51 protein-coding genes and 2 tRNA genes (1 of these 53 cut by a window edge) are annotated in these 56,875 nt (G+C 71.9%); 20 read left to right on the forward strand and 33 right to left on the reverse strand.

The genetic code is table 11. The annotated features are described in order from the left end of the window. From menC to C1I92_RS03595, 15 genes are all read right to left on the reverse strand, one after another. The coding region (gene menC / locus C1I92_RS03525) for an o-succinylbenzoate synthase (protein ID WP_199520918.1) at nt 1–1,089 on the reverse strand (1,089 nt) is incomplete at its 3' end. Beyond that, a complete protein-coding gene (locus C1I92_RS03530) occupies nt 1,086–1,916 on the reverse strand; it encodes a GNAT family N-acetyltransferase (protein ID WP_199520919.1) in 831 nt (276 codons plus the stop codon). The genes C1I92_RS03530 and menC, both read right to left, overlap by 4 nt. A gap of 32 nt (nt 1,917–1,948) precedes the next feature. Then, nucleotides 1,949–3,091, reverse strand: a complete 1,143-nt coding sequence (locus tag C1I92_RS03535; RefSeq protein WP_233506841.1) for a M20 family metallopeptidase — start codon at nt 3,089–3,091, stop codon at nt 1,949–1,951. Continuing rightward, nucleotides 3,088–3,918 carry a serine hydrolase gene (locus C1I92_RS03540; RefSeq protein WP_111253295.1) on the reverse strand — a complete coding sequence of 277 codons (831 nt, stop codon included), beginning with the start codon at nt 3,916–3,918 and terminating at the stop codon, nt 3,088–3,090. The genes C1I92_RS03535 and C1I92_RS03540 overlap by 4 nt, the downstream gene beginning before the upstream one ends. A gap of 3 nt (nt 3,919–3,921) precedes the next feature. Continuing rightward, on the reverse strand, nt 3,922–7,209 hold the full coding sequence (locus C1I92_RS03545) for a serine hydrolase (RefSeq protein ID WP_111253296.1): 3,288 nt from the start codon (nt 7,207–7,209) through the stop codon (nt 3,922–3,924). Next, the gene (locus C1I92_RS03550; RefSeq protein WP_111253297.1) at nt 7,206–8,177 is read right to left on the reverse strand and encodes an oligopeptide/dipeptide ABC transporter ATP-binding protein; all 972 of its coding nucleotides are present in this window, start codon (nt 8,175–8,177) and stop codon (nt 7,206–7,208) included. The genes C1I92_RS03545 and C1I92_RS03550 overlap by 4 nt, the downstream gene beginning before the upstream one ends. Beyond that, nucleotides 8,174–10,066, reverse strand: a complete 1,893-nt coding sequence (locus C1I92_RS03555; protein ID WP_111253298.1) for a dipeptide/oligopeptide/nickel ABC transporter permease/ATP-binding protein — start codon at nt 10,064–10,066, stop codon at nt 8,174–8,176. The genes C1I92_RS03550 and C1I92_RS03555 overlap by 4 nt, the downstream gene beginning before the upstream one ends. Beyond that, nucleotides 10,066–11,073 (reverse strand): ABC transporter permease, encoded by a 1,008-nt coding sequence (locus C1I92_RS03560; protein ID WP_199520920.1) that lies wholly within the window; start codon nt 11,071–11,073, stop codon nt 10,066–10,068. The genes C1I92_RS03555 and C1I92_RS03560 overlap by 1 nt, the downstream gene beginning before the upstream one ends. After that, the gene (locus C1I92_RS03565) at nt 11,070–12,668 is read right to left on the reverse strand and encodes an ABC transporter substrate-binding protein (RefSeq protein ID WP_111253300.1); all 1,599 of its coding nucleotides are present in this window, start codon (nt 12,666–12,668) and stop codon (nt 11,070–11,072) included. The genes C1I92_RS03560 and C1I92_RS03565 overlap by 4 nt, the downstream gene beginning before the upstream one ends. 115 nt (nt 12,669–12,783) lie before the next feature. Next, entirely contained in the window at nt 12,784–14,355 is a 1,572-nt protein-coding gene (locus C1I92_RS03570; protein ID WP_111253301.1) for an N-acyl-D-amino-acid deacylase family protein, read from the reverse strand. A gap of 55 nt (nt 14,356–14,410) precedes the next feature. Beyond that, nucleotides 14,411–15,706, reverse strand: coding sequence for an ATP-dependent Clp protease ATP-binding subunit ClpX (gene clpX / locus C1I92_RS03575; RefSeq protein WP_111253302.1), 1,296 nt, complete (start codon nt 15,704–15,706; stop codon nt 14,411–14,413). Nucleotides 15,707–15,820: 114 nt separating this feature from the next. Then, entirely contained in the window at nt 15,821–16,426 is a 606-nt protein-coding gene (locus C1I92_RS03580; RefSeq protein WP_111253303.1) for an ATP-dependent Clp protease proteolytic subunit, read from the reverse strand. 55 nt (nt 16,427–16,481) lie between these two features. After that, nucleotides 16,482–17,090: an ATP-dependent Clp protease proteolytic subunit gene (locus tag C1I92_RS03585; RefSeq protein ID WP_199520934.1), complete on the reverse strand. Its 609-nt coding sequence runs from the start codon at nt 17,088–17,090 to the stop codon at nt 16,482–16,484. A 256-nt stretch (nt 17,091–17,346) separates the two neighbouring features. After that, complete coding sequence (gene tig / locus C1I92_RS03590) at nt 17,347–18,765, reverse strand: trigger factor (RefSeq protein ID WP_111253305.1); 1,419 nt, start codon at nt 18,763–18,765, stop codon at nt 17,347–17,349. Between the two features lie 72 nt (nt 18,766–18,837). After that, nucleotides 18,838–18,913: transfer RNA gene (locus C1I92_RS03595), tRNA-Pro, on the reverse strand. A 63-nt stretch (nt 18,914–18,976) separates the two neighbouring features. On the opposite strand from C1I92_RS03595, the gene C1I92_RS03600 reads away from it, so the two are divergent. Then, nucleotides 18,977–19,050, forward strand: a tRNA-Gly gene (locus C1I92_RS03600). A 226-nt stretch (nt 19,051–19,276) separates the two neighbouring features. Here the strand turns inward: C1I92_RS03600 and C1I92_RS03610 are convergent. From C1I92_RS03610 to C1I92_RS33305, 4 genes are all read right to left on the reverse strand, one after another. Continuing rightward, complete coding sequence (locus tag C1I92_RS03610; RefSeq protein ID WP_146605006.1) at nt 19,277–19,579, reverse strand: site-specific integrase; 303 nt, start codon at nt 19,577–19,579, stop codon at nt 19,277–19,279. Between the two features lie 737 nt (nt 19,580–20,316). Then, nucleotides 20,317–21,684: a PIN-like domain-containing protein gene (locus C1I92_RS33300; RefSeq protein WP_146605007.1), complete on the reverse strand. Its 1,368-nt coding sequence runs from the start codon at nt 21,682–21,684 to the stop codon at nt 20,317–20,319. A 1,220-nt stretch (nt 21,685–22,904) separates the two neighbouring features. Continuing rightward, entirely contained in the window at nt 22,905–23,675 is a 771-nt protein-coding gene (locus C1I92_RS03615; RefSeq protein WP_146605008.1) for a hypothetical protein, read from the reverse strand. Next, the gene (locus C1I92_RS33305; protein WP_146605009.1) at nt 23,672–24,457 is read right to left on the reverse strand and encodes a HipA family kinase; all 786 of its coding nucleotides are present in this window, start codon (nt 24,455–24,457) and stop codon (nt 23,672–23,674) included. The genes C1I92_RS03615 and C1I92_RS33305 overlap by 4 nt, the downstream gene beginning before the upstream one ends. Nucleotides 24,458–24,601: 144 nt before the next feature. On the opposite strand from C1I92_RS33305, the gene C1I92_RS03620 reads away from it, so the two are divergent. Beyond that, nucleotides 24,602–24,904 (forward strand): hypothetical protein, encoded by a 303-nt coding sequence (locus C1I92_RS03620; protein ID WP_146605010.1) that lies wholly within the window; start codon nt 24,602–24,604, stop codon nt 24,902–24,904. Here C1I92_RS03620 and C1I92_RS03625 read toward each other — a convergent pair. After that, nucleotides 24,895–25,689, reverse strand: coding sequence for an alpha/beta fold hydrolase (locus C1I92_RS03625; protein WP_233506844.1), 795 nt, complete (start codon nt 25,687–25,689; stop codon nt 24,895–24,897). The genes C1I92_RS03620 and C1I92_RS03625 overlap by 10 nt on opposite strands. A 104-nt stretch (nt 25,690–25,793) precedes the next feature. Here C1I92_RS03625 and C1I92_RS03630 point away from each other — a divergent pair, with 104 nt between their 5' ends. Both C1I92_RS03630 and C1I92_RS03635 read left to right on the forward strand, forming a co-directional pair. Then, nucleotides 25,794–26,591, forward strand: coding sequence for an ArsR/SmtB family transcription factor (locus tag C1I92_RS03630; RefSeq protein ID WP_111253310.1), 798 nt, complete (start codon nt 25,794–25,796; stop codon nt 26,589–26,591). A gap of 51 nt (nt 26,592–26,642) precedes the next feature. Then, complete coding sequence (locus C1I92_RS03635; RefSeq protein ID WP_199520921.1) at nt 26,643–27,185, forward strand: GNAT family N-acetyltransferase; 543 nt, start codon at nt 26,643–26,645, stop codon at nt 27,183–27,185. Here C1I92_RS03635 and C1I92_RS03640 read toward each other — a convergent pair. Then, nucleotides 27,160–27,495 carry a YnfA family protein gene (locus C1I92_RS03640; protein ID WP_111253311.1) on the reverse strand — a complete coding sequence of 112 codons (336 nt, stop codon included), beginning with the start codon at nt 27,493–27,495 and terminating at the stop codon, nt 27,160–27,162. The two genes, C1I92_RS03635 and C1I92_RS03640, sit on opposite strands and share 26 nt — an antisense overlap. A 54-nt stretch (nt 27,496–27,549) precedes the next feature. Here C1I92_RS03640 and C1I92_RS03645 point away from each other — a divergent pair, with 54 nt between their 5' ends. Beyond that, nucleotides 27,550–27,960: a RidA family protein gene (locus tag C1I92_RS03645; RefSeq protein ID WP_111253312.1), complete on the forward strand. Its 411-nt coding sequence runs from the start codon at nt 27,550–27,552 to the stop codon at nt 27,958–27,960. Nucleotides 27,961–28,130: 170 nt separating this feature from the next. Continuing rightward, nucleotides 28,131–28,760, forward strand: a complete 630-nt coding sequence (locus tag C1I92_RS03650; protein ID WP_111253313.1) for a glyoxalase superfamily protein — start codon at nt 28,131–28,133, stop codon at nt 28,758–28,760. Here the strand turns inward: C1I92_RS03650 and C1I92_RS03655 are convergent. After that, entirely contained in the window at nt 28,743–29,597 is an 855-nt protein-coding gene (locus tag C1I92_RS03655) for a phosphoribosylaminoimidazolesuccinocarboxamide synthase (protein WP_111253314.1), read from the reverse strand. The two genes, C1I92_RS03650 and C1I92_RS03655, sit on opposite strands and share 18 nt — an antisense overlap. 115 nt (nt 29,598–29,712) lie before the next feature. Here C1I92_RS03655 and C1I92_RS03660 point away from each other — a divergent pair, with 115 nt between their 5' ends. Genes C1I92_RS03660 through C1I92_RS03670 form a run of 3 tightly spaced genes read left to right on the forward strand, consistent with a single transcriptional unit; the run spans nt 29,713 to nt 31,727 of the window. Continuing rightward, nucleotides 29,713–30,252: an RNA polymerase sigma factor gene (locus C1I92_RS03660; RefSeq protein ID WP_199520922.1), complete on the forward strand. Its 540-nt coding sequence runs from the start codon at nt 29,713–29,715 to the stop codon at nt 30,250–30,252. Continuing rightward, nucleotides 30,245–30,970 carry a hypothetical protein gene (locus C1I92_RS03665; RefSeq protein WP_111253316.1) on the forward strand — a complete coding sequence of 242 codons (726 nt, stop codon included), beginning with the start codon at nt 30,245–30,247 and terminating at the stop codon, nt 30,968–30,970. Before C1I92_RS03660 ends, C1I92_RS03665 begins: the two co-directional genes overlap by 8 nt. A gap of 49 nt (nt 30,971–31,019) precedes the next feature. Further along, entirely contained in the window at nt 31,020–31,727 is a 708-nt protein-coding gene (locus tag C1I92_RS03670) for a hypothetical protein (RefSeq protein WP_111253317.1), read from the forward strand. 8 nt (nt 31,728–31,735) lie between these two features. Here C1I92_RS03670 and C1I92_RS03675 read toward each other — a convergent pair whose 3' ends face one another. The 3 genes from C1I92_RS03675 to C1I92_RS03685 all read right to left on the reverse strand — a co-directional run bounded on the left by C1I92_RS03675 (nt 31,736) and on the right by C1I92_RS03685 (nt 33,876). Beyond that, entirely contained in the window at nt 31,736–33,007 is a 1,272-nt protein-coding gene (locus tag C1I92_RS03675; RefSeq protein WP_111253318.1) for an RNA polymerase sigma factor, read from the reverse strand. Between the two features lie 4 nt (nt 33,008–33,011). Then, nucleotides 33,012–33,365 carry a YciI family protein gene (locus C1I92_RS03680; protein ID WP_111253319.1) on the reverse strand — a complete coding sequence of 118 codons (354 nt, stop codon included), beginning with the start codon at nt 33,363–33,365 and terminating at the stop codon, nt 33,012–33,014. Between the two features lie 115 nt (nt 33,366–33,480). Then, nucleotides 33,481–33,876 (reverse strand): EutQ-related cupin domain-containing protein, encoded by a 396-nt coding sequence (locus tag C1I92_RS03685; protein WP_111253320.1) that lies wholly within the window; start codon nt 33,874–33,876, stop codon nt 33,481–33,483. 74 nt (nt 33,877–33,950) lie between these two features. On the opposite strand from C1I92_RS03685, the gene C1I92_RS03690 reads away from it, so the two are divergent. Further along, nucleotides 33,951–34,553 carry a TetR/AcrR family transcriptional regulator gene (locus C1I92_RS03690; RefSeq protein WP_111253321.1) on the forward strand — a complete coding sequence of 201 codons (603 nt, stop codon included), beginning with the start codon at nt 33,951–33,953 and terminating at the stop codon, nt 34,551–34,553. Between the two features lie 9 nt (nt 34,554–34,562). Here the strand turns inward: C1I92_RS03690 and C1I92_RS03695 are convergent, their stop codons facing one another. Next, complete coding sequence (locus tag C1I92_RS03695) at nt 34,563–35,261, reverse strand: M15 family metallopeptidase (RefSeq protein ID WP_111253322.1); 699 nt, start codon at nt 35,259–35,261, stop codon at nt 34,563–34,565. Between the two features lie 88 nt (nt 35,262–35,349). Between C1I92_RS03695 and C1I92_RS03700 the strand changes: the two genes are divergently transcribed. The 4 genes from C1I92_RS03700 to C1I92_RS03715 all read left to right on the forward strand — a co-directional run bounded on the left by C1I92_RS03700 (nt 35,350) and on the right by C1I92_RS03715 (nt 39,466). Then, nucleotides 35,350–36,024, forward strand: a complete 675-nt coding sequence (locus C1I92_RS03700; protein WP_111253323.1) for a response regulator transcription factor — start codon at nt 35,350–35,352, stop codon at nt 36,022–36,024. Continuing rightward, entirely contained in the window at nt 36,017–37,096 is a 1,080-nt protein-coding gene (locus C1I92_RS03705; RefSeq protein ID WP_111253324.1) for a sensor histidine kinase, read from the forward strand. The genes C1I92_RS03700 and C1I92_RS03705 overlap by 8 nt, the downstream gene beginning before the upstream one ends. A 97-nt stretch (nt 37,097–37,193) precedes the next feature. Next, nucleotides 37,194–38,804 (forward strand): flavin monoamine oxidase family protein, encoded by a 1,611-nt coding sequence (locus C1I92_RS03710; protein ID WP_199520923.1) that lies wholly within the window; start codon nt 37,194–37,196, stop codon nt 38,802–38,804. Between the two features lie 17 nt (nt 38,805–38,821). After that, nucleotides 38,822–39,466 carry a Rid family hydrolase gene (locus C1I92_RS03715; protein ID WP_199520924.1) on the forward strand — a complete coding sequence of 215 codons (645 nt, stop codon included), beginning with the start codon at nt 38,822–38,824 and terminating at the stop codon, nt 39,464–39,466. Between the two features lie 104 nt (nt 39,467–39,570). Here C1I92_RS03715 and C1I92_RS03720 read toward each other — a convergent pair whose 3' ends face one another. After that, nucleotides 39,571–40,677 carry a PP2C family protein-serine/threonine phosphatase gene (locus C1I92_RS03720; protein ID WP_199520925.1) on the reverse strand — a complete coding sequence of 369 codons (1,107 nt, stop codon included), beginning with the start codon at nt 40,675–40,677 and terminating at the stop codon, nt 39,571–39,573. A gap of 65 nt (nt 40,678–40,742) precedes the next feature. Then, the gene (locus C1I92_RS03725) at nt 40,743–41,552 is read right to left on the reverse strand and encodes an Fpg/Nei family DNA glycosylase (protein ID WP_111253326.1); all 810 of its coding nucleotides are present in this window, start codon (nt 41,550–41,552) and stop codon (nt 40,743–40,745) included. A 13-nt stretch (nt 41,553–41,565) separates the two neighbouring features. Between C1I92_RS03725 and C1I92_RS33310 the strand changes: the two genes are divergently transcribed. Next, nucleotides 41,566–41,784 carry a hypothetical protein gene (locus tag C1I92_RS33310; protein WP_146605011.1) on the forward strand — a complete coding sequence of 73 codons (219 nt, stop codon included), beginning with the start codon at nt 41,566–41,568 and terminating at the stop codon, nt 41,782–41,784. Here C1I92_RS33310 and C1I92_RS03730 read toward each other — a convergent pair. Then, on the reverse strand, nt 41,729–42,208 hold the full coding sequence (locus C1I92_RS03730; RefSeq protein ID WP_111253327.1) for a ribose-5-phosphate isomerase: 480 nt from the start codon (nt 42,206–42,208) through the stop codon (nt 41,729–41,731). The genes C1I92_RS33310 and C1I92_RS03730 overlap by 56 nt on opposite strands. A gap of 20 nt (nt 42,209–42,228) precedes the next feature. Further along, complete coding sequence (locus C1I92_RS03735) at nt 42,229–42,837, reverse strand: mycothiol-dependent nitroreductase Rv2466c family protein (RefSeq protein WP_111253328.1); 609 nt, start codon at nt 42,835–42,837, stop codon at nt 42,229–42,231. A 122-nt stretch (nt 42,838–42,959) separates the two neighbouring features. Here C1I92_RS03735 and pepN point away from each other — a divergent pair, with 122 nt between their 5' ends. Together pepN and C1I92_RS03745 are read left to right on the forward strand one after the other, a co-directional pair. Continuing rightward, nucleotides 42,960–45,512, forward strand: a complete 2,553-nt coding sequence (gene pepN / locus C1I92_RS03740; RefSeq protein ID WP_111253329.1) for an aminopeptidase N — start codon at nt 42,960–42,962, stop codon at nt 45,510–45,512. 55 nt (nt 45,513–45,567) lie between these two features. After that, nucleotides 45,568–46,374: an IclR family transcriptional regulator gene (locus C1I92_RS03745; RefSeq protein WP_111253330.1), complete on the forward strand. Its 807-nt coding sequence runs from the start codon at nt 45,568–45,570 to the stop codon at nt 46,372–46,374. Between the two features lie 32 nt (nt 46,375–46,406). Here C1I92_RS03745 and C1I92_RS03750 read toward each other — a convergent pair whose 3' ends face one another. Continuing rightward, nucleotides 46,407–50,384: a golvesin C-terminal-like domain-containing protein gene (locus C1I92_RS03750; RefSeq protein ID WP_111253331.1), complete on the reverse strand. Its 3,978-nt coding sequence runs from the start codon at nt 50,382–50,384 to the stop codon at nt 46,407–46,409. 127 nt (nt 50,385–50,511) lie between these two features. On the opposite strand from C1I92_RS03750, the gene C1I92_RS03755 reads away from it, so the two are divergent. Continuing rightward, nucleotides 50,512–52,506, forward strand: a complete 1,995-nt coding sequence (locus C1I92_RS03755) for a DUF2264 domain-containing protein (RefSeq protein ID WP_111253332.1) — start codon at nt 50,512–50,514, stop codon at nt 52,504–52,506. A 378-nt stretch (nt 52,507–52,884) separates the two neighbouring features. On the opposite strand, the gene C1I92_RS03760 is transcribed toward C1I92_RS03755, so the two are convergent. Beyond that, on the reverse strand, nt 52,885–53,763 hold the full coding sequence (locus tag C1I92_RS03760; protein ID WP_111253333.1) for an LLM class flavin-dependent oxidoreductase: 879 nt from the start codon (nt 53,761–53,763) through the stop codon (nt 52,885–52,887). Continuing rightward, complete coding sequence (locus C1I92_RS03765; protein WP_111253334.1) at nt 53,733–55,166, reverse strand: amidase; 1,434 nt, start codon at nt 55,164–55,166, stop codon at nt 53,733–53,735. The genes C1I92_RS03760 and C1I92_RS03765 overlap by 31 nt, the downstream gene beginning before the upstream one ends. A gap of 116 nt (nt 55,167–55,282) precedes the next feature. On the opposite strand from C1I92_RS03765, the gene C1I92_RS03770 reads away from it, so the two are divergent. Both C1I92_RS03770 and C1I92_RS03775 read left to right on the forward strand, forming a co-directional pair. After that, complete coding sequence (locus tag C1I92_RS03770) at nt 55,283–56,383, forward strand: M48 family metalloprotease (RefSeq protein ID WP_199520926.1); 1,101 nt, start codon at nt 55,283–55,285, stop codon at nt 56,381–56,383. Between the two features lie 8 nt (nt 56,384–56,391). After that, nucleotides 56,392–56,875, forward strand: partial view of a type IV secretory system conjugative DNA transfer family protein gene (locus C1I92_RS03775; protein WP_111253335.1) — the start only. 1,118 nt of this gene lie beyond the right edge of the window; only the first 484 of its 1,602 coding nucleotides appear in the window; it begins with the start codon at nt 56,392–56,394; the stop codon falls past the right edge of the window.

The following is a 56,875-nucleotide window of genomic DNA, read 5'->3' on the forward strand; positions in this document are numbered from 1 at the left end:
GGTCGACGTCGTGAGGGCGGCGAGGACGTCGGGGAGGGGCTCGACGCCGAGGCCGGGGCCGGAGGGGACGGCGACGTGGCCGTCGTCCAGGACGAAGGGCGCCGTGATGTCCTGGGCGAAGTACCGATCGGAGGCGGACGTGTCGCCGGGCAGGGTGAAGCCGGGCAGCGCGGCCAGCGCGACGTTGGCCGCGCGGCCGAGGCCGGTCTCCAGCATCCCGCCGCACCAGACCGCCGCGCCGTGCGCCACCGCGAGGTCGTGGATCCGGCGCGCCTCCAGGTAGCCGCCGACCCGGCCGGGCTTGACGTTGATGATCCGGCAGGCGCCGAGCAGCAGCGCGTCGGCGGCGTCCTTGGCCGACTCGATCGACTCGTCCAGGCAGATCGGGGTCCTGATCAGCCCCGCCAGCGCCGCATGCTGCCGGAGGTCGTCCTCGGCCAGCGGCTGCTCGATCAGCAGCAGGTCGAACTCGTCGAGCCGTGCCAGCACCGGCGCGTCGGCCAGGGTGTAGGCGGCGTTCGCGTCGACCTGAAGCAGCAGATCGTCGCCGAACCGCGAGCGGACGGCGCGCACGGGCGCGACGTCCCAGCCGGGCTCGATCTTCAGCTTGATCCGCAGGTAGCCCTGGTCGAGATAGCCGGCGACGGCGTCCAGCAGCGCGGGGACGGAGTCCATGATGCCGACGGACACCCCCGCCGGCACCCGGTCGCGAACAGCGCCCAGATACGCCCCGAACGACTCGCCGCGAGCCCGCAGCCACGCGTCCAGCACCGCCGTCTCCAGCGCGGCCTTCGCCATCCGGTGCCCGCGGACGGGGTCCAGCGCCCGCGCGACGTCCAGCGGCCCCACGTCATCGAGAGCGAACAGCCGTGGCGCCAGGAACCGCTCGATCACCTGCGCCGCACCGTCGGCGTACTCCGGCGAGTAGAGCGGCGCGGCCATCGCCACGCACTCGCCCCAGCCGTCGCCGTCGGGCGTGACGGCGCGCACCAGCAGCACGTCCCGCTCGGTCTCGACGCCGAACGACGTGCGGAACGGCGCCACCAGCGGCATCGCGATCCGGCGCAGCTCGAACCCGGTGATCTTCACGCGTCCGTCCTCTCCACCACGTACGCACCGGAGCGGGTGAACCCGGTGACCCGCGCCCCGCCGCCGACCAGCTCGCCGAGCACGTCGCGCATCGCGCCGCGCCACTGCCGGGCCAGGTCCGGGTCGGCGCCGCGCAGCGCCTCGATGTCCGGCGGCGTCGCGACGGTCAGCAGCGACGCCCGCGCCCACGCCGACCGGGGCGCGACCACCGGCCGGCCGGACGCCGACTCCGTCAGCGCCGCCACCGCGCCCGGCGGGACCGCCGCGGCCGCGCCGCCGCCGGCCGCGCAGGCCGCCACCACCTCCGGCACGTCGAGCCGCCAGCGGGTCAGCAGCCGGTCGCTGCCCTGGCCGCCGTTGATCGCGTCGTCCATGTCGCCGTAGAAGTCGACGAGGTAGTCGCTGGGCCGGGCCTGCAGCTTGGCCAGGTTGAAGTAGGCGTTGCGGCGCACCAGCGGGTCGAACGTCCAGGTGATCTCGGACAGGCCGTGCGCGAGCGCCCACTCCCGCTGGTGCGCCTTGAGCGCGAACCCGACGTGCCGGCCGCGCGCGGCGGACGAGACGCCGGCGACGTGCGAGTGCAGCGACCGTCCCGGCGGGGCGGCGAAGAACCCCACGCAGGCGCCGATCAGCTGGTCGCCGTCGAAGGCGCCCGCGACGTAGTTGCCGGCGTGGGTGAGCGCGCGCAGGTGCTCGACGGTGACGGGCGGGTTCGAGCGGTCCGGCCGCCAGATCCGGTCGAACAGGTCGTAGACGGCCTCGAGGTCGCCGAGCGCGGACAGTTCGCGGATCGTCAGTCGCGCGACGGCGGCGGGCTGAGCTGCCATGTCGTCGATGATCCTCCGCTCCGGAAGGCCCGTCATGGTCGGCCGGCCCGATCCACGGCGGCCCGGTTCGTCCAGGCCGACGAGTCGTCGCGCACCGCCTCGACCAGCCCCGCCAGCAGCGCCGCCCGAGCCGGCATGGCGTCGACGACGACGTGCTCGCCGGGCGCGTGCGCACCGGCCCCGACGGCGCCGAGCCCGTCCAGCGTCGGCGTCCCGTCGCCGGCGACGATGTTCCCATCCGACGCGCCGCCCACGTGCGCCGACGTCAGCGGCCCCAGCCCGAGCCGGTCCGCCACCGAGCAGGCCAGTGCGTACAGCGCGGCCGACGAGGACGGCTCGAACGGCGGGTGCCGCGGCCCCGGCACCACCTCGACCCGCGCGCCGGCGAGGACCGGACGCAGCGCGGCCAGCCCGTCGTCGACCCGGCGCGCCTCCGCCGCCGTCGGCACCCGCGCGTCGACGTGCACCGACGCCGTCCCGGGGACGGTGTTCGCGGTGGTCCCGGCGGCGGCCAGCGTGGGTGTGACGGTGGCGCCGGCCGGCCCGCGGTCCAGCGCCTGGATCGCCAGCACCTGGTGCGCGAGCTCGACCGCCGCGTTCACCCCGGTCCACGGCTCCAGCCCGGCGTGCGCCGCCCGGCCGGTGACGCGCACCTCGTACCAGGCCACGCCCTTGCGCGCGGTCTTCAGCGCACCGCCGTCGGCGGAGGCCTCGAGCACGAACGCGGCCGACGCCCGGGCCGCCTCCTCGTGCAGCAGCGGCCGCGACGTCGGCGCGCCCAGCTCCTCGTCGCCGGTGACCAGCACCGTGATCCCGTCCAGCGAGTCCAGCTGCGCCAGCGCGTGGAACAGCTGCACCAGCCCGGCCTTCATGTCGAAGCAGCCGGGCCCGTACGCGCGGCCGTCCACGACCCGCCACGGGTGATCGACCAGCGAGCCGACCGGCCAGACCGTGTCGTGGTGGCCGAGCAGCAGCACACCCGGCGGGCCGAACCGCCAGCGCAGGTGGGTCCGCCCGTCGACGACCAGCCGTTCCGGCTCGGCCCCGGTGAGGCGAGCCCCGAGCGAGGCGACGACATCCGCCGACGCCGCGACGGCGGGCAGCGAGGCCGACGGCGACTCGCACTCGACCAGCGTTCGCAGGTCCTCGATCATCGTGACCTCGACGCTGCTCATGGGGTCGCCCGCAGGTGCTCGACGGCGATCCGCGCCGCGGTGCCGATGACGGCGTCGGCCTCCGGGTTGCGGAACTCGCTCCCGGGCAGCCGCAGGAACACCGCGACCGCGTAGGCGCCACCGTCGGAGTACTCGACGACGCCGACCTCGTTGCGCACGTGCGACAGCGTGCCGGTCTTGCCGCTCACCCTCACATCATCGTCCGGAAAACCCGAGGTGAGGCGGTGCGGCCAGACCTGCAGTGCCATGATCCGGCGGATCTCGTCGCAGGCCGCCGGCGCCAGCCCGTCGGCGGTCCAGACGCGCCGCAGCAGCGTCGTGGTCTCCCGTGGCGTGCTGCGGTTGGTGGTCAGCGGGTCGAGCACGCCGGCGAGCCCGTGCGCGTCGATGATGGCGAACAGCCCGGCGCAGTCCTCCTCGAGCACCGTCCCGGGCAGCCCGAGCGCCGCCATGCCCGCGTTGATCCGCTCCCGGCCGAGCAGCGCCATCAGCGTGTCCGTGGCGTGGTTGTCGCTGACGCTCATCATCAGGTAGGCGACGTCGCGCAGTGACAGGTCCGCGTCGTCGAGCATGACCGACAGCCCGGTCGGCCCGAGCGTGCGGGAGCCCGCGGGGATCCGCACCCGGTCCGACGGCGACCGCTCACCGGCGGCGACCTGCCGGCACAGCTCCACCAGCACCGGGATCTTGAACACGCTCGCGGTGACGACCGGCGCGTCGGCGTCCACACCCAGGTCCGCGCCGGACGACACGTCCACCGCGTGCAGGAACCCGGTCACGCCGGCCGCCGCGAACGCCTCGCGGAGCTCCCCCTCGACGTCGCCCACGCGTCAGGAGACCTTCGGGGTCGCGCGCACGCCGAGGTGCACGTACGGCGAACCGTCGGCGAGCTGGTAGAACATCACCGGCATCCACGTCTCGTTGCCGGGCAGCAGCGTCACGTAGAGGCCGTCGCGCACCGGCACCAGGTCCAGCTCCTTCGGCTCCTCCTCGAGCCCGGCCAGCTCCGCGGTCTGCGTCAGCCGCAGCTTCGGCCCGGTCTCGGCCTGCCAGACGTCCAGCCGGACGCTGGTCCGCTCGTAGGTGCCGACGTGCGGCGCGATGTCGACGTCGACCGGCTCGGCCGGCGGGCTGAGCGGCGTGGACATCTCGACGCCGGCGACGTCGCGGCAGATCTCCCGGATCAGCGTCTCGTAGAGGTCGCGGGTGTGCCCGCCGTTGGTGAGCAGCGTGACGGCGACGTCCTGGTCGGGCAGCACCCGCAGGAACGCGGACTGGCCGATGGTGTTGCCGTCGTGGCCGAACAGCCGGGTGCCGTTCCAGTCCAGCCGGAACCAGCCCAGCCCCCACGAGTCGGCCAGCGTGTACGGGTCGGGCAGCGTGACCTGCTCCGCGCGCATCGCCGTGGCGGTGTCCTCGGCCAGCACCCGGGTGCCGTCGGCGGCGACCCCGCCGGCCAGGTGCATGCGGGCGAACGCGAGCACGTCGGCGACGGTGGACGTGATCAGCCCGGCCGGGCCGGCCGAGCGCGGCAGCACCCAGACCGGCGCACGGCGGTACGGCTCGTCCTCCTCGTGCACGTGCCCGACGGCGGTCCGGTACAGCAGCGCGTCGTCGGGCAGCGTCACCGTGTGGGTCAGCCCGAGCGGCGTGTACAGCAGCTCGCGCATCGCGGCGTCCCAGGTCTGCCCGGTGAGCTTCTCGATCACCCGGCCGGCCGTCGTGAACCCGGAGTTGCAGTACGACCACGTCGCGCCGAGCGGGTGGTTGAGCGGCAGCCCGGCCAGCGCCGCGACGTACTTCTCCAGGCAGTCGTCGCCGCGGCCGGTGTCGAGGAAGAAGTCGCCGTCGATGCCGCTGGTGTGGGTCAGCAGGTGCCGCATGGTGACCCGCGAGGTCGCGTCCTCGTCGGCCAGCTTCAGCTCCGGCAGGTACGTGACGACGGGCTCGTCCAGGTCCAGCTTGCCGGCGTCGACCAGCGCCATGACGACGGTCGCCGTCCACACCTTGCTGATCGAGCCGATCTGGAACAGCGTGTCGGTGGTGACCTCCACGCCGGTGTCGACATTGGTGACGCCGAAGGCCAGCTCCAGCGTCTCGTCGCCGCGCGCGATGCCCAGCGTCGCGCCGGGGACGCGGTACTTCTCGGCCAGCTCGTTCAGGCGCTGCTGCCAGTGGTCGCGGTCGAGCGTCGTGGTGGTCATCGGGCTCTCCTTCTTCGACGTGTGCTGGGTGACCCAGTCGACGATGCGGCGGCTGTAGTCGAGCCGGTGCGACGGACGCCCGGCCAGGATGAACAGGTGCGACGCGCCCGGATAGAGCACCAGCCGGGCCGGGACGCCGCGGGCGCGCAGGGCGGCGAACCACTGCTCGGCCTGCCCCGGCGGGCAGCGGTCGTCGTCGAGGCCCTGCAGGATCAGCGTCGGTGTCGTCACGTTCGCGACGTTCGGGTACGGCGACTGCGCGGCGGCGGCCTCGGGATCCTCGAACGGGATCGCGGTCTCGTAGGCGGCCAGGAAGTGGCCGGCGTCGGAGGTGCCGGCGAAGCTGGTGAGGTCGCTCAAGATGCCGCCGGGGATCGCGGCGGCGAACCGGTCGGTGCGACCGGTCAGCCAGCAGGTCATGTAGCCGCCGTAGCTGTACCCGGTGACGGCGAGCCGGTCCGGGTCGGCGACGCCCTCGGCGACGAGCTGGTCCAGCGGCTCCAGGAAGTCGCGCTCGTCGGCCAGGCCCCAGCGACCGGCGGCGGCGCCGAAGAACGCTTCGCCGTAGCCGTCGCTGGCCCGCGGGTTGAGCAGCAGCACCGACCAGCCCCGTTGCACCAGCTGCTGGTGGTAGGAGTGGCCGGCGTCGGGCGCCGGGCTCCAGGCGTTGTGCGGGCCGCCGTGGATGTCCAGCAGCAGCGGCCCCGGCCGTCCGGCGCCCGCGGCCCGGTAGAGCCAGCCGTGCACCTCGGTGCCGTCGGAGACGGTGAACACCCGTTCCTCCGCCACCGGCAGGTCGAGGTCCGCGGGCGAGTGCGCCGTCAGCGTCGTCTCCGCGCCGGCGCCGACGTCGACCAGCGCGACCTCGCCGTACGAGCCCGGCCCGGCGACGACGACGGCGGCCCGGTCCCCGGCGACCGACAGCCCGGAGACGACCCGCCCCGCGCCGCCGAGCAGCGGCCGCACCGGCCCACCGTCGGTCCCGACGGCGTAGACGTGTGTGCAGCCGCGGTCCCGGGCGCAGAACACCACCGTGTCGCCGGACCCGGTGAGCTGCGGCAGCCCGCCGGGATACCCGGGACCGCCGGGCATGACGTTGCGGTCCAGGTCCGCGGTGAGGTCGACCGCCGGTCCGCCGTCCAGCGGGACCCGGTACAGCCGCTGGTGCGCGACGGCGATCCGCCGCATGCCCACGACCAGCAACGCGGCGCCGTCCCGGGTCCACGTCACCGGGCCGGCGCCGCGCAGCTCGCCGACCGGCTCGCCCAGGGCTCCCCCAGCGGCCGGCAGCACGTACACCGACGACGCGCCGGTGAGGTCGGCGTCCGCGGCGGTCACCGCGGGGAAGGCGAGCCGGGTCCCGTCCGGCGACCACGCGGGCGCCCCGGCGTTCCAGTCGCCGTCGGTGAGCTGCGACGTCGCGCCGGTGGCGACGTCCACGACGTGCAGGTGCTGGCGCAGCCCGCGCAGCAGCCCGGCGCCGTCGGCCTTGTAGCCGAGCCGGTCCAGCACGATCGGGTCGGTGTCCTTCTGCCCGGTCGTGTCGACGACGGCGGCGAACGCGATGCGGGTGCCGTCCGGGCTCCACACCGGCGCCCCGGCGCCCCTCGGCAGGTCGGTCAGCGCCGCGGGCTCGCCACCGTCGAGCGGCAGCAGCCAGAGCTGCGGCGGCCCGTCGGCGGCACGCAGGAACGCCAGCGTCGACCCGTCCGGCGACCACGCCGGCGCGGAGTCCGACCGTCCGTGCGTCAGCCGCCGCGGCTCCCCGCCGCCGGCCGGCACGAGCCAGAGCGACGACACGTTCTCGTCCGCCTCGGCGTCGCTGCCCTTCAGCACGTAGGCGACCCGGGTGCCGTCCGGCGACAGCGCCGGTTCGGCCGGGACGGTCAGCGCGAGCACATCGTCGGGGGTCATCGGGCCGGCACCTCCAGGATCTCCGTGGCGAAGTGGCACGCCGCCCGGTGCGGACGGTCCGCCGCGCCGGGCTGCGGGTCGGTCTCGGCGCAGATCGTGCGCTCCGGCCGGGTCAGCGGGCCGATCGGGCAGCGACGGTGGAACCGGCAGCCCGGCGGCGGGTCGTGCGGTGACGGCGCCTCGGTGTCCAGGCGCGCGTCGTCGGCGGGGACGGGGTCGTCCAGGGCGACGCCGAAGGCCGGCGCCGCGTCCAACAGCGTGCGCGTGTACGGGTGCTTCGGCGCGGACAGCACCTCGTCGGCCGGGCCGGCCTCGACGATCCGGCCGAGATACATGACCGCGATGACGTCGCTGACGTAGCGCACGACGGACAGGTTGTGCGAGATGAAGAGCATCGTCAGGCCGAGCTGTCGCTGCAGGTCGCGGACCAGGTTGAGCACCGCGCCCTGCACGGACACGTCCAGCGCGGAGGTGATCTCGTCGGCCAGCACCACCTCCGGCTCGGCGGCCAGCGCGCGGGCCAGCGCGACCCGCTGGCGCTGCCCGCCGGACAGCCCGGACGGCAGCGACCGGGCCCGGGCCGGGTCCAGGCCGACCAGCTCCAGCAGCCGGGCCACCTCGGCCGCCCTCGCGGCGCGGCCGCGGCGGCCCGGCAGCGCCTCCGCGATCGACTCGCCGATCGACATCCGCGGGTCCAGCGAGGCGTGCGGGTCCTGGAAGACCAGCTGCAGGCGGCGCCGGTCCCGGCGGGTGCGCAGCGGCGCGCCGTCCAGCGCGATCTCCCCGCCGGTCGTCGGCACCAGCCCGACGGCGGCCTTGGCCAGCGTCGACTTGCCGGATCCGGACTCGCCGACCAGCCCGACGACCTGCCCCTGCGGCACCACCAGGTCGACGCCGTCGACGGCGGTCAGCGCGGACCGGCCGGTCCCGAACCGGACGGTGGTGCCACGGAACGACAGCTCTCTCATGCCTGTCCTCCTGTGACTGCGTCCAGCGCCAGGTCCAGCGGCTGGGTGCGCGGGTGCCAGCAGGCGGCGCGCTGGTCCGGCCCGACGGCGGCCAGGCTCGGGCGGGTCCGGCAGACGTCGTCGGCGAACTCGCAGCGCGGCGCGAACGCACAGCCCTCCGGCCGGTCCGCGGGGTCCGGCGGCCGGCCCGGGATGGTCGCCAGCGGCCGCTCCCGGTCGGTCGCGAGGTCCGGCACCGACGCCAGCAGCGCCCGGGTGTACGGGTGCGCGGCCGCGCCGAGCGCGCCGACCGGCAGCTCCTCCACGACGTGGCCCGCGTACATGACGACGACCCGCTCGCACAGCTGCCCGACCACGGCGATGTCGTGCGAGATCAGCACGACGGCGGCGCCGGTCTCGGCCTGCACGTCCTTGAGCAGCCGCAGCACCTGCCGCTGCACGGTGACGTCCAGCGCGGTGGTCGGCTCGTCGGCGATGATCAGCTCCGGCGTGCTCATCAGGCCCATCGCGACCATCGCGCGCTGGCGCATGCCGCCGGAGAACTCGTGCGGGTACTGGTGCGCGCGCCGCTCCGGCGCCGGGACGCGGACGGTGCGCAGCCGGTCGACGGCGCGCGCCAGCGCCGGCTTGCGGCCCTGGCGCTCGTGCACGCGGGTCACCTCGGCCAGCTGGGCGCCGATCCGCATCGACGGGTTGAACGAGGTCATCGGGTCCTGGAAGACCATCGCGACCTTCGTGCCGAGCAGTTCGCGGACCTCGGCGCCGGTGCGGCCGAGCGGCGCGACGCCGGCCACCTCCAGCCGGTCGGCGGTGACGTGGGCGGTGTCCGGCGCCAACTGGGCGACGGCGAGCGCGGTGAGGCTCTTGCCGGAGCCGGACTCGCCGACGACGCCGACGGTCTCGCCGCGGCGGACGGTGAGGCTGACGCCGTCGACCGGGTGGGTCCAGCCGCCGCCGGGTGCGGGGAAGGCGACCCGCAGGTCCTCGGCGGCGAGGACGGCGTCGGTCCCGGCCGGTGCCGCCGCCGCGGCCGGGGGCATGGCCGGAGGCTGCCGCCGTCGCACCGCCCGCACGCCGACGACCTGCGCGATCGACTCGCCGAGCAGCGTGAACGCCAGGCCGGCGATGACGACGGCGACGCCGGGCGCGAGCGCCGCGGCGGGGTTGATGTAGATGCGGTCCAGCCCTTCGCCGAGCAGACGCCCCCAGTCGTAGGCGGGCGGCTGCACGCCCAGGCCGAGGAAGGACAGCCCGGCGAAGGCCAGCAGCGCGCCACCGGCCAGCACCGTCGCGTTGACCACCAGCGGCTCGCCGATGTTGGGCAGCAGGTGCCGGGCGATCAGCCGGAACCGGGCCACTCCGGCGACCCGCGCGGCCGCCACGAAGTCGCGCCCGGACACCGCGGCCACGTTCGTCTGCACCAGCCGGGCGAACGACGGCGCACCGGCCAGCCCGATCGCCAGCACCGCGCCGCGCGCCCCGACGCCGAAGACCACGGCGAAGAAGAGCGCCAGCAGCAGGCCGGGGAACGCGACCGCCAGGTTCACCGTCGCCGTCACCAGCCGGCCGGCCCGCCGGCCCAGCACCGCCGGCAGCACGCCGAGGATCAGCCCGGCGCCGACGCAGATCGCGGTGGCCAGCAGCGCGAGGCCGAGCGAGTACCGCGTCGCCACCAGGACCCGGAACAGGATGTCGCGGCCGAGCGCGTCGGTGCCGAGCGGATGGTCCGACGTGGAGCCCTGCGACAGCGCCGCCGGGTCGGTCTCCTCCGCGGCGTCACCCCAGATGATCGGCGCGACGATCGCCAGGATCGCCAGCAGCACGAGCAGGCCGGCCGCGACCGCGCCGACGGGGTTGCGCAGCGCCGCCTTCCACTGGTCGCGTCCCATCAGCCCTCCCGGATGGTCGAGCGCGGGTCGGCGACCGCCAGCAGCACGTCGACGACGAGGTTCACCAGCAGCACCGCAGCGCCGTAGACCAGCACGATGCCCTGCACGACCGGGTAGTCCTTGGCCAGGATCGACGAGACGATCGTCATGCCCATGCCCGGCCAGGCGAACACGTTCTCGACCAGCACGGTGCCGACGATCATGCTGCTGAGCAGCAGCCCGCCGATGGTGAGCGTCGAGGTCAGCGCGTTGGGGAAGACGTGGCGCAGGTACACCCGCAGCGGTGGCAGCCGTTTGGCCCGGGCGGTGCGGACGAAGTCCTGGTCCAGCACGGCCAGCGCCTCGACCCGGACCATGCGGGCCATCAGCAGCGCCGGTCCGAGCGCCAGCGCCAGCACCGGCAGCACGTACGACGACGCGCCGCCGCGACCGGCCACCGGCAGCCAGCCCAGCGACACCCCGAACACGAACACCAGCCCGACGGCCAGCAGGAACTCCGGGATCGCCGCGATCACCGCACTGGTCGCGGTGAAGCCGAGCTCGCCGCCGCGACGGCGGCCGCCGCGGGTCAGCACCGCCATCGCCAGGCCGAGCGGGATCGCCACCAGCATCACGACGACGAACGCGGCCACCGCCAGCGACGCCGTCGCCGGCAGCCGCTGCCCGATCGTCTCCGACACCGGCACGCCGGAGGACATCGAGACACCGAGATCGCCGGAGAACAGCGCCCGCAGGTAGTCCAGGTACTGCACGCCGATCGGGTCGTCCAGGCCGAGCGCGGCGCGCCGGGCGTCCACGAGATCCTGCGGCGCGGTCACCCCGAGGGACGCGCGCACCGGGTCGCCGGGGATCAGGTGGATCATCCCGAACGCCAGTGTCACCAGCACCGCCAGCGACACCAGCAGCCGGCCCAGCCGGCGGGCCAGGAACCCGGCCCACGGGTTGCCGGCCCACGCGGACACCCGGGTCCGCGTGGGCGCGAGCGGAGCGGCGACCGGAGCCGTCACGAGGCCGTCAGCCGGATCGTCGCCGGGATCGCGCCGTCGCCGCCGAGCGAGACGGTGACGCCGTCCAGGAAGATCGGGATGGTCTCGTCGGCGAACAGCAGCACGTCGTTCTGGGCGAACAGTGCCTGCTCGGCCTCCATCCACGTGTCGCAGCCCTCCTGGCCGGGCAGCGCCATCGCCTCCGCGACGGCCGCGACGTAGTCCGGGTTGTCGATCGAGGCGAGGTTGACACCACCGTCGGCCGGCGCCGGACCGGACAGGAAGGGCACCAGCTGGCTGGGCAGCCGCACGTTCACCGGCAGCAGCGCCGCGCCCCATGCCCCGGTGCCGAAGACGACCTCGTTGTACTCCGTCGGCGGCATGCCGCGGGTGGTGGTGGCGACGCCGAGGTCGGTCCACGTCGACGCGATCAGCTCCGCCGCCGCGGCGGTCGTGTCGCCACGGGTGCTGTTGTAGATCAGCTCCAGCTCCAGCCGGGCGCCGTCCTTGCTGCGCACGCCGTCCGAGCCGGCCGTCCAGCCGGCCGCGTCCAGCGCCGCCGCGGCCGCCTCGGCGTCGGCCTGCGGCAGGTTGCCGTCGACGGCGTCGTAGCGGCAGGCCACCGGGTCGATGATGGCCAGCGACTGGGACCGCTCGCCGTAGCCGCCGGTGATCACCGACATCAGCTGCTCGAAGTCCAGCGCCTGCGCGAGCGCCGCGCGGACCTCGTCGTCGGCGCCGGGCTGGCCCGCGGCCTGGTTGAAGAAGAGCTGGCCGACGATGGCCCGCAGCGTCTCCTGCTGGTAGCTCTGCTCCAGCCGCTGCCGGTCCGGCCCGACGATCGAGGCGGCGTCCAGCTCGCCCGACAGCAGCAGGTTCGCCGCCGTCGCCTCGTTCGCGATGACCCGGACGTTCACCGTCATCGGCGTGCCCGGGTCGGCGGCGGCAGCGCCGTCCGGGCCCCAGGCGTAGTCGTCGCGACGCTGGAACGTGTAGTGGTCGTCGCGGGCCACCTCGGTCAGCTCGAACATGCCGGTGCCGATGCCGTCCTCCTCCAGCAGCGCCGGATCGTCCAGGCCGGCTTGGCAGGCGATGAACAGGTCACCGGTGCTCTGCAGCAGGAAGGGGTCCGGCGCCGGCACGGTGAGCGTGACGGTGCGCGCGGCGTCGTCGGCGGTCGCGGTGATCTCAGCCGGGATCAGCACGCCCCGCACCGGCGACACGTTCGCCTCGTCGACCACGAACGCGAAGTTCGCCGCGACGACCGACGCGGTCAGCGGCGTGCCGTCGGAGCAGGTCACGCCGTCGCGGATGGTGTAGGTGACGGTGGTCGAGGTGGCCTCCCACGACTCGGCCAGCCAGGGCAGCTCGTCGCCGTCGGTGGTGAAGTAGACGAGCTTGTCGTAGAGGTAGTTGTCGATGGCACGGGTCGCCGCCAGCACCGTCAGATGCGGATGCAGGTTGCCCGGATCGGCGGCGACCGCGGTGGTGAACGTCCCGTCGACGACGGGTTCGGCGTTGCCGCCCGCCTCGCTGGGATCGTCACCGCCGTCCGAGCCGCCACAGGCCGCCAGGACGAGGGCGAGGGCCACGGCGAGCGGTGGGGCGAGACGCATGACAACTCCTTCGCAGAGCGCAGGTGGTCCGCACAGCCTCGCCCCGTGACCGGTGTCACGTCTTTGTCCGATCCGACGACCCCGGCGCGCGGAAGTCGTCGGCTCGCACTGACTCTCAGGCGCGCAGCACCCGGCCGGCCCGCTCGCCGGTGAACCCGCCGCCGTCGACGACCACCCGGCCGCCCAGGACGACCGTCTCGATGCCGTCCGGCGTGACGTCGGGGTCGGTGTAGGTGCCGGCGTGGCCGATCCGCTGCGGGTCGAACACCGTGACGTCGGCCTGCGCGCCGGGCAGCAGCACGCCCCGTCCGGCCAGCCCGAACTGCCGGGCTGTCAGCGAGGTCGCCTTGCGGATCGCCTCCGCCCAGCTCAGCACGTTCTGGTCGCGGACGTAGGCGCCCAGCAGCCGGGGGAAGCAGCCGTACGTGCGCGGGTGCTGCAGGCCCAGCGGCGGGCCGTTGTCCGAGCCGATGCCGACCAGTGGGCTGGCCATGATCGCGCGGACGTCCGGCTCGGCCATCATCTCGACGACGATCATCGCGGCCGGGTCCTCGACCACCAGGTCGCAGAGCGTGTCGAAGCCGTCGGTCCCTCGCTGTCCCGCGACGTCGGCGATCGTGCGGCCGACGACGTCGGGGTCGCGGTGGCCGGTGACGATCACCTGCGCCGCCGTCGTGTTCGCCCACATGCCGTCGCCGGTGTCACCGCGCTCGGCGTCCTTGCGCAGGCCGGGCCGGTAGTCCGGGTCGGAGAGGCGGGCGGTCATGGCGGCCGCGCCGCCCTCGGCGGCCCGGTTGGGCAGCAGCGCGAGCAGCACCGTCCCGCCGGCGAGGTACGGGTACTGGTCGCCCATGACGTCGACGCCGGCCAGCCGGGCGCGCTCGATCCGGTCCAGCAGGGCGGCGCTCTTGCCGTGCGCGGCCCGGCCGGCGGCCTTGCAGTGCGAGATCTGCAGCCGCACACCGCCGGCCCGGGCGATCGCGACCGCCTCGTCGATGGCGTCCTCGACGAAGCGGCCCTCGTCGCGCATGTGCGTGGCGTAGGTGCGGCCGTAGGCGCCGGCGACCCGGGCGATCGCCTCCAGCTCCGCGCGATCGGCGAAGCAACCGGGCGGGTAGATCAGGCCGGTGGAGAACCCGACGGCGCCGGCCTGGAACGCCTCGGCGGCCAGCCGCTGCATCTCCTCGACGGCGCCGGGGCGCAGCTCGTCGGCGGCGCCGTTGGCGGTGAGCCGCAGCGTGTGGTGGCCGACGAGATAGGCCAGGTGGTTGGTGGGGCCGGCCCGCTCGACCCGGTCCAGGAAGCCGGCGAACGTGCCCGGCGTCGCGGGCAGGTTGCAGCCCAGCTCGCCGTAGAGCTCGTCGACGACGGTGGCCGACGCCTCGTCCAGCGGTGCGAAGCTGAACCCGCAGTTGCCGGCGACCTCGGTGGTGACGCCCTGCAGCAGCTTGAACGGCTGCGCGTCGGCCATCAGCGGCACGGTGTCGCTGTGCGAGTGGGCGTCGACGAAGCCTGGCGCGACGTACTGGCCGGCGCAGTCGCCGACACGCGCGCCCGTCTCGGCGGCGGCCGCTCCGGGCGCGACCGCGCGGACGACCCCGTCGGCGATGACGACGTCGGCCACCACACCGGGCGAGCCGAGGCCGTCGAAGACGGTGCCGCCGCGCAACACGAGGGTTTCACTCATGCGCGGAGTCAACCGCAGGTCAGCGCCACCGTGTTCGTCGGATCGGCCAAACCCGTCAGGCGGACTTCTCGCGCCGCTCGCGCTTGCGCGGGCCCTCCCGCGGGACCAACGTCGGCAGCACGTTGGAGTCCACCACGTCGCGGGTGATCATCACCCGGGCGACGTCGTCGCGCGAGGGCACCTCGTACATGACGTGCAGCAGGACCTCTTCGAGGATCGCACGCAGGCCGCGGGCGCCGGTGCCTCTGAGCAGCGCGAGGTCCGCGACCGCCTCGATCGCGTCGTCGGTGAACTCCAGCTCGACGTGGTCGATCTCGAACAGCCGCATGTACTGCTTGACCAGCGCGTTCCGCGGCTCGGACAGGATGCGGATCAACGCGTCGCGGTCCAGCGGTGACACCGTCGTGATGACCGGCAGCCGGCCGATGAACTCCGGGATCAGCCCGAACTTCAGCAGGTCCTCCGGCATCACCTCGCCGAACGTGTTCACCGCGTCGCGCTCGGCCTTGGACTGGATCTGCGCGCCGAAGCCGAGGCCGCGCTTGCCGATGCGGCCTTGGATGATGTCGTCCAGCCCGGCGAACGCGCCGCCCACGATGAACAGCACGTTCGTCGTGTCGATCTGGATGAACTCCTGGTGCGGGTGCTTGCGCCCGCCCTGCGGCGGCACGCTGGCCGTCGTGCCCTCGAGGATCTTCAGCAGCGCCTGCTGCACACCCTCGCCGGAGACGTCGCGGGTGATCGACGGGTTCTCGCTCTTGCGGGCGATCTTGTCGACCTCGTCGATGTAGATGATGCCGGTCTCGGCCTTCTTGACGTCGTAGTCCGCGGCCTGGATCAGCTTGAGCAGGATGTTCTCGACGTCCTCGCCGACGTAGCCGGCCTCGGTCAGCGCGGTGGCGTCGGCGATCGCGAACGGGACGTTCAGCATCTTCGCCAGGGTCTGCGCCAGGTAGGTCTTGCCGCACCCCGTCGGCCCGATGAGCAGGATGTTGCTCTTCGAGAGCTCGACGCTGTCGTCCTTGCCGTGGCCCCGGGCTGCGGCGGACTGGCGGGCCTGGACCCGCTTGTAGTGGTTGTAGACGGCGACGGAGAGCGCCTTCTTGGCGACGTCCTGGCCGATGACGTACTGCTCGAGGAACTCGTAGATCTCGCGCGGCTTCGGCAGCTCGGACAGGCCGCCTGCCTCGGCGGTCTCGCTGAGCTCTTCCTCGATGATCTCGTTGCAGAGATCGATGCACTCGTCGCAGATGTAGACGCCGGGGCCTGCGATGAGCTTCTTGACCTGCTTCTGGCTCTTACCGCAGAACGAGCACTTGAGCAGGTGGTCAGCGTCGCCGATGCGTGCCACGCGGTCGTCCTTCCGTCTACGGTTGCTTCGACGTTACAACGTCTGGTGGACAAACGGGCACCCCGAGTGCGGATCGGGCCCGGCGCGTCGCCGCCGGGCCCGATCTTCGCGAGGTCAGCCGACGAGGCTGGCCTTGCGCGACGCGGTGAAGTTGTCCACGAGGCCGTAGTCGATGGCCTCCTGGGTGGTCAGGATCTTGTCGCGCTCGATGTCGTTGCGCACCTGCTCCAGGCTGCGGCCGGAGTGGTCGGACAGCATCTTCTCCAGCAGCGCCCGCATGCGCAGGATCTCGTTCGCCTGGATCTCGATGTCGCTGGCCTGGCCGTAGGTGCCCTCGGTGTAGGGCTGGTGGATCAGGATGCGCGCGTTCGGCACCGCCAGCCGCTTGCCGGGGGCGCCGGCCGCCAGCAGGACGGCGGCCGCGGACGCGGCCTGGCCCATGCACACCGTCCGGACGTCCGGCTTGATGAACTGCATGGTGTCGTAGATCGTCGTCATCGCGGTGAACGAGCCACCGGGCGAGTTGATGTAGATCTCGATGTCGCGGTCGGGCTCCATCGACTCCAGGCAGATCAGCTGCGCCATGACGGCGTTGGCGACGTCGTCGGTGATGGGAGTGCCGAGGAAGATGATGCGCTCCTCGAACAGCTTGCCGAACGGATCGATCCGCCGGAAGCCGTAGGACGTGCGCTCCTCCCACTGCGGGATGTAGTAGTTCACTGGGTCTCCTCTGTCGGGTGGTCGCTCGTGTCGCCTGTGGGGATGCGCCCGGCCGTCAGGCCGTGCCGCCGCCCTGGGAGACCTGCGAGGCGCTCTCGACCACGTGGTCGACGAAGCCGTACTCGAGCGCCTCCTGCGGCGTGAAATAGCGGTCGCGGTCGGAGTCGGCCTCGATGCGCTCCACCGGCTGGCCGGTGTGCTGCGCGATCAGCTCGGCCATCTCGCGCTTGGTGCGCAGCATGGCCTCGGCCTGGATGCGGATGTCGCTGGCCGAGCCGCCCATGCCGCCGGACGGCTGGTGCATGAGGATGCGCGCGTGCGGCAGCGCGTACCGCTTGCCGGGCGCCCCCGCCGTCAGCAGGAACTGGCCCATGGAGGCGGCGAAGCCCATGGCGACGGTGACGACGTCGGGCTTGACGTACTGCATGGTGTCGTAGATGGCCATGCCGGCCGACACCGAGCCGCCGGGCGAGTTGATGTAGAGGTTGATGTCGCGGTCCGGGTCCTCCGCGGCCAGGAGCAGCAGCTGCGCGCAGATCGCGTTGGCGTTCTCGTCGCGGACCTCGGAGCCGAGGAAGATGATGCGCTCGCGCAGCAGCCGGTTGTAGATGTGGTCGTCCAGACCGCCGCCGATGCTCGGCGTGGGCGTGTGGGCCTGAATGATGGACGGGCCCGACGTCTCGGGGCGTGTGCTCACCGTGAACTCCTTGGGGCTACTAGCAGGTCGTCGAGACCGTATGAGACTTCTTGCTTCTTCGTGGTGCCATCGACACTAACCACTAAGAGTGCGGCGACCATCCGCCGCCTGGCCCGTGTTCGCTGACGGCGTGCGCGGCGGGTCGTTGTGCTGCGGAAACGCGAACAGGCGACCAGCCGTGGGGTGGTCACCTGTTCGCGCGTCGTTCGTTGGGTCCCGGCCGTCAGGCCTTCTTCTCGTCGCTCTCGTCGCTGTCGCCGGCCTCGGCGCTCTCGTCCGCCGCCTCGGCGACGCTGTCGTCGTCGAGCTCGGCGAACTCGAACGAGCCGTCGACGGCCGGCGCGGCCACGCCCTCGACCTCGCCCGGCTCGGCCAGCGTGCCGTCCTCGCGCAGCCGGTCCAGCTCGACGGCGTTCCCGGAGGCGTCGGTGACCTTGGCCTTCTCGACCGCCAGCGCCAGCGCCTTGCCGCGCGCCACGTCGGCGACGACGGCCGGCAGGTTGCCCTGGTCGACCAGCTGCTGGGCGAGCTGGTTCGGGTCGATGCGCGAGCGCATGGCCTGCTGGATGATGTAGGAGCTGAGCTCGTCCTGCGAGACCTCGATGTTCTCGGCCTTCACCAGCTCGTCCAGGATGAACTGCTGCTTGAGGTTGCCGCGCAGGTTCTCCTCGAACTCGGCGCGGTGGTCGTCGTCGCCGTGGCCGTCGGCCAGGTGGTCCTCGACCTGCGCGGTGATGAGCTCCTCGGGCAGCGGGACGTCGCCGGCGTTCGCGATCAGCTGCTCCAGCACCTTGTCGCGCGCGGCCATCGCCTGCTCGATGCGCTTGCTGTTCAGCGCCTGCTCGCGGATGTCGGCGCGCAGCTCGTCGAGCGTGTCGAACTCGCTGGCCAGCTGGGCGAACTCGTCGTCCAGCTCGGGCAGCTGCTGCTCCTTGACGGCGTTCACCGTCACCTCGACGTCGACCTCTTCGCCGTCGTGGGTGCCGACGAGCGTCGTGCGGAAGGTCTTGGAGTCGCCGGCGTTCATCCCCGCCAGCGCCTCGTCGAGGCCCTCGACCATGCCGCCGCGGCCGATCTGGTACGACACGCCGCTGGCCTGGCCGCCCTCGACCGGCTCGCCGTCGTTGGTGGCGTTGAGGTCGATCTGGACGAAGTCGCCGTCGGCGGCGGCCCGCTCCACCGTCGCCAGCGTGCCGAACCGCGCCCGCAGCACGTCGAGCCGCTCGCCGAGGTCGTCGTCGCCGACCTCGATGTCGTCGACCTGGACCTCCAGGCCCTCCCACTCCGGCAGCTCGATCTTCGGCTTGACCGTCACCTCGGCGGTGAACTTGAGGTCCTCGCCCTCGCCGAACGACGGCGAGTCGATCTCGGGCTGCGCCAGCGGCGTCAGCTCGTTCTCGCGCATGGCGTCCTGGTAGAGCTGCGGGATCGCCTCGTTGACGGCCTCCTCCAGCACCGCCGGCCGGCCGATCCGCTGGTCGATCACCATCGGCGGCACCTTGCCCTTGCGGAACCCGGGCACCGTCACCTGGGCGGCGATCCGCTTGTACGCGGACTGGATGTTCGACTCAAGCTCGGCGAAGGGAACCTCGACCGCGAGCCGGACCCTGGTCGGGTTGAGGGTCTCGACGACGCTCTTCACGCTGACGTGTCTCCTGTGTGGATGGGTGTGCGGGCACGAACGCAACGTCCTGCGGTTGTTGCGAACGCGGGCTGGTCGGGGCGACAGGACTCGAACCTGCGATCTCCTGCTCCCAAAGCAGGCGCGCTAGCCACTACGCTACGCCCCGTGCGCCTGGACAAGTCTAGGCCAGATCACAGGGTACTCTGTCCCACGGGGCGAGTCGCCCTGCGCGGGTGTAGCTCAATGGCAGAGCCCCAGCCTTCCAAGCTGGTCATGCGGGTTCGATTCCCGTCACCCGCTCCACTTCTCCCCCGCAGCTCAGCGGGCATGTGCTCGGTCATCGCTGCATCTCAGAACGCCACCTCGGCATCATCGTGCCCGTCGCGTGCCCGATCGTCCGCCGGGGATCGCTCCCGGAGGTACGCCTGGGCTAGTGCGTCCAGCGCCGCGGCGAGGGCATCATCACGCTCCCTGGTGGCGTGCGGGTAGATCATCGCTGCGCGCGGGCTGGCGTGCCCGAGGCGTTCCATCACTCCCGCAGACTCGCCCCCGTCGTGGCGGCGAGCGTCGCGCCCGTGTGCCGCAGATCGTGGGAGTACAACTCCGGCACACCGGCCGCGGCCGCCGCCTGGCGCCAGACGATGTGGAAGTTCGTCCGCGTCGGTGTCGCACCCTTCGGGCCGATGAACGCCCGACCGTCCGGACCCAGCTCCGCGAACTCGCTCAGATGCGACCGCAGCTCCGGGACGATGACCTCCGGGATAGCGATGACCCCTCGACCGGCAGCCGTCTTGGGCGTCGTCACGATCTGCTTCCCCTTGACCTGCTGCACCGCTCGCTCCACCCGCACCGTCCGCTCACCGATACCTCGTCTCAGACCACCGCGCGTTGGTTCGCGAGCTCTCCCAGCGGCTCCTCGCCGCACCCGATCACGACCTTGCACAGGTCCTCGGAGACGCTATCCAGCGTCGCAGAGCAGTGGTCGTTACAGCCTAGGCGCTCACCTTCCAGCACGGTTGCCGTCCTGCGCTGGAATCAGACCCACGCTGAGGGACTTGTCCCGGGCGACAGCCAAATCACCACCCGAACGACCGCAGGCGCGATCGAACAACTCCGTGACCGCCTCAACACCGTCGTCGCCGCAGAACGCGCCGCCTACCACCACACGGTCCGACCCGGCCACAGAGACGGAGCGGGTCACCAGCAGCGACTACGGCGCCTCGTCGCCGCCCCCAACACGCCCACCGCAACAAGCCCGGTGGCTACTGGATCGCCGAGGCCTCCCCAAAAGCCGCCACGCACGCCCTCCGCAAACGCTGGCAACTCAGTGACCTCAGCGCTGCGCTCATCACCACCGACGGCCTTACACGAGGCGCCGAGCACCTCGGCACCGTCCGACATGGCCCACGCGTTCGATACCTCCGCAAACGCGATGTCGGCACGCTTCTACGTCTCATCCGCGATGCCGAGGCGGCAGACCCCAACGGTCGCAAGTGCCCCCGGAGCACCCCCGGGACGACAAAACCGCAATAGTCGTTCGAATCCGTAATTTGAGCAGTGCCCCGCGAATTACCTACGGCGCAGGCGTTGCTCAAGCACTCGTCTCCGCGCTTGGAGACGTTCGATTTCATCGGATGCGAGCCCAGTTCGTCGAGATTGCAAAAATAGTAAGCGTTCTCTGAGCCGATCACGCCTATCAACCGCTTCGCTGAGCGCCACCTGACGCTCGTTGAGATTGTGTTTCGCCAGCGACCGCATATTTATCGCCGCCTTTACTTCCGTCTCGCTGCGAGCGTCCTCCGCCAGTTGACTGGCTGAACCTAGACGAGCATTGGCCTCACGCGCGTCGCTCGTCAAGCGGTCAACGTCAAGATCTAATGCAGAGATCTGCCCCATAAGATAGCTGATCTCGTGATCGTATTGTTCGGCATCCCGGCGCGCTTCGCCCAATCGAGCAACAAGATCGTTGTATTCTCGCGATAGCAGCGACGCGTGGTCTTCCTCCGACTTCGATACCGAGCGAATCTCCTCGATCGCACTCTTACTCACATTGGCATCGAGCCTCTCGCCTGAACGACGCAAGAACTCACCCGGTCTATAGAAATGGATCCTATGCCCACCTGAAGCTTCCGCGAACTCTCTCAATAGTTCAACCCTTGCGCCCGTCGTCTTACCGTGCACACGGTTCCACCAATCCTCCTTCGCATCGTCAGTCACAAAGATCACGGGACGCGGGTCCGCGGATACACTTTCCAGAATCTGCTTCCAGACAACGAGGTCTCCGTAGCGATCCGGCTCTTCTTTCCCCGCGTCCAGGTACCCAGGAGGAACTTTCTCGTCGTACCGAGCAGCCCCTTCCTCATAGATGCGACGCAGTTTCTCCTCGGTATTCGCGGGACCCACGCGGCCCTCGTAGAGGTCAGAAACTGCGCGCCAAACCTCGTCGTCAGCAATTCCACCGCGCAACTGATCTCGATGCTCAGACTGCTGTTGCGATATCCCATCAAGCAGGGCCTTCACCGACCTTCGAAATCTAGCCAGGTACGGACCCTCAGTAACCGGGTGAGCCTTCAGGGCCGCAAAACCCTTAGAGACATTCTCGACCGATTCCGTAATGAGTCCCTCGATCTTCGAGTACGCATCAAGCTGAGAATGAACTACGCCCAGTCTATTCCGTTGATACTCAAGAGCAACTTGGTATGGGATCCAAAGCCGCTCGCTGTTCCGCGTAAGCGCATTAACAAATTCATCGCGCGTCTTCTTGCCGTACCTATGAAGATGCAGCAGAACATTCGCATCCAGAATGATGGTCCCGTCGCGCCACAGAATCTCAAGTTCCCGTTCGGATGGAGGGTAGTATTCCCAAAACTCCTTGCGCAAAGTGCTCGCCCCCTCAAATGTGACCGCCAAGATACGCCAGCTGATCCAGCTGATCAAGTACCGTCACTGTGGTGCGTATGCGTCGTGACCACACCCTCGAGTGCCTAAGACCTGCGACCGTTGCCCGGCCTGCGCCCGCACGTGGCGCTGTCTGAGGCTACACAGCGAAGCCACGCTGACGGATACACCACTCTGAGATCAAGCGGTGCGCGGGCCTAGCGGCTGTTCCGGGCACCGTCGGGCCGGCGCGCATGCTCGGATCGTCCCCCAACTCAACTTCTCCTTCGCACCTCCCGATGGGTGTCGTCCTCATAGCGGCCATCCCTTAGCCTCCGCTTCGCGCGTTAAGGGCACCTTCAGCGTCACTACATGATCGCTACGCGGCCCTCGACCCCCTTCGCTCGAGAAGGACCGGCAGCTATGAGGACGACGCCCCGGTCTGAGGCGGCCCGGAAAGCTGTGCGACGCACATCGCCCTACTAAGGTGCGAGGTTCTCAGCCGACGAGCACGGTTGAGCTTCCGCCGAGTCAGCCATGGGCGTAGGTTTTGGCAATGATTGGTTTTCCTAGCCTAGACCCGCTCACAGTGAGCGGAACACTGATAGACCGGCACAGGGTTTCCTTGCCAGTGCCTACGATTCGGTTGCTGGCCTCTTCGTCGATCACTATCCCCTCATTAGGGGGCAACGCGACGCGAGCCGCGGGAGGCTCACGCCTGCTGAGCAAGACGTCTTCAGGGCCGCGATTATCTTTCCGGAGCCGGCCTGGACGCCACCCTAAAGGAACTTATTCGACAGGCGGTTCCGCTGCAGGCGGAAAGATCCGACGACGCGCGAGCCAAGTTTCGAGATTTACGTCCACGCACTTGACCGGACTACAAGGGGTCGACCCACGTAGACTGGCCGAAACGATGATCTCGCCAGATCACCGCCACTCACTTCCTGAATCCTACGTGCGGCACCTTACCGGGTCGAGTCTCCAATCCGTCAAGCAGGTACACGACACCCTAAGCGCCCTGGGCCTGGGACCTCGGAAGGAGCTATACAAGGAAGCGAATCAACTTCAAACTCTTTTCGAAGCGCGCAATCAGATCGCGCACGAACTTGATCTGAAGGCTCCCGGGCCGCCCGGGTGATCGAGGACGCCGGGAACGTAAGATTACAGATTCTAAGAATCTGTGCCATAGAGGACTAAATTTCGCGCAGCACGTCGTCAAATGCCATAACCGATGAGTTAGGCGCCGACGACGGAAAAGGCTAGCCCACGTCACGAGCGCTCTAATGAGCATCGATAGCTTGTCGAAGATTGCGGGCACCTTCGGGAACTGACGAAATATCGATCAGGTGCGCACGCTCGTTAAGAAGCCGCAAGACAGGCTCGATCTTGGCGTCTTCTCCCTGCGGCAGTTGCGCCAGCGCAATAAAGCTCCGGGAGACCTTGGTCTTTTCTGCCATCTCTGCGCGCCACGTGAAGTCATGAACGTCTCGGCTGGCGATACGCTCCCCCTGGGTTAGGTTTATTCGATCCATGAGATGGCGCTGACCATTAACGTATCCATAAGAGAAATCGACGGGCGCGAGCACGTCGCCATACTTTATAGTGAACGAGTACGGCGTCGGAGTTATGCCGGCAAACTTGAATACCTCTTTAACACGGTCCTCTAGCCCATCGTGCGCCTTAGCGCTCGGCTCTTCGACATAGTCCTCATAAAGCTGCGCGACCGCATCTCCAGGAGCGACCTTGTCGAACAGGGTGACAGCGATCTCAATGAAGAAGTTCACTGGGCGCCGCGAATATAAAGTTGCTGCCTGCTCCACCCGACCGTCACCGATCGCATGCAGATAGTAATTTACCCAGCTCTCGTATATGTCGCGCGGCATACTTCCTATCCGACCTGGACGGATTCTTCCGTTCAGTTCCGATCCAACAACACGATGCGCAACTTCCACGCGGCCTTCGGATTCGCGGTAGGCGATGAGTCCAACATTCCGAGGTTCTCGGCGGGCGACATCTGGCATGTGCTTGAGCACGTAGACGAAGGTCGTCATGTCAGCCTCCCTTCCTCGGCGGGATCCTGCGGCGCCCTACCTGCTTCCTCCCGTGGGTCATCCTTCGGCACCTGTACTAACGATCGTATGTTGTCAGCTCGGTACGACAAGGTCCGACGTAGACGGTCCCGCTCCAGGCCCGTTACCAGGTTTCGGCGTCGGGCTTCCTCCAGTTGTCCCACGACAGCCGCGCGCGGCACAGCTTGAAGCCCAGCGATGGCCTGCTTGAGGTGCTCCGAGGATGGCATGGCCTCGCGCTCGATGACTGAGCCGTGGACCTTCTGCCGTCGCGCTGCGTACAGCTTGCCCGACCGATCTTCGGTTGCACGAGCGAACAGCGCCTGGTCATGATCAATGAGCCATGCGTCGCCGCTGGAGTCACACATGACGTTCTCATCATGTCGGTCGCTGTTGAGGATCCACGTGTCGAAGACGATCATCCGCGCCCTCATGATTCCCGGTATGAGGTGCAGCTGGGCCGGAGTGGGCGGCGGAAGGTAGTAGTTGCCTCGACGGATGACACCACATATCCATAGATCTTCGCCGTCGGGACCTGTCCACACGTCGCCCGCCGGGACAGGCACCGCCATCAGCATCGCGAGCCGGTTCGCAATGAACTCATTTGCTACGACGTTTGGATGTTCGGCGCTGTTGCGCTTAACCAGGACAGATGCAGTACCCCAGGACGCACCTGTCTGCCCAGACCCGACCAGTGGCCCGACCTCGGACACACTCATGCCGACTCTGGGAGCCACCCCGATGCCTCCCGCATCGTCCGTCATGCCACGTTATGGCCTAATGAAGATCAAGCCGCGATGCGACATCATCGCGCACCCGAGTGAATGGCTGCAAGGCGAACAACGCGCCCGTCAAACCCAAGGGTGCGGGTACGAGCGACCCGGGGCAGTCAGCACACCAACAGGAAGGTGTGTGACGGCAACGATGTGCTGCTGGACGCCGTCTTCGGCACCTGGGACCGCGACGACCACAGCGACCACGTCTCGTTCGGCTGCCGCATCGGCCCGGTCCCCGGCCAGCCCGGCCCGGCCGTCCAGCTGATGCCGGCCGCCGCCTCGTTTGACGCCGTGGCACTGTTCGGCCAGAGGCTGTCGCCCGCGCAGGCCCAGCAGCACCCTCGTCTCGACGACTTCCGCGAGCTGGTCCAGCACGTGCTCAGCACCAACACCGTCATCGCCCAGCACCTCGCGACGCCGCCCCGTCACGCCTGACGCAGGAAGGGCTCGACGACGGCGGCGAGGTCGCGCCAGTGGGTCATCGCGAGCGAGTGGTCGGCGCCGGGGATGACGACGTCCGAGGCGGCCGGGAGCCACTCGAGCACCTGGGCCCGGGCCTCGGCGAACCAGGGGCCACTCGCCGCGCCGCCGACCAGCAGCACCGGGCACCGCACCCGCGCGGCATCGCCGGGACCGAACGGCCACGCCAGCAGCGCCGGCAGGTCGGTGTCGAAGAACGTCGCGGCGTCGCGGTCCATCTGGGCCGCTGAGCCGGGCACGCTCCGCTCCGCGTCGGACCGCCACGACGGCCCGATCACCAGCGTCAGGAACTCGTCCAGCGCCCCGTGCGCCCCGTGCAGGCGGCGGGTCCGGACGAGTCGCCGGTTCGCGGCGCGGAAGTCCGGCGCCGACGGCGCGTGCACTGGCGGCGGCTCCACGACCACGAGGCTGCGCACGCACGACGACGAGTCCGCGGCCAGCTGCAGCGCGACCGCGGCGCTGTAGGAGACGCCGACGACGTGGGCACGCGGGATCCCCAGGACGTGCAGCAGCCGGGCGCAGTCGGCGGCGTCGCGGCGGACGGAGCCCGGCCCGGACGCCGGGCTGCTACGCCCGTAGCCGCGACGGTGGTAGAGCACCGTCCGGAACGACCCGCGCAGCGCGCCGGCCAGCGGCTGCAGCTCGTCCGCCGTCAGCGCCGTCTGCACGAGCACGACCGGCTCGCCGGCGCCCTCGTCGCGGACCGCCAGCGTCGCGTCCCCCACGTCGACCAGGCGCATCGTCACCACCCGCCGTCATCGTCCCACCTCGGTTGACAGGCAGCCGAATGGCTGCCTATTCTCGAAATGCAGCCAGAAGGCTGCCTATCCAGCGAAGAGGACCGATGGACGACGACGTGTTCAGGGCGCTGGCGGACCCGAGCCGGCGCGCGCTCCTGGACAGCCTGAACCGCGACAACGGGCAGACGCTGCGCCAGCTGTGCGCCGGGCTCGACATGGCCCGCCAGTCGGTCAGCAAGCACCTCGCCGTCCTCGAGGCCGCCGGCCTGGTGACGACACAGAGGCACGGCCGCGAGAAGCACCACTTCCTCAACGCCGAGCCGATCAACGCCATCGCCGACCGCTGGATCAGCCGCTACCACCGCGGGCGCGTCCAAGCGCTCGCCGACCTGAAGACGGCACTGGAGGCCACCCAGATGAGCGACACCGAGTTCACCTACACCACGTACATCAGGACGACGCCCGAGCAGCTCTGGACGGCGCTCACCGACAAGGCGTTCACCCGCCGCTACTGGGGCGTCGAGTTCGACACCGACTGGGCCGAGGGCTCCCCGATGGTCTGGCACGAGGCCGGCGCGACGATCGCCGACGACGAGCACCAGCGGGTGCTGGAGTCCGATCCGTATCGCCGGCTCTCCTACACCTGGCACACCTTCACCCCGGAGTTCGCGGCCGCTCACGACTTCGACCCGGCCGAGGTCGCGCAGTGGGCGAAGGAACAGCGCTCCAAGGTCACGTTCGACCTCGAGCCGATGGGCGCTCTGGTCCGGCTGACCGTGACGCACGACGGCTTCCAGCCCGGCAGCCAGGTCCTGCGGGACGTCAGCCGCGGCTGGCCGGAGCTGATCGCCAGCCTGAAGACGCTGATGGAGACCGGCGAGCCGCTGCCCTCCAGCGCGTGACCCGCGGCGCCGCCTTGTGTTCCGCCGCCGCGACGAGCATGATGCGCCCCGATGACCGAAGTGATGACCGAGCCGAAGCACGTCAGCATCGTGCAGCTCAGCCAAGCGGCGCTGACGGCGCTCGCCGCCGGTGACGTCGTGGCGGCCAACCAGGAGTCACCCGTGGAGCTGACGCCGTACTGCGCGGGGCCGCAGTGGACCAGCGTGTGGCGGCTGCGCAGCGAGCAGGTCGCCACCGATCCCGCGAGCGCCGCCTGGATCACCGGCATCGTCTGGGACGACGAACGCCGGCTCGCCGTCGGGCGCGCCGGGTTCCACGGCCCGCCCGACGGCGACGGGCGGGTCGAGGTCGGCTATGCCATCGACCCCGCCCACCGCCGCCGCGGGTACGCGCGAGCCGCGCTGGAGCTCATGCTCGACCGCGCCGCCCACGACCCGCGGGTGCGCGTCATCCGGGCCACCGTCAGCCCCACGAACCTGGCCTCGCGCAACCTCGTCCAGCAGTACGGGTTCGTCGAGGTCGGCGAGCAGTGGGACGACGAAGACGGCCTGGAGACGATCTACGAGCTCACGGGTGACGAGGCACGTACATGATGATCGCGACGCCGGCGATGCAGATCAGCGCGCCGATCACGTCGTAGCGGTCCGGCCGGAAACCGTCGGCGACCATCGCCCAGATCAGCGAGCCGGCGACGAACACCCCGCCGTACGCGGCCAGCACCCGGCCGAAGTTCGGGTCCGGCTGCAGCGTCGCGACGAACCCGTAGAGTCCGAGCGCGACGACGCCCAGGCCGGTCCAGAGCAGGCCACGATGCTCGCGCACGCCCTGCCAGACCAGCCAGGCGCCGCCGATCTCGGCGACGGCGGCGAGCAGGAACAACGCGACGGAACGGGCGACGGTCACGGCGGCCAGCCTAGGCAGCCGGAGTCTGTCGGTGCCGGTCCGTAGGCTGCCGCCATGCCGATGCAACTGATCAACCCGCCCGGGCTGCCGCAGCCGCCGACCTACTCGCAGGTCGTCGTGGCCACCGGCGCACGCCACGTCGTCGTCTCGGGTCAGGTCCCGTGCGACGCCGACGGCGAGCTGGTCGGCGCCGGTGACCTCGCCCAGCAGACCGAGCAGGCGCTGCGCAACGTCGCGACGGCGCTCGCGGCGGCCGGCGCGACCTTCGCCGACGTCGTCCGGCTCGGCATCTACGTGGCCGGCTACGACGAGACCAGCCTGGAACGCATCCGCGCCGGCCTCCTGGCCGCCTCCGACGTCGTCGTCCGCCCGGACGGCCCGCCGGCGGCGACGCTGATCGGCGTCGCGGCGCTGGCGTTCCCCGGTCAGCTGATCGAGATCGAGGCGACCGCCGTCCTGCCCTGACCGGCGTTAGAGTGTGCGCAGAGGCCGGTGCAGCCCGCCGCTTGCGCCCGCGAGGGTACGGTGAATCGCACCTCCAGCACACCTCGGCGCGATCCCCCGATCACCCGGTGGACACGGCCGGCAACGCAAGCACCGGATCCGGTCGTCCACCATGATCATGGAGGATCGACATGCGCACGTTCCGCGACGCCAAGACCATGGCGAAGACGCTCCGCACCGAACTGGGCGCCCGCCGCGGCGTCGAGCTGACGCACGGCGAGTGTCTCGAGATCGTCGCCCGCCAGTTCGGCTTCGACGACTGGAACGTCCTGGCCGCGAAGACGGCCGAGCTGGCGACCATCGACGGCGACGGGTCGGCGGGTGCGTGGGGCGCCCGCACCTCGACCATCCCCGTCCTGCGCGTCTTCTCCGTGGAGAAGGCGCGCGAGTTCTACGTCGACTTCCTGGGCTTCGTCCTCGACTTCGGCGGGCCGAGCAGCGGCGGCGACTCGCCGTTCTACGGGCAGGTCTCCCGCGGCCGCACCACGCTGCAGCTCACCGAGGCCGAGTACGACCCCTATCCCGGCGCGACCGTCTTCATCTGGCTCGACGGCGTGCACGACCTGCACCGCGAGCTGAACGAGCGCCGTCAGACGGTGAAGGTGTGGGGTCCCGCGGTGTGGACACCGGCGCCGGAGGAGACGCCGTTCGGCACGGTGATGACGATCGCCGACCCGTTCGGCAACGCGCTGCGGTTCACCGAGCCGACGGACCCGAAGGAACGGGCCGCGCTGCCGCGGTGGTCACCGGCCGTCGGCTGACCAGGCCTCGCCGGTGATGCGCTCGTACATCTCGATGTACACGGCGCGGGTCCGCTCCACGATCTCGTCGGGGACGGCGGGACCGGGCGGCGTCTTGTCCCAGGTGCCGAGGTCCTGCGCCCAGTCGCGCACCACCTGCTTGTCGTAGGAGACCTGGCGGCGGCCCGGCGCCCACTGGCTCGCCTGCCAGAACCGGGACGAGTCGGGGGTGATGACCTCGTCGGCCAGGATCACCGTCCCGTCGGGGGTCCGGCCGAACTCGACCTTGGTGTCCACCAGGAGCACGCCGCGCTCCTCCATCAGCCCGGCCGCGCGCCGGTACAGCCGCAGCGTCGTGTCGCGCAGCTCGGCCGCCAGGGGCGAGCCGACGAGCTCGGCCACCTCGGCGTAGGTCATCGGCTCGTCGTGGCCCAGCTCGGGCGGGGTCTTCGTGGTCGGGGTGAAGATCGGCTCGGGCAGCCGCGACCCCTCGACCAGGCCGGCGGGCAGGTCCACCCCCGACACCGAGGAGGACTCCTGGTAGGACGTCCAGCCGGACCCGGCGAGGTATCCCCGCGCGACGCACTCGACCGGGACGATGTCGACCTGACGGCAGCGGATGGCCCGGCCGCGCCATTCGTCCGGCACGTCCTCGGCGGAGATGACGTGGTTCGGCACGATGTCGGCGAGCTGGTCGAACCACCAGAGCGAGAGCGACGTCAGCACCTTCCCCTTGCCCGGGATCGGAGTCGGCAGCACCACGTCGTAGACGGAGACGCGGTCCGACGCCACGAGGATCACCTCGCCCGGCCGGTCGGAGTAGACGTCGCGGACCTTGCCCTTGTGAAGTAGCTGCACGGCGCCGTTCTAGCACAGCCGGAACCGGGACCACCCGTGCGGTGTAGGAACGGGTAGGACGACGAACGGGGCCGGATCCATCGCCGACGAGACCGAGCAGGACGCCATCCACCGGGTGCGCGCCGGAGAGATCGACGCGTACGGGGTCCTCGTGCGCCTGCACGCCGCCGACGCGCGCCGGCTCGCCGTCCTCGCCGGCGCCGGGCCGGACGCCGACGACGTCGTCCAGATCGCGTTCGTCAAGGCCTACCGGACCATCGGGACGTTCCGCGACGGCGCGCCGTTCCGGCCGTGGCTGCTGCGGATCGTCCTCAACGAGGCCCGCAACGCCACCCGGGCGGCCCGCCGGTACCGCGCGGCCACGGATCGCTCGTTCCTGCTCGAGGTGGTCACGGCGGACGTGACGGCCGGCGACCCGGCGACGACGGCGCTGTCGGAGGAGCGACGGACCGAGCTGCTGGCCGCGCTGAGGACGCTGTCCGAGCCGCAGCGCCAGGTCGTCGTCTGCCGGTACCTGCTCGACCTGGACGAGGAGGAGACGGCGACGGTGCTCGGCTGGCCGCGCGGCACGGTCAAGTCGCGGCTGCACCGGGCGCTGCGCCGGCTGCGGACCCAGCTGGCGCCCGCACAGGCCCAGGAGGTGGACCATGGATGACGCCCTCGATCGTGAGCTGCGTGCCCTCGGCCGCTCGCTCACCGGCGCGATCGACGACGACGCGCCCGCACCGGCCACCGTCGCGACGGTGGTCCTGGATCGGCTGCACGCACCCGAGCCCACGCGGACGAGGCCGGCGTTGGCCCGGCGGATCGCCGTCGTCGCGGCCGCGGTGCTGATCGCGCTGGGGCTGACGCCGCCGGTGCGGGCCGCCGTCGGCGAATGGCTCGGCATCGGCGCGGTCGCCGTCCGGCCCGGCCCCTCGCAGCCCTCGGCGGCCCCGCCACCGGCGGCGACGCCCGGCCTCTCGCTCGACGCGGCCGCACGGCTGACCGGGCTCACCCCGGTCGTGCCGCCCGTGCTCGGCCGGCCCAACGGCGTCGAGGTGTCCGACGACCACCGGATCCTGTCGCTGACCTGGGGATCGGGCGACGAGACGATCCGGCTGGACCAGTTCACCGACGAGCTCGCGCCGGTCTACCTCAAGACGTCGATGCTCGGCTTCACCTCGTTCCGGCTCACCGTCGCCGATCACGAGGCGTGGTGGTTCAGCACCGCGCACGACCTCGTGCTGCTGGCGCCGGACGGCACCGAGCGGACGCAGCGGATCGCCGGCCCGACGCTGGTGTGGCTCGACGACGATGTCACGTTCCGGCTGGAGGGCACCGGCCTCGCCCAGGCCGCCCGGATCGCCGAGTCGGCACTGGGAACCGGCTGAGCCAGGCCGGTGTAGTCGAGGTAACGCCCACCGACCAGCTGGAGCCCTGATGCGCATCTCCCGCGCGGCCGCCGCCGTGCTCGCCCTCGGCGCCCTCCTGTTCACCGCGACGCCCGTCTCGGCCGGCGGACCCACCAGCGTCCTGCTGGTCTCGCCGTCCACCGGCCGGACCGCCTCGTTGTACGCGACGGACGAGGCCTATACGACGCTGATGACGCAGCTCGGCGCCGACCAGGCAGCGGCACCGGACAGCCGGGCGGCGCCACCGCACATCGGCGGCGACCAGCTCGTCGTCACCTGGATGGTCCACGACGTGCAGCCGTGGCGGGTCGACCGCATCGCCTTCGACGACGCCGGACTGCCCGAGTGGGTGCACACCACGCACGCGATGGGCGCCGGGCCGATCGCGTTCGACGACGGTGGCGTCCGGCACCGGCCGGCCGACGCTGAGGCGCTCGCCGCCGTCCTGACCGACCTGGGCCTCACGGGACGGACCGGGCCGCGGCCGGCCGGGGAGGACCGGCGCGAGGCGACGGTCGCGGCTGGCGGCGCGCAGGCGGCGGCCGTGGCCGGAGCGGCGGGGAGTGCGGACCCGCCGGACGACGGCGCGCTCGACGCGGCGACGTGGGCGCTGCCGGCGGTGGCCGGCGGGATCCTGGCGGGCGTGCTCGGCGACCGGTGGCTGCGCCGGCGCCGCGCCCGGGCGGACGACGGCGGACGCTGGCAGCTGGTGGACGTGCCCGGCCCGCAGGCGTGACGACGGCCTCAGCCGGCGGCGCGGGCCTCGGCGGCTGCGAGGCAGCGCAGCAGGAACGCCCGCTCCGCCTCGTTGCCGCACAGCTCGATCGCCCGCCGGTAGGCGGCGGCCGCCTCCACCGGCCGGCCCAGCCGGTCCAGCAGCCGGCCACGGGCGGCGTGCAGCGGATGGAACCGGTCCAGCACCTCACCGGCCGCCAGCTCGTCCACCAGCGCCAGTCCGGCCGCCGGCCCGTGCGCCATGGCGATCGCCACGGCCCGGTTGAGCTCCACGATCGGTGACGGTGCGGTCGCCCGCAGCACGTCGTAGAGGCCGACGATCTGGGCCCAGTCGGTCTCGGCGGCCGACGGGGCCTCGTCGTGGACGGCGGCGATGGCGGCCTGCAGGGCGTACGCGCCGGGTGGCCGGTGCCGCAGCGCCGCCAGCAGCAGCGTCCGGCCCTCGGCGATCTCGGCCGCGTCCCAGCGGGACCGGTCCTGGTCCTCCAGGAGCACCAGGTCGCCGTTGGCGTCGACGCGGGCCTCGCGGCGGGCGTCGACGAGCAGCAGCAGCGCGAGCAGCCCGGTCACCTCGGCCTCGGCCGGCAGCAGCCGGTGCAGGATGCGGGCCAGCCGGATCGCCTCGTCGGCCAGCTCCGGCCGGACCAGCGCGGGACCGTTGCTGGCCGCGTACGCCTCGGTGAAGACGACGTAGACGACGCTGAGCACGGCCGGCAGCCGCCCGGGCAGCTCGGTCGCGGACGGGACGCGGTACGGGATGCCGGCCGCGGCGATCTTCTGCTTGGCCCGCACCAGGCGCTGCGCCATCGTCCCTTCCGGCACCAGGAACGCCCGCGCCACCTGCGCCGTCGACAGCCCGGCGAGGTAGCGCAGCGTCAGCGCGATCCGTGCCTCGGCGCTCAGCGCCGGGTGGCAGCAGGTGAAGAACAGCCGCAGCCGGTCGTCCCCGATGACGTCCGGGCCGGCGCCCTCGGCGGGCGCGGCCAGCCGGGCCACCTCGTCCCGTTCCGCCTCGACCTTCAGCACGGCCAGCTTGGCCGCGTAGGTCTGGCGCCGGCGCAGGATGTCGACGGCCCGGCGGCGCGCGGTCGTCAGCAGCCAGGCGCCGGGCCGGTCCGGCACGCCGTCGACCGGCCAGCGCTCGACGGCGGCCGCGACGGCGTCGGCGGCCACCTCCTCGGCCAGGTCGAAGTCGCCGACCCAGCGCACGAGCGTGGCGAGCAGCCGACCCCACTCCTCGCGGAAGACCGCCTCGGCAGGACCGGCCGCCCACCCGCTCATCGCGTCAGCCCTGGTCGAACACCGTGATCGGGCGGATCTCCATGGACCCGTACTTGGCGCCCGGGCACCTGGCCGCCCAGTCCAGCGCGCTGTCGAGGTCGGGCACGTCGATGAGGTAGTAGCCGCCCAGAACCTCGCGGGTCTCCGCGAACGGCCCGTCGGTGACCACCCGCTCGCCGCCCTTCAGCCGCACGGTCGTGGCCGTGTTGACCGGTTCCAGCGCATTGCCGTCGACGTACACGCCGGCCTTGCGGACGTCCTCGGTGTAGGCGAACCACTCGGCCATCTCGGCCTCGAGCTGGTCCTGCGGCGGAGCCTCGGTGCGCGGCTCGCCGTAGATGAGGAGCAGGTACTGCATCTCGATCCCCCTTCGTGGGTCGCGGGCGGCCCAGCGCCGCCCTCATCATGACGACGAACGACGACTGCCCTCATATACAACACCCGCGGGCCGGTGTCGGGGGACGCCTCGGGCGTCAGTCGGCGACCGGACGGAACTCCGCCAGCCGGTCCTTGTACGGCGACTGCTCGGTCGCCGTCATCCAGTGCGGATGCGACACGTAGACCACCTCGCTCTCCTCCTCGGCGCGGTAGACCAGGTCGGTGCCGGCGCGCAGGTAGATCACCTCGCCGACGCCGGCGCTGACGACCACGCCGCCACTCTCGACGCTGTAGCGGCCCTTCGTGACGATGAGCGCCTCGTCGTAGGAGACGGTCCAGGGGTTGGACTCCCCCGCGCCGTAGCGGGCGAAGCCGACGGTCATGGCGGCGTCGTGGCGTGCGTCGATCGCGTCGGCCAGCCGCAGGTCCTGATCGAAGCGGCGGAACCACTCGAGGTCGTCGTCGCTGGTCACCTTCGACACACCGGGCATGTCGCACTCCTTTTCTGTAGTGGTCGATACACAATAATAGACTAGCGATCGATACAGAAAGGGGGCGGCCGCCGATGGGACGTGGGCGACCACGCGGCTTCGACCGCGACGAGGCGCTGGACCGCGCCATGCGGCTGTTCTGGACCCGCGGCTACCAGGACACCTCGATCGCCGACCTCACCGACGCGCTGGGCATCGGCTCGCCCAGCCTGTACGCGGCGTTCGGCTCCAAGGCGGCGCTGTTCTGCGCGGCGGCCGACCGCTACCAGGAGAGCGACGGCGGCCGGCCCGGCATCGCGCTGCTGGCGGCGCCGACGGCGCGGGCCGGCGTCGAGGCGCTGCTGCGCGAGAACGTCGCGCTGTTCACCCACCGCGGCGGACCCCGTGGCTGCCTGCTCACCCGGGCGACCCTGAGCTGCCCGCCGGACGACGCGACGGTGGTCGCGTACCTGGAGCGCAGCCGGCGCGAGCGGCTGACGGCGCTGCGCACCCGGCTCAAGGCCGCCGCGGCGGCCGGCGAGCCGCTGCCGTCCGACGACGTCGACACGCTGGCGCAGCACTACGACGCGCAGGTGCAGGGCCTCGCGGTCCGGGCGCTGGAGGGCGCGACGAGGCCGGTGCTGCAGCGCACGGTCGACCTCACGATGGCGGGGTGGGACGCGCTGGCGGCACGGTGACCACGCCGGTCACTGCATCCGCGGGTCCTCGGTGGGGTCGGCATACCTGGGCGGGCAGCCCTCGTCGGCCGCGTCGTCGCGCAGCTCGTAGTGCCAGGGCTCGTTCTCGTAGATCTGGCACAGGCCGTACTCGGCGCCGTGCTCGGACAGCCACGCGGTGGCGGCCTCCGGCCCGAGGTCGACCGCGTCGCCCGACACGTGCAGCGAGGTGTCCGGCGTGGAGACCCAGCGGGCCGCCTCCTCCTCCGAGCCGTACTCGGCGACGGCCTCGCGCAGCAGCTGCTCCTGGTACTCCGGCGAGCGCCAGCCGCTGTTGACGACGAACTCGACGCCGTCGTCCGCGGCGTCGGACGCGGCCTCGTGCAGCGCGTCGAGCAGATCGCCGTCGAGGTTGGCCACGCCCGGCAGCCAGTCGTCGAACACCGTCGCGCCGTCGGGCATGGCGCCGTCCGCCTCGCCGAGCGCCGCCGCCGGCCGGTCCGGGCCGCGGCCCTCCACCGGCGGTTCCCGGCCGGCCTCGACCTCGGTGACGGCGGGTGCGGGGTCGTCGTGCGGCGCGTCGCGAGGTGCGGTCGCCGGGGGCGACGAGGACGCCTGTGACTGGTAGACGGCGGCGCCGGCGATCGCCGCGGCGAGGACGACGACGGCGGCGACGACGTTCGCTCCGGGCCGGCGGGCCGCCGTCCGTGCTGGTCGGCTGTAGGACATGGTCCCAGTCAAGGCAGCGCGATGTTGCCGGGCCGTACGCGGTTTTCCATACGCCGCCGATATGGTCCGGCTCGTACCATCGGGACGTATGCGCGTGCTGATCGTCGAGGACGAGCCCTTCCTGGCCGAGGCCATCCGCGATGGCCTGCGCCTGGAGGCGATCGCCGCCGACCTCGCCGGCGACGGCGACACCGCCCTGGAGCTACTGGCCGTCAACGCCTACGACATCGCCGTCCTCGACCGCGACATCCCCGGCCCGTCCGGCGACGAGATCGCCAAGCGCATCGTCGCCTCCGGCAGCGGCATGCCGATCCTCATGCTCACCGCCGCCAGCCGGCTCGACGACAAGGCCTCCGGGTTCGAGCTCGGCGCCGACGACTACCTCACCAAGCCGTTCGAGCTGCGCGAGTTGGTGCTGCGGCTGCGGGCCCTGGATCGCCGGCGCGCCCACAGCCGGCCGCCGGTGCGCGAGGTCGCAGGCCTGCGGCTGGACCCGTTCCGGCGCGAGGTCTACCGCGACGGCCGCTACGTCGCGCTCACCCGCAAGCAGTTCGCCGTGCTCGAGGTGCTCGTCGCGGCCGAGGGCGGCGTCATCAGCGCCGAGGAGCTGCTGGAACGGGCCTGGGACGAGAACGCCGACCCGTTCACCAACGCCGTGCGCATCACCGTCTCGGCGCTGCGCAAACGCCTCGGCGAGCCGTGGATCATCGCCACCGTCCCCGGCGTCGGCTACCGCATCGTCACCGGGGCCGAGCATGAATAGAGCGCCCGGTATGAGCGTCCGCCTCAAGCTGACGCTCAGCTACGCCGGCGTCGTCGTGGTCGTGGGCGCCCTGCTGCTCGCCGTCGTGTGGGTGTTCCTGCTGCGCTACGTGCCCGACCAGGTCTACTTCCGCCCCGGCCCGTTCATGCCCAGCCGGTCGGACCTGCAGCGCGCGTTCCTGCCGAAGGCCGCCCTCGCGCTGGCGTTCCTGCTGGCCTTCGGCCTCGTCGGCGGCTGGCTGCTGGCCGGGCGCATGCTCATGCCGCTGACCCGCATCACCGGCGCCACCCGCCGCGCCGCGGCCGGCTCGCTCTCGCACCGGATCCGGCTGCCCGGGCGCAACGACGAGTTCCGCGAGCTGGCCGACGCGTTCGACGGGATGCTCGCGCGGCTCGAGGCGCACGTCGGCGAGCAGCGCCGGTTCGCCGCCAACGCCTCGCACGAGCTGCGCACGCCGCTCGCCGTCACCCAGATCCTGCTCGACGTCGCCCGCAACGACCCCGATCACGACTCCGGCCAGCTGGTCGAGCGCCTGCACGCCGTCAACGGCCGGGCGATCGACCTCACCGAGGCGTTGCTGCTGCTCAGCCTCACCGAGCAGCGGTCGTTCAGCCGCGAGGACGTCGACCTGTCGCTGATCGCGGAGGAGGCCACCGAGACGCTGCTGCCCGTCGCGGAGAAGCGTGGCCTCACGATCGAGACCGGCGGCGACCCGGCCCCCACGGTCGGCTCGCACGCGCTGCTGCTGCAGCTGACGACCAACCTCGTGCAGAACGCGATCGTCCACAACCTGCCCGACGAGGGCACCGTCTGGGTGACGACCGGCGCGCCGGCCGGGATCGTGACGCTCACCGTCGAGAACACCGGCAAGGAGCTCGACCCGGTGCTGGTCGCCACGCTGGTGGAGCCGTTCCAGCGCGGCGAACGCGTCCGCACCGACCACGCGGGCGTCGGCCTGGGCCTGGCCATCGTCAACAGCATCGCCCAGGCCCACGACGGCACGCTCACCGTCGAGCCCCGTCCCGGCGGCGGCCTGCGCGTCACGGTGCGGTTGCCGGGTACGCGCGAGTGATCCCCCGCTAACCCGGTAGAAACCGGGACATAACGACCGGCCCCAAGACTGCCTCTGCGCCCGGCATCCCCCGCCCGGGCGGACAAGGAGGCCAGTCGTGACCATCCCCGCCGGTACACCCCAGGCACACACCAGGCGCAGCTTCCTCACCCGCGTCGGCGCCGTCGGCGGCGCGGCGACGCTGTACGGCAGCATGGAGGCGCTCGGTCTGTTCGCCACCCCGGCCGCCGCGTCCGACTTCGCCCCGCCGCGCGCGGCCGACCTCCCCGACGCCGCCCGGTCCCGCGGCACGAAGGTCGTCATCCTCGGCGCCGGGACGGCCGGGCTCGCCGCGGCGTACGAGCTGGGCAAGGCCGGCTACGACTGCGTCGTGCTGGAGGCACGGGACCGGCCCGGCGGCCGGGCCAAGACGATCCGCCGCGGCGACCGCCTGACCGACACCGACGGCGTCAGCCAGACCTGCCGCTTCGACGACGGCCTCTACTTCAACGCCGGCCCCGCTCGCATCCCGAACCACCACGTGACGCTGGACTACTGCCGCGAGCTCGGCGTCGCGATCGAGGCGCTGGTCAACGCGAACGCGGAGAGCCTCTACTACCACGAGAACACGAGCAGCACCGACTACGGCGAGCTGGCCAACACGCCCGTCACGCACCGCCAGGCCAAGGCCGACGTGTACGGCTATGTCTCGGAGCTGCTCGCCCAGGCCGCCGACCAGGGCGCACTGGACTCCGTCCTCAGCGCCGACGACGCCGAGCGGGTCATCGAGCTGGCCGCCAGCCTGGGCGGGCTGACCGGCGGCACGTATGCCGGCAACAGCCGCCGCGGCTACGTCGACGCGCCGGGCGCCGGGCACGACGCGGGCGTCGTCGGGACGCCACCGTCGATGTCGGCGATCCTGCAGAGCCGGTTCGGCACCCGGTTCGCGTTCGAGTTCGGCTTCGACCAGGCGATGATGATGTGGCAGCCGGTCGGCGGCATGGACCGCATCTCCGCGGCGCTGGCGGCCGCGATCGGCGGCAAGCGGCGCATCACCTACAACGCGCCGGTCACGCAGATCACCAACCTGCCCGACGGCGTGCGCGTCAGCTACCGCCTCAACGGCCGGACCCGCACGGTCGACGCCGACTACTGCATCGCCACCATCCCGCCGATGGTGCTCAAGTCGATCCCGACGAACTTCTCGACGGCGACGAAGGACGCGCTCGCCGTCCCGACCGGGGCTAACACCGGGAAGATCGGCCTGCAGTACGGCCGGCGCTGGTGGGAGGAGGACGACAAGATCTTCGGCGGCATCACCGCGACGAACATGGACATCTCCGGGATCTGGTACCCGTCGTCGGGCTTCCTCGGCCCCAAGGGCGTCGTCGTCGGCTACTACTCCGGCTCCTACACCGACCTCCCGGTCGCCGACCGCGAGACGCGCGCCGTCGACCAGGGCGTGAAGATCCACGGCGCGAAGTACCGCGACGAGCTGGAGACCTCCATCTCCGTCGCCTGGCCGAAGGAGCCGTACAGCCTCGGCGGCTGGGTGAACTGGCCGGGCGGACGGGGAGCGGCCTACGACCACCTGCTCCAGCCGGACGGGCGGACCTACTTCGCCGGCGACCACCTCAGCTACCTCATCGCCTGGCAGGCCGGCGCGTTCGAGTCCGCACGCCAGGTCGTCACCGCCCTGCACCAGCGCGTCGCCGCGACCGCGGCCTGACCCAGGAGGTTCGGACTATGCGCAAGCCCACCCGCCGGATGGCCGTCGTCGCCGCCGTGTCCAGTCTCGCCACGCTCGCCATCACCGGCAGCGTCGTCGCCGTCACCGGCATCGGCGCGCCCCGGCCACAGGAGGTCCGGTACAACCTGGCCGCCCCGGCCGAGGCGCCGGACCCGTTCATCGCCAGCGGCGTCGCCGTCGGCAACCAGGTGCCGCTCTACTTCTCCAGCGGCGTCGGGCCGTCGGCACTCAACACCGCCGCACCGGCCGGGACGCCGGAGCGCTACATCGACCCGGCCCAGTTCCCCGGCGGCGTGCTGCCCGCAGGGGTCACCGTCACCGAGGCGCAGGGCATGAACGCGATGGCCCGGATCCAGGAGAACCTCACGTCACAGGGGCTCACGCTGGCCGACATCATCAGCATGCGGATCTACCTCGAGGCCCCGCCCGGCGCCACGCGCGCGGACTACAACGGCTGGAACCGCGCCTACCGCAAGTGGGTGGCCAACGTGAATCGGGTGACCGGGGAGGTCATCCCGGCCTACGCGCCGGTCTCGTTCGCCAACGCCACCCGCCCGTCGCGCACCAACCTCGAGGTCGACACGCTGCCGGTCGGTGGCTGGCTGGTCGAGATCGAAGTGGTCGCGGCCTACAAGCGGTAGGTTGCGGGCCGCCCACCAGGCGTTCTCCCGCTCCGCTGGGCATGCATGCCTGGTAGAGCGGGAGAACGCTCAGTGATGTGCCCACACTCCCCCGTCAACAGCGGCTACAGCGTCCGCCACAACAGCAGCAGGGCGCGGTCGTCGGCGTCGGAGGAGGCGACGGCGTTGATGAGCTTCTGCGCGCCGCCGTGGAAGCCATGCGCCACGAGGCGCTCGGCCTCGCCCTGCAGCTTGTCGATGCCGTCGGACAGGTCCCGGCGCGGCGCCTCGACCAGCCCGTCGGTGTAGAGCATGAGCGCGTCGCCGGGGCGCATGCGCCCGGTGACCGGCTCGTAGTGCTTCTGCTCGTAGACGCCGAGCAGGCCACCCTCGGTGTCGAGGGTGGCCCAGCGGCCGGAGCCGGCGTGGAAGTGGATCGCCGGCGGGTGTCCGGCGGAGCGCACCTGGTACTCGCCGGTGGTGAGGTCGACGACGAGGTGGACGGCGGTGGCGAACCCCTCGGGCCAGCGTTGTCGCAGCAGGTAGGCGTTGGCGGCGGGCAGGAACTGGTCGGCCGGCAGCGAGCCGAGCAGCCCGCCGAACGCGCCGGACAGCAGCAGCGCCCGGGTCCCGGCGTTGTGCCCCTTGCCGGACACGTCCACCAGCGCCAGCTCCAGCACCCGCCCGTCAGTGGAACGGGAGGCGACGGCGAAGTCGCCGGAGAAGCTGGACCGCTCGGCGGCGTGGTGCTTGAGGTCGATCTGCCAGCCACGGCCCAGCGGCGGCATCCGGCCCTGCGCGGCCAGCCGGTCGCGCAGGTCGACGAGCATCGACTCGCCCATCGTGCCCTGCAGCCCGAGCCGGGCCCGGGACCGGGCCAACCCCAGCGAGACCACCGCGGTGATGCCGACGACGACGGTGACGGCGGCGAAGGTCTGGCCGCCGCCGATGACGACGCCGCCGGCGACCAGGCAGAACCCGACCGCGCCGACCAGCCAGGCCAGCGCCCGCGGCGGCACGAACAGCCCGCCGAACAGCAGCGGCAGCACCAGCGCGATGGCCGGCACGATCGACTCCCACTGCACCATCGACAGCCCGAGCAGCAGCGTGGCCGCCAGCAGCATTGCCATCACCACGGGTTCGCGGATCAGGCGACGCGTCAGGGCATTGGCCGGACGCCCACCGAAGAACGCCCCGGCAAGCCCGAGCAGGCCAGCCGATCGGGTCGTCACACGAGGACCCTAGCGGCAAAAAGAGCGTGGGAGGAAGATCACACAGAATTGCAGGCCATGGCGCGTCAATGCTGGCAGTTCGGGCACCAGAACAGGTTCCTGGCGGCCGTTCTTCCGGCCGCGACAGGGGTACCGCAGACCAGGCACGGCTGCCCCGAGCGCCGGTAGACGTACACCTCGCCGCCGTGGTCGTCGACCCGTGGCGGACGGCCCATCGCCTCCGGCTCGTGCTCCGGCCGGACGGTGTCGATGCGGCCGCTCCGCACGCCCTGCTCCATCAGGCCCACGAGGTCGGCCCAGATCGACCGCAGCACCGGTTCCGGCACGGACGCGCCGGGACGAGCGGGGTCGATCCCGGCCCGGAACAGCGCCTCCGCGCGGTACACGTTGCCGACCCCGGCGACGACCGCCTGGTCCATCAGCAGGACGCCGATCGGCGCCCGGCTGCGGCCGATCCGCTGCAGCGCCGGCCCGGGGTCGTCGCCGCGAAGCGGGTCCGGCCCGAGCCGCGCCGCGACGGCGGCCACCTCGGCGTCGCCGACGACCTCGCAGCGGGTCGGCCCGCGCAGGTCGGCGTGGGCGCCGGGAACACGAAGCCGCATCCGCACCTCGCCGCGCACCGGCCCCTCCGGAGCGGGCCGGTCGAGCACGTCGAACTTCCCGTACAGCCCGAGGTGCACGTGCACCCACCGCCGCCCGGCGAATCCGATGAACAGGTGCTTCCCATACGCCTGCGCGCCGGACAGGACGGACCCCGAGACGACGGCGGCGCCGGCCGCGAACCGGCCCTGCGGGCTGGACACGTCCACCGTCCGCCCGCCGAACACGAGCGACAGCTCGCCGGCCAGCCGGTGGATCGTGTGGCCCTCGGGCACTACCGTCCTTCCTGTGAACGATCGCGAGAAGGGCGTGCGCAAGCTCGACCAGGTCGACCGGCGCTCCCAGGTCGGCGTCTCGCGGGCGCTGCGGGCGCGGGACGTGTCCCGGCCGGCCGCGGCCGAGCTCGACGCGGCGCTGGAGCGGATCGGGAAGACGCCGCTGCCGCCGCGGGCTAGTCGACCGGCGCAGGCAGCGGAGGAAGCTCGCCGTCCGCCTCGTACCGGCTGAGCATCGCGATCCGCCGGGCGTGCCGCTCGCTGCCGGAGAACGAGGTCTCCAGGAACGTCCGCACGAACGTCGCGATGTCCTCGAACGGGTGCATCCGCGCGCCGACGGCCAGCACCCGGGCGTCGTTGTGCTCGCGGGCCAGCCGCGCGGTCTCCTCGGACCAGGCCAGCGCGGACCGGATCCCCTTCACCTTGTTCGCGGCCATCTGCTCGCCGTTGCCGGAGCCGCCGATCACGACGCCGAGGCTGCCCTCGTCGGCCACGACGCCCTCGCCCGCCCGCAGGCAGAACGTCGGGTAGTCGTCGAACTCGTCGTAGACGAACGGGCCGTGGTCGACGACCTCGTGGCCGCCGTCGCGGAGCAGCTCGACGAGGCGGTTCTTGACCTCGTACCCGGCATGGTCGGAGCCGACGTGGACGCGCATGGGCGCGATTCTGCCGTACGTCAGTCGAAGATCGGGTCCCGGGTCCGCGTCCGCTTCAGCTCGAAGAAGCCGTCGTAGGAGGCCAGCGCCCGCACGCCGTCCCACACGCGGCCGGCCTCGTCGCCCTTCGGCGCCGGCGACATGACCGGGCCGAAGAACGCGTAGCCCTCGACCGCGATGACCGGAGTGCCGACCTCGGTGCCGACCTGGTCCATACCAGCGTGGTGGCTCTTCCTGAGCGCCGCGTCGAACTCGTCGGTGTCGGCGTACGCGGCCAGCGAGGCGGGCAGCCCGACCTCGTCCAGCGCGGCGGCGATGACCTCCTGCCGGTCGGTCTCGCCGCCCAGGTGGAACCGGGTGCCCAGCGCGTCGTAGAGCGGCTTCACCCACTGCTCGCCGTGCAGTTCGCGGGCCGCGGTGACGACCCGCACCGGGCCCCAGCTGTCCGCCATGAGCTGGTTGTACTCCTCGCCGAGGTCGCGCTCGGCGTTGAGGTACGACAGCGACATGACGTGCCACGTCACCTCGATCGGCCGGACCCGCTCGACCTCCATGATCCAGCGGGACGCCATCCACGCCCACGGGCAGATCGGGTCGAACCAGAAGTCCACGGCGGTGGTCTCGCTCATGTGCTGCCCTTCATCACGATTGACGTGTCAACAAGGTCTCGATGTGGCCAACCTCGCGGCGGCACGCCCGATTCCCACCGCCTTCACCGACATGACGGGGCACGATCTGCCAGGATCGGGCCATGCCTGGCACGAACCTGACCCGCGACGAGGCACGCGAACGCGCATCCGTCGTCGACCCCTCGTCGGTGAAGTACACCGTCGCCCTGGACCTCACCGGCGGCGAGTCCACGTTCGGATCGACGACGACGGCGACGTTCTCGGCCACCGAGGGCGCCGAGACCTGGCTCGACCTCATCGCGCCGGCCGTGCACGAGGTGGTGCTCAACGGCGCCACGCTCGACCCGGCCGAGGTGTACGACGGCGCCAGGGTCCGGCTGGCCGGCCTGGCCGCCGAGAACGAGGTCAAGGTCGTCGCCGACGCGGCCTACATGCACACCGGCGAGGGCCTGCACCGGTTCGTCGACCCGGTCGACGACGAGGTCTACCTCTACTCGCAGTTCGAGGTGCCCGACGCCCGCCGCGTGTACGCGTGCTTCGAGCAGCCCGACCTCAAGGCCGAGGTGACGTTCGTCGTCGACGCGCCGTCGCACTGGGAGGTCGTGTCGAACTCGCCGGGCAAGCGCGGCCGCACGAACAACGGCAAGCGGCGCTGGACGTTCGAGCCGACGCCGAAGCTGTCGACCTACGTGACGGCGATCGTGGCCGGGCCGTACCACGTCGAGCGCTCGGAGCACGTCGGCAAGGAGAAGACGATCCCGCTGGCGCTGTACTGCCGAAAGTCGCTGGCCGAGCACCTCGACGCCGACGAGCTGTTCGACGTCACCAGCCGCGGCTTCGCGTTCTTCGAGGACGTGTTCGGGCTGGCGTACCCGTTCGCCAAGTACGACCAGCTGTTCGTGCCGGAGTTCAACGCCGGCGCCATGGAGAACGCCGGCGCCGTCACCCACCACGAGGACTACGTCTTCCGCAGCCGCGTCACCGACGCCGCCTACGAGCGCCGGGCCGAGACGATCCTGCACGAGATGGCGCACATGTGGTTCGGCGACCTCGTGACGATGCGCTGGTGGGACGACCTGTGGCTGAACGAGTCGTTCGCCACCTGGGCATCGGTGCTGTCGCTGACCGAGGCGACCCGCTGGACCGACGGCTGGACGACGTTCGCCGTCACCGAGAAGCTGTGGGCGCTGCGCCAGGACCAGCTGCCGTCCACCCACCCGATCTCCGCGGACATCCGCGACCTCGAGGACGTCGAGGTCAACTTCGACGGCATCACCTACGCCAAGGGCGCCAGCGTGCTCAAGCAGCTGGTCGCGTGGGTGGGGCGGGACGAGTTCCTGGCCGGAGTGCGGGCCTACTTCGCCGAGCACGCGTGGGGCAACACGTCGCTCACCGACCTCTTCGGCCACCTGGAGCAGACCAGCGGCCGCGACCTGTCGGCGTGGAACGAGCAGTGGCTGCGTACCGCCGGCGTCAACACGCTGCAGCCGGTGGTCACCGTCGACAGCGCCGGCGCGTACACGTCGGTCGTCATCGAGCAGTCCGCGGCGCCGGAGCACCCGACGATCCGCTCCCACCGGGCCGCGATCGGGCTCTACGACTACGACGACGACGGCGCGCTGGTGCGGCGGGAGCGGATCGAGCTGGACATCGACGGCCCGCGCACCGAGGTCGCGGAGCTGCGCGGCGTGACGCAGCCGGACCTGCTGCTGGTCAACGACGACGACCTCACGTTCGCGAAGGTGCGGCTGGACGACCGCTCGCTGGCGACGGTGGTGCGCTCGATCGGCGCACTGGATCCCCTGCCGCGGGCGCTGTGCTGGACCGCCGCCACCGACATGCTCCGCGACGCCGAGATGTCGGCCAGCTCGTTCGTCGAGCTGGTGCTCGGCGGCATCGAGGGCGAGACGTCGATGGGCGTGGTGCAGCACGTGCTGGCCTCCGCCCGCGCGGCGATCGAGCTGTACGCCTGGCCGGCCAACCGGACGGTGCTGTCCTCGCGCTGGGCGGCGGCGCTGCGCCAGCTGGCCGGGTCGGCCGAGGCCGGCAGCGACCATCAGCTCGCCTTCACCCGGGCCTGGGTCGCGGCCGCGGCCAGCGACGAGCACGTCGCGGAGATCGCGGCGCTGCTCGACGGCGACGAGGAGCTGCTGCCCGGGCTGGTCGTCGACACGGACCTGCGCTGGACCCTGCTGCAGCGGCTGGTCGTGCTGGGCGCGGCCGGTGAGGACGCCGTCGACGCCGAGCTGGAGCGCGACAGCACCGCGACCGGGCAGCGGCACGCCGCGCTCGCCCGTGCCGCGGTCCCGACGTACGCGGCGAAGGCGGCCGCCTGGCAGGCCGTCGTCGAGTCCGACGAGCTGCCGAACGCGCTGCTGACGGCGACGGTGCGCGGGTTCGCCCACCCGGAGCAGCGCGAGCTGGTGCGTCCGTACGTCCAGCCGTACCTCGACGCGGTCCCGCGGCTGTGGGCGGAGCGGACCAGCGAGAGCGCCCAGGCGATCATCGTCGGGCTGTTCCCGCGGCTGCTCGCCGACGCCGCCACCGCCGCGACGGTGCGGGAGTGGCTGGCCGGCGCCGAGCTGCCCGACGCCGCCCGCCGGCTGGTCGTCGAGGGCCTGGCCGACCTGGACCGGGCGCTGCGGGCGCAGGAGCGGGACCGCCAGGCTGGATGACGGGATTCATCTACGATGTAGATGACGATTCCGAGCCAATTGGGGGAGCACCGACGTGCCACGTGAAGCAGTCCGCGAGTCCGCCGGCGGCACCCAGAGCGTCGAGCGGGCGCTCTCGCTGCTGTCCGCGTTCACCGAGGAGCATCCGGAGCGGCGCATCTCCGAGCTGGTGGCCACCACCGGGCTCGGCCAGTCGACGGTGTCGCGGCTGGTCGGCGCGCTGGTCAACCTCGGCTACCTGACCCACCACGGGCGCAGCGGGCTGTACGGCATCGGCCCGCGGGTGATCACGCTGGCGGGCATCGGGCTGAACCAGTCGCCGGTGCACCAGCAGTCCCGTCAGCTCGCGCAGAACCTCGCGGCCTCGCTGGGTCTCGGCGTCAACGTCGCCGAGCGGCACGACGCCAGCCTGTTCTACCTGTGCCACTTCGAGGGCGCCAACGCGCCGCGGCCGTCCACGCTGATCGGCCGCGGCGGCCCACTGCACGCCACCGCCATGGGGAAGGCGCTGGTCAGCGAGCTGGAGCCGACCGGTCTCCGCGACCTCATCGGCGTCGAGTACGCGCGCTACACCCCGCACACGATCACGTCCTACGACGAGCTGGCCGGCGCGCTGCAGGAGGTCCGCTCGCGCGGGTACGCCACCGAGCTGGAGGAGCTGGCGTTCGGCCGGGCCTGCGTCGCCGCGCCGATCCGGGACCGGTCCGGCCAGGTCGTCGCGGCCCTGTCGGTGTCCGGCCCGCTGTCGGCGATGAACCTGCCGGCCCGGCAGGACGAGCTCGCGATGATCGCCATCGAGCACGCCGACCAGATCTCCTCCAGCCTCGGCTACCACGCCACGGTGACCGCGCTCCCCGGCTGAGATCGTCCGCCGGGGAACGCGGGCCGCCGCGGTCAGAGCCGGCGGAACCGGGCGCCGCTGAGCCGCGTGTAACCGTTGCCGGCGTCGCGGACCTCGATGCGCACGTGGCCCTCCATGCCGGCGGCGAACTCGAACCGGCCGAGCTCACGCCAGCTGCGCGGCTGCTCCTGCTGGTTGACGACGAACTCGGTCTCGCCGCCCGCGTGCCTGACCACGTAGTTGGCCGCGGTCGAGGTCTCGTGGTTCGACGGGTACCAGACGTCGACGGCGTAGGTGCCGGCCGCGGGCAGGTCGGGAGTCCACGTCGCCGTGCCGCCGGTGACGCCCTCGGGGCTGTACCGCGAGGCGGCGCCGTCGGCACCGGCCAGGCCGCTGATCAGCCAGCTGCCGGTCTGGTCGTAGCGCGGCGGGTAGTCGTTGTTGGTGCTGGTGACGATGTCCGGGTCCTCGACCCGCAGGCTGATCGTCACCTTCGGCTTGCCGTCGAGGTTGGCCGACACGAAGTGGGTCTGCTCGGTGGGGATCGTCGGCCGTGTGGTGGCCCGCACGACGTGCTCGAGCTCGGTGCGCGGCGGCACCTCGACCTCGAACGTCGTCTCGCTGAACGACCAGTGGAACTGGCCGGTGACCGTCACCGTCCGGGTCACCGGCACCGGGCCGCGGTTGAGCACCGCGATGCGCAGGTCGATGGAGCCGCCCGGCTCCGGCACCACGGCCGGCGACGGCGTGATCGCGGTGAGCCGCACGGGGTCGACCAGCTCCACGGTCACCGGTTCCAGGTCCGCCGAGCCGCCGGACCACGACGCCGTCGCGGCCAGCGGGTGCGGCACCGCGAGCGCCGCGTCGGCGGGCACCGTCACGGTGAACGTCCCGGTCGCCGACGCACCTGCGGCGACGGCGTCAGGGACCGGCTGCGACGGGGTCGCCGTCCAGCCGGCCGGCGCGGTCAGCGCCACCGACAGGCCCGAGAGCCCCGCGACCGCCGTCAGCCGCACCCGCACCGTCACCTCGTCCGACGGCGACGCGGTGGCCGGGGCGGCAAGCGAGCCGAACGCCGCCGCCCCGCCGGCCGCGACCCCGGTGAGCGACGACGGCAGCCGCAGCGTGCGCCGCTGCGACGTCGCCGACGGCGTGCGCACCTCGTAGCCGAACGTGTCGGTCAGCGCGGTCAGCGGTACCGTCCACTCGTTCGGGTACGGCTTGTCCGCGATGACCTGCTCGGGCCCGTCGTTCACCCAGTACGCCAGCGTCGCGGCCTCGACGGAGTCGCTCTGCACGTAGGCGTCGGCGGCCGAGCGGTCCGGCCGGACCAGCAGCATGCCGCGGGTCAGGCCGCCCTCGGCGCCGGGCAGCGCGTCGTCGAACGAGTAGCTGACCGCGCCGCGATCCTCCGCCGACGGCAGCCAGTGCCACGGCGCGGGCCGCCCGGCGCCACGGACGACGACGACCGTGATGCCGCGCGCGGACACCGTCACCGGCAGCTTCCCGTCGGCCAGGCGGTAGTGCTTCCACCGTCCGTTGTCGCGCAGCACCTGCACCTCGTAGCGCTTGCGCGGGTCGATGCCGGTGAGCTCCTGGTCGAACGTCACCGTCGCGGCCACCTCGGCGTCGCGGGAGTTCGTCAGCGACAAGTACAGCGAGTCGTTGCCGACGCCGGTCAGCCAGTTCAGCTGCGGGTGGTCCACGCCGACGATGCCCTCGGGCAGGTACGGCCAGACGCCGTCCTCACCGAAGAAGGTGCCCGGCTCGTGGCCGTAGGTGCTGAACTTGAAGAAGACGAAGTCGCACTCGAACTGCTTCGGGAAGCTGATGCGCCCGTCCGAGCGCACGTAGTGCTCGCTGAACAGGTAGTCCAGGGTGAGCCCGAGCTGCGCCGGCGCGTGGTGGAAGTAGATGCAGCTCTCGCCGGGCGGGCCGGTCAGCGGGAAGTCCGGCTTCAGGTGGTGCGCGCTGAACTGGCGGTTGTAGTAGCCCGGGTAGTTCGTCCAGCGGCCGATCACCAGGTTGTGCGCGAAGTCGACGAGGAACTCGTCGCCGGCCTCGTGCGCCAGCCGGAGCAGGAACGGCGCCCAGATCGGGTTCATCACCATGCCGCCACCGGGGTGCGGCTTCGGCTCCTGGATGCGGTACGTGATCAGCTGCTCGATCGTCTGCCCGGTCGTCGACACGTACCAGGCCGGCACCTCCTCCGGCTCGATGTCGTCGAGCGGGTAGTCGGGCAGGAGGTGGCCGTTCCAGTCATCGAACTGCATGTCGATCATGTACGGGACGGGCGCCAGCACAGTGCCGTCGGGCACCGGCCGGACCATCGTCTGGGTGACGAACCGCTGCGCCTCGCGGTAGGCCGCGTCGAGGAAGTCGCGCTCGCCGGTCAGCTCGTACATGACGAACAGCTCCAGCCAGTGCTTGGAGTAGGAGAAGACGAACACGCCGTCGCCCTGGTTGTTCGAGTACGGCGTCATGACCTGGTCGCGCAGGTACCGCCGGGCCAGCGCCTCGGCCTCGGCCAGCCAGCCCTCGTCGCCGGTCAGCACGTAGGCCTGCAGGGCGTTGTTCCACGGCGTGCGGGTGTCGCGGAACGGCGGGGCCTTGATGGTGTCGAGCGCCAGCCGGTGCAGCGCGGCGTTCTGGCCGCGGGTCTGCCGGTACAGCGGGACCAGCGTGTTCGCGTCGACGGCGACGCCGCCCAGGCCGTAGACGGTGGCGGAGGAGTCGTTGTAGACGTCGCGGCCGATGATCGGCGTGTGCCCGTGGTTGCGCCGCGAGACGTGGTACTCCATCATCTGCCGGGCCCGGCGGTCGTAGAAGTCACCGGCCCGGTCCGGCGGCGAGAGCAGGTAGTTCGCCGACAGCAGCACGCCCGCGACAGAGGTCCGCACGGCTTGGTCGTTCTCGGAGTCGGCGAACCCCTTGGCCCGGTTCCACCACCCGGAGAACGACGGCACGAACGTCTCGCTGTCGTCGCCGTCGGGCTCGATGCCGACCAGGTTCATGATGTTGAACGCCGTCTGCGTCAGCGACGTGTCATAGACGTTCTCGCGGTAGGCGGTGAAGCCGTACTCGCCGCGGCACAGGGCGACGTAGGCGTCGTAGAGCAGGCCGTCGTGCGCCTGGACGCCGAACGCGTAGCCCAGGCTCTGGCCCGGCTCGAGCAGCGACCGGTCGCCGGCCTGCGGCGCGTAGGCGACCGGCTGCACGTGCGCCTCGTCGTTGAGCAGGCTCATCCCGAACGGCTGGCGGTACGGGCCGAGGTCGCGCTCGTGCTCGTAGGCGATGACGTCGCTGGGGATGAAGAGGCCGGACGTGACGGTCCGGCCGGCGATGGTGCGCTGCACCAGGCTCATCGGCGCGAACAGCTCCCAGCTGCTCAGCGACTCCGGGCTGCCGATGACCCGGGCGTGCTGGCGGATGCCGCACAGCACCTCCTCGGCGTCCTCGGCGGTGCAGGTGTCCAGGCTCTGGTAGCCGACGACGAAGTGGCCGGCCTGCCGCGCGGTGACGGTGTAGTGGAGCTCGGGGTGCTCGCGGCCCAGCGACCAGCGCACGGTGAGGTCGTAGACGCCGGGATCGGTGCTGGTCAGCTCGACGGTCCGCGGGCCGAGCTGGCGGAATCCGTCGAAGGCGACCCAGTGCGGCGTGGCGGAACTGTAGTAGTAGCGCGGGCTCGGCCGTTCGGTACCGGTCAGCACGACCCACTGCTCGTCGAACCGGCGCTCCGGGTCGGTGACGGCGACCCAGCCGGAGTCGGTGCGCAGCTCGAGGTCGCGGACGTAGCTTCGCCCGCCGTCCCAGGTGGCCTCGTGGAACGTCACCCGATAGTGGTCGTTGGAGAGCTGGGCGACCTGCCGGAACGCGAGGTTCGGCTTCTCGGTGCGGCGCAACGCGTCGGCGAGGGTGGCCGAGGCGGCGCCGGCCGGCGCGGCGTGTGCCGGCCGTCCGAAGGCTCCCAGCACCGGCGGCAAGACCGCCGCGCCGACGAGCATGCCCATGACGGCACGCCGCGAGAGCATGGTGGGAGGAGACTCCTGCAATGTGACTTCATCGTCCATAATATGAGTGTTGTATGGTTTCAACCGCTGCGTCAATAGTCGTGGAAAACGCTGTCCGCCGCCTTCGTCGCTGGAAGAGGACGCCCTCATGCTCGAGTTGCCGCCGCCTGACCCTGCCCGCTCGCCGCGTACCGGCTGGACGCGGACGCACTGGGAGGCGGTGGCCGATCACCTGCTGCTGGCGCTGCGTCCGTATGCCTCGCCCAGGCACGCGCTGATCTCCCTGCCCGGGCCGGCCGGCGCCAGCGGCCGGTGGAGCGACGGGCTGGAGGCGTTCGCCCGCAGCATGCTGCTGGCCGGGTTCCGCGTCGGCGGCGCCGGCGGCGCCGACCCGCACGGGTTCGCCGACTGGTACGCCGAAGGGCTCGCCGCCGGCACCGACCCGTCGTCGCCGGAGCGCTGGCCCCGCTTCGGCGAGCGCGGCCAGGCCAAGGTCGAGGCGGCGTCGATCGCGATCGCGCTGCACGAGACCCGTCCCTGGCTCTGGGACCGGCTGCCCGAGCGCACGCGCGAGACCGTCGTCGCGTGGATGGGCGAGATCCTCGGGACGTTCGCGCACACGAACAACTGGGTCTGGTTCCAGAACGTCGTCGAGGCGTTCCTGCGCTCGGCCGGCGGGCCGTGGCGGCAGGACGAGATCGACCGGAACCTGGCCGTCCACGAGGGGTTCTACGCCGGCGACGGCTGGTACTCCGACGGCGGCACGCGGCCGGACGGCCTGCGGCACTTCGACTACTACAGCGGCTGGGCGCTGCACGTGTACCCGCTGTGGTTCCACCGCATCGCCGGGACGCAGGCGCCGGCGTCGTACCGGGAGCGGCTGGTGCGTTACCTGGAGGACGCGCAGCACTTCGTCGCGCCGTCAGGTGCGCCGCTGCTGCAGGGGCGGTCGCTGACCTACCGGTGGGCGATGCTCGGCCCGTTCTGGACCGGCGCGCTGTTCGACGCGACGCCGCTGCCGCCGGGACGAACCCGGCGGCTGGCCAGCGGAGTGCTGCGCTGGTTCGTGTCGCAGGGAGCGGCGGACGAGGACGGGCTCCAGCCGATCGGATGGCGGGGCGCGTTCGCGCCGATCCGGCAGTTGTACACCGGCGCCGGGTCGCCGTACTGGTCCAGCAAGGGCTTCGCCGGGCTGCTGCTGCCGGCGGAGCACCCGGTGTGGACGGCGCCTGAGGAGCCGCTCGCGGTGGAGACCGCTGACGTGTCGGTGCTGCTGCCGGCGCCGGCCTGGCTGCTCTCGGGCACCACCGCCGACGGGATCGTCCGGCTGGTCAACCACGGCAGCGACCACATCTACGGCCCTAGGGTCGCCGACGACATCGCGTTCTACGCACGGCACGGCTACGCCACGCATGCGGCGCCGTCGCTGCACCGGGACGGTGTGGCACACCCGGGGGAATCGCACGTGGCGCTGCTGGACGCCGCCGGGCGGCCGAGCCACCGCAGCCCGATCCGGCGGCTGGCGCTCGATGCGCCGGACGGGGCCGTTCTCGCGTCGCGGTCGCGCGCACACTGGCGCGAAGCCGGCGAGCCGACCGTCGGCGACGGCGACGCGTTCCGCACCGGCCCCTGGCTGACGACGGCGTCGGTGCTGCGCGGCGCGCTGGAGGTGCGGCTGGCCCGGCTGGACCCGGTCACGCTCGCCGACGACCCGGACGAGGTGTGGGTGGCCGACGCCGGGCCGTGGGTGCTGCGGTTCGGCGGCTGGTCCATCGCCTCCGACGCGGCGCCGCCCGAGAGCGCCGCGAGTGGCCGCGTGGTGGCCGGCCAGGGCCTGACCAGCCTCGTCATCGGCCTCGGCGACGTCTCGTCCACCGGCAGTGTGGTGTCGGACGGCGCGCATCCGCTGGGCCGGTGGTCGGCCTGGCCCTGGGCCGCGACCGCCGAGCCGGCGGAGCACGGCCGCCTCTACGCCGCCGTCGTCGTGCTCTCCGCCGACCCCGACGCGCTCGCCGCGGCACCGTCCGTGGCCGTCACCACCGACGGCGACGCCGTCACCGTCACCTGGCCGGACGCCACGACGACCAGCCTCACCCTCCCCGCGCCGGGACCGGACGAGAGGCTCACCCTCGGCACCTGGTGAACCACCGAGAGCGGGTTTGAACGTTGGCCGGCACGTTTGCCGTCCCCCTGCTGCCCGATCCTCTTGGCCGGGACGGGGGAGTCTGGCACGCCGCAACGCCAGCGGCCCACGTTCGGGCCATCACCGGCCCACGCGTGCCCGGTTCGCGGCGTTTGCCGGACTGTGGATGCCCATGATCATCAATGATCCGGTACACCACTACGCTGACCCGCGCTCCACCAGGCCACATTCGTGCTGGTGCACGGGTCATCGTGATGATGGCTCCCGAATCACCGGAAGCTCCCACATCGTGGACGCCGCACCGCCACCGACGGCCACGCAGCACAACGGCCCACGGATCAACCTGCATCACCCGGACACGCCTATAGGAGCCACGCCTTAGCGACGTACGGAAGCGGCGCTGACCGCGGGAATGACCTGCTCGGCGAACGTGCGCAGCTGGCCCGGAGGACCGCCGAAGACGAGAACGTCGGCGCGGTGCTCCGTGGCCAGCACGCTCAGCTCGTCGATCCACTGCGACACCGGGCCGGCGAGGTAGCCCTCCGAGACGCCGTCGGTGATCGTGCCGCCGACGTTGAACACACGCCTCACCGCGGCGGGGTCGCGTCCGGCCGCCAGCGCGGCGCCGTCGACCCGCTCGTTCAGCTCCGGCAGCCTGCGCAGCACATCGGCGTTGATCGACGGGACCCAGCCGTCGGCCAGCCGGCCGGTCAAGGCGAGCGCACGAGGTCCGTAGGCGCCGACCCAGATGCCCAGGTCACGCCTCGGAATCGGGCCGGAGTGCACGCCGCGCAGATGGTAGTGCGACCCCTCGAACCGCAGTCCGCGCTCGCCGCTCCACAGGAGCCGGATCACCTCGATCGCCTCGCCGAGCGCGGCCAGCGCCTCCCCCGGCGTCCGGCGCTCGCCGCCGTAGCCCTCGATCGCGTCCCAGAACGCGCCGGCGCCCAGCCCCAGCTCGAACCGGCCGCCGGACAGCACGTCCAGCGATGCCGCGGTCTTGGCGAGCACGCCGGGCGGGCGCAGCGGCAGGCAGGCGACGTCGGGGAAGACCCGCAGCGTGGACGTCGCGGTGAGGATGGCGCTGGACAGCGCGATCGTGTCCACGAATCGGCGCTGGTACGGGTGGTCCTGGATGCCGACGTACTGGAACCCGAGAGTCTCGGCCAGCTGCGCGGTCTGCACCAGCGGCTGGGATGCGTCCGGGACGAGGAAGTGGCCGAAGCTCACCACGCCGGCGGCCGCCGATCCCGCCACGGCCGGGCCGCCTCCAGCTGCGCGGCCAACGACAGCAGCGTCTCCTCGGCGCCGTGCCGGCCACCCAGCATGACGCCGACCGGCAGCTCCACCCCGTCGGCCGGCGCCGTCTCCAGCGGCAGGCTGATCGCCGGCCAGCCGGTGAGGTTCCAGACGCTGGTCCACGGCGTGAACGCCATCTGCCGGGCGAAGTCGCCGGCCGGGTCGGCGTCGTCGCGCTGGGAGCCGACCGGCGCCGGCAGCTGCGCCAGCGTCGGCGAGAGGATGACGTCGTAGGCGGCCCAGGTGGCGGCGGCCTCGCGGGTCGTCGTCTGGATCAGGCCGAGCGCCGACGCGTACTCCAGAGCGCTGATCGAGCGGCCCTTCTCGCGCAGCCAGCGGGTCAGCGGCAGCAGCAGGTCCTCGTGCTCCGGCGGGATCGGCGCGCTCAGCGCCAGCACCGACCAGACTGACTCGAAGGAGTCCCAGCGCTCGGCCGTGAACGGCACCGGCGCCGGCTCGACCTGGTGCCCGAGCTCCTCCAGCAGCCGGGCGGTCCGGACGGCGGCGGCGAGGCACGCCTCGTCGACGGGCGCGCCGTCGACGATGACCGGGGTGGTCAGCAGGCCGACGCGCAGGCGGCCGGGGTCGCGCTCGCAGGCGTCCAGGAACGTCGTCCGCGGCGGGGCGAGCACGTAGAGATCGCCCGGCCACTGGTGCGACAGCACGTCCAGCAGCGCCGCGGTGTCGCGGACGTCGCGGGTGAGCACGCCGTTGGAGGCCAGGCCGGCGCCCTCGGGACGGTACGGGCCGGGACTGACGCGGCCGCGGGTCGGCTTCAGCCCGACCAGCCCGCAGGCGCTGGCCGGGATGCGGATCGAGCCGCCGCCGTCGCTGCCGTGCGCGATCGGCGCGATGCCGGCCGCGACCGCCGCCGCGGAGCCGCCACTGGAGCCGCCGGCCGACCGCGACGTGTCCCAGGGGGTGCGGGCCGGCGGCGCGATGTCGGGCTCGGTGTAGGGCGGCAGCCCGAACTCCGGCGTGTTCGTCTTGCCGATCATCAGCGTGCCGGCCTGGCGCAGCAGCGTGACGACGCCGTCGTCGGCGGGCGCGACGAAGTCGCCGAGCGCCGCGCTGCCGGACCGGAACGGCACGCCGGCCACCATCGCGAGGTCCTTGACCGGGCATGGCACGCCGAGGAACGGCGGCAGCTCGTCGCCGGTCCGGGTGTCGCGGAGCAGGACCTCCGCCTCCGCGGCCTGCTCGCGGGCCAGCTCCGGGGTCGGGGTGACGAACGCGCCGATGGACGGGTCCAGCCGCTCGGCCCGGTCCAGCGCGTGGTCGGCCACCTCGGACGGCGACACCTCGCGGTTGCGGACCGCCGCGGCCAGCTCCAGGCCGGTCAGCTCATGGATCTCGCTCACGCCTCGACCCTACGGCGCCCGGCCGCCCGTCGCTCACGATCTTGACTGACGTTGTCACAGCCAGCGGTTATGGTGACTTTCACAGGCATGATCCGACGAGTTCATCGGAGGCGGCGATGAGCGACGACGGCCGGCGGTCCGGCATGCGGCCCAGTGGGCCGCCGGGCGGCTTCAACGACCCCGACCCGCCCGCGGCCACGGGCCTGCGGCAGCGCTGGTCCGGGCCGTCCGCCGCGACGACACCGCGGCCGCTGCGGCACCGCCGCCGCGCCGACCTGTCCACCCTGGCGTCGCTGGTGCTGGCGCTGCCGTGGTTCCTGTTCAGCCTGACGGTGGTCGGCATGGTCGGCCTGGGCATCGGCGCGCTGGTCGGCAACACCACCGTGGTGCCCATCGTGTGCATGGTGCTGTGGCTGCTCAGTGGCGTGCTGATCTTCTACCGGCCGGTCGAGGTCGGGGTGGCCCGGTTCTTCCTGCGGGCCCGCCGTCCGACGCCGAGCGAGCGCGACCGGCTGCAGCAGGCCTGGCACGAGGTCATGCAGTCCGCGGGCCGCGACGGCCGCAAGTACCAGCTGTTCATCGAGGACAGCGACGCGCTGAACGCGTACGCGGCGTCCGGGCACATCGTCACCGTCACCCGCAAGACGCTCGAGGCGATGCCGCACCACCACCTGGCGGCGGTGCTGGCGCACGAGCTGGGCCACCACCTCGGCGGCCACCCGTGGAGCAACCTGCTGGCCTACTGGTACTCCGTGCCGGCCCGGCTGCTCACCAGGGCGCTGCGGCTGGTGCTGCGGCTGGTCGTCGCGCTGTTCTCCATGGTCTTCGCCGTGGTGGCGCGGATGCCGGGGCTGGCGTCGTTCATCGCCCGGGTGATCACCTGGTCGCTGATCCTGTTCGTGGTGTTCTTCGTGACGGTGCTCATGTGGGCGGCGGTGCAGTCCGGCCAGACGTGGGCGCCGCCGACGGTCGCGCTGGTGGTGCTGACGCCGCTGATCCTGCCCTGGCTGGCCCGGCGCAGCGAGTACCGCGCCGACCGCATCGCCGCCAACCTCGGCTACGGCCACGCGCTGATCGAGGTGTTCGAGGACTGGCTGCGCCAGGGCATGGACGACGACCGGCGCACGTTCGTGCTGCGGGCCCGGCTGTTCAGCACCCATCCGGCGCTGGCGGCGCGGATCAAGAGACTCGACGCCTACCTGCGGAAGAACGCGTAGGAGAACCCATGCCGATCCGACGACGCCGCCGCGGCGAGACCCCCTGGGACGTGCTGCGCGACGCCCATCCCGACGCCGCCGTGGCGATGGACCGGCTGGTCCAGGACGGCCGGCTGTCCGACGTCGACACCGCCCGCATCGCCGGCGCGCTGGACGCCCGCGCCGGAGACGACGCGGCGCTGGCCCAGCTGGCCGACGAGATCGTGCGCTATGGCCCGGCCGCGCTGGCGCACCCGTCGGCGCTGCACGACCTGCCGGTGCCGCGGCTGGCCCGGCACAACCTCGCCGCCGGCCAGGTCCGCCTCGGCCGCACCGTCCAGGACTCGCACGCCGACACCGTCATCGCACAGGACTTCGGCATCGACCACGACGTCCTGCGCACATCGCTGCTGGTCATCGGGCCGCCGGGGTCGGGCAAGACGCGCGGGTTCGCGCTGCCGATCGTCGAGCACCTGTCGCTGTCGGCGCTGGCCGGGCAGGCCAGCGTCGTGG

The organism is Jiangella anatolica (assembly GCF_003236295.1).
In the GTDB taxonomy this organism is placed as follows: domain Bacteria; phylum Actinomycetota; class Actinomycetes; order Jiangellales; family Jiangellaceae; genus Jiangella; species Jiangella anatolica.

What these genes read in the sequence shown, in the direction of transcription:
- C1I92_RS03690 (WP_111253321.1), top strand. Translation starts at nt 33,951, where the DNA reads ATGGGACGTGGGCGACCACGCGGCTTCGACCGCGACGAGGCGCTGGAC.
- C1I92_RS03695 (WP_111253322.1), bottom strand. Translation starts at nt 35,261, where the DNA reads ATGTCCTACAGCCGACCAGCACGGACGGCGGCCCGCCGGCCCGGAGCG.
- C1I92_RS03750 (WP_111253331.1), bottom strand. Translation starts at nt 50,384, where the DNA reads ATGCTCTCGCGGCGTGCCGTCATGGGCATGCTCGTCGGCGCGGCGGTC.
- C1I92_RS03670 (WP_111253317.1), top strand. Translation starts at nt 31,020, where the DNA reads ATGCGCATCTCCCGCGCGGCCGCCGCCGTGCTCGCCCTCGGCGCCCTC.
- C1I92_RS33305 (WP_146605009.1), bottom strand. Translation starts at nt 24,457, where the DNA reads ATGACGGACGATGCGGGAGGCATCGGGGTGGCTCCCAGAGTCGGCATG.
- C1I92_RS03685 (WP_111253320.1), bottom strand. Translation starts at nt 33,876, where the DNA reads ATGCCCGGTGTGTCGAAGGTGACCAGCGACGACGACCTCGAGTGGTTC.
- C1I92_RS03650 (WP_111253313.1), top strand. Translation starts at nt 28,131, where the DNA reads ATGCGCACGTTCCGCGACGCCAAGACCATGGCGAAGACGCTCCGCACC.
- C1I92_RS03705 (WP_111253324.1), top strand. Translation starts at nt 36,017, where the DNA reads ATGAATAGAGCGCCCGGTATGAGCGTCCGCCTCAAGCTGACGCTCAGC.
- C1I92_RS03565 (WP_111253300.1), bottom strand. Translation starts at nt 12,668, where the DNA reads ATGCGTCTCGCCCCACCGCTCGCCGTGGCCCTCGCCCTCGTCCTGGCG.
- C1I92_RS03630 (WP_111253310.1), top strand. Translation starts at nt 25,794, where the DNA reads ATGGACGACGACGTGTTCAGGGCGCTGGCGGACCCGAGCCGGCGCGCG.
- C1I92_RS03735 (WP_111253328.1), bottom strand. Translation starts at nt 42,837, where the DNA reads ATGAGCGAGACCACCGCCGTGGACTTCTGGTTCGACCCGATCTGCCCG.
- pepN (WP_111253329.1), top strand. Translation starts at nt 42,960, where the DNA reads ATGCCTGGCACGAACCTGACCCGCGACGAGGCACGCGAACGCGCATCC.
- C1I92_RS03555 (WP_111253298.1), bottom strand. Translation starts at nt 10,066, where the DNA reads ATGGGACGCGACCAGTGGAAGGCGGCGCTGCGCAACCCCGTCGGCGCG.
- C1I92_RS03680 (WP_111253319.1), bottom strand. Translation starts at nt 33,365, where the DNA reads ATGCAGTACCTGCTCCTCATCTACGGCGAGCCGCGCACCGAGGCTCCG.
- C1I92_RS03550 (WP_111253297.1), bottom strand. Translation starts at nt 8,177, where the DNA reads ATGAGAGAGCTGTCGTTCCGTGGCACCACCGTCCGGTTCGGGACCGGC.
- C1I92_RS03535 (WP_233506841.1), bottom strand. Translation starts at nt 3,091, where the DNA reads ATGAGCAGCGTCGAGGTCACGATGATCGAGGACCTGCGAACGCTGGTC.
- C1I92_RS03730 (WP_111253327.1), bottom strand. Translation starts at nt 42,208, where the DNA reads ATGCGCGTCCACGTCGGCTCCGACCATGCCGGGTACGAGGTCAAGAAC.
- C1I92_RS03665 (WP_111253316.1), top strand. Translation starts at nt 30,245, where the DNA reads ATGGATGACGCCCTCGATCGTGAGCTGCGTGCCCTCGGCCGCTCGCTC.
- C1I92_RS03645 (WP_111253312.1), top strand. Translation starts at nt 27,550, where the DNA reads ATGCCGATGCAACTGATCAACCCGCCCGGGCTGCCGCAGCCGCCGACC.
- C1I92_RS03635 (WP_199520921.1), top strand. Translation starts at nt 26,643, where the DNA reads ATGACCGAAGTGATGACCGAGCCGAAGCACGTCAGCATCGTGCAGCTC.
- C1I92_RS03770 (WP_199520926.1), top strand. Translation starts at nt 55,283, where the DNA reads ATGAGCGACGACGGCCGGCGGTCCGGCATGCGGCCCAGTGGGCCGCCG.
- C1I92_RS03615 (WP_146605008.1), bottom strand. Translation starts at nt 23,675, where the DNA reads ATGACGACCTTCGTCTACGTGCTCAAGCACATGCCAGATGTCGCCCGC.
- C1I92_RS03625 (WP_233506844.1), bottom strand. Translation starts at nt 25,689, where the DNA reads ATGCGCCTGGTCGACGTGGGGGACGCGACGCTGGCGGTCCGCGACGAG.
- C1I92_RS03715 (WP_199520924.1), top strand. Translation starts at nt 38,822, where the DNA reads ATGCGCAAGCCCACCCGCCGGATGGCCGTCGTCGCCGCCGTGTCCAGT.
- C1I92_RS03530 (WP_199520919.1), bottom strand. Translation starts at nt 1,916, where the DNA reads ATGGCAGCTCAGCCCGCCGCCGTCGCGCGACTGACGATCCGCGAACTG.
- C1I92_RS03700 (WP_111253323.1), top strand. Translation starts at nt 35,350, where the DNA reads ATGCGCGTGCTGATCGTCGAGGACGAGCCCTTCCTGGCCGAGGCCATC.
- C1I92_RS03545 (WP_111253296.1), bottom strand. Translation starts at nt 7,209, where the DNA reads ATGACCCCCGACGATGTGCTCGCGCTGACCGTCCCGGCCGAACCGGCG.
- C1I92_RS03755 (WP_111253332.1), top strand. Translation starts at nt 50,512, where the DNA reads ATGCTCGAGTTGCCGCCGCCTGACCCTGCCCGCTCGCCGCGTACCGGC.
- C1I92_RS03675 (WP_111253318.1), bottom strand. Translation starts at nt 33,007, where the DNA reads ATGAGCGGGTGGGCGGCCGGTCCTGCCGAGGCGGTCTTCCGCGAGGAG.
- C1I92_RS03570 (WP_111253301.1), bottom strand. Translation starts at nt 14,355, where the DNA reads ATGAGTGAAACCCTCGTGTTGCGCGGCGGCACCGTCTTCGACGGCCTC.